The organism is Enterococcus sp. 2STP, assembly GCF_032465635.1.
GTDB classification, from domain to species: Bacteria; Bacillota; Bacilli; order Lactobacillales; family Enterococcaceae; genus Enterococcus_B; species Enterococcus_B lactis.
Genome location: NZ_JAWDJH010000019.1, coordinates 57672 through 115342, shown reverse-complemented (window position 1 = coordinate 115342; position 57671 = coordinate 57672). Strand labels below are relative to the sequence as shown.

Sequence of the window (57671 nt, the reverse complement as noted above, 5' to 3'; positions counted from 1 at the left end):
GAGAGATGGGTCGAAAAAAATAAAAAATAAAAACTGAAAGAAAGCGAGTAGACCAGCTTTCTCTCAGTTTTTTATTTATTACAGAACGTATTTTTTGATTGCTTCAGCTACGCCGTGTTCGTCGTTCGATGAAGTGATGACATTTGCTGCTTCTTTGACAAGAGAAACGGCATTTCCCATAGCTACTCCTAGACCAGCATATTCAATCATGGATAAGTCGTTCTCGTTATCTCCGATAGCCATGATTTCATCTTGATCAATACCAAGATGCTGTCCGAGATTCGCAACTGCCGCACCTTTACTTGCTTCTTTATTTAGTACTTCAAAGTAATAGGGTGCACTTTTGACCGTTGTGTATTTATCACGGAAAGTTTGCGGTAAACGTGCAATTGCTGCGTCTAAAATTTCTGGTTCGTCGATCATCATCATTTTGACGATGTTCATGTCTGGTGTCATTTCTTCAGGTGTTCGATATTTTAGCGGCATCTTGACTAAGCTTGCTTCGTGGATCGTATAAGCGCTGATATCTCGATTAGGTGTGTAGATCGCTTTGTCATCAATCGAATGGAGATGACTGCCAACACGGCGTGCCATCACTTCGATCTCTAGAAAATCTTCATGAGTCAGACCGTGACGGGCAATGATTTTACCTGATTTTGTTTGTTGTACGAGTGCCCCATTATAAGTAATAACGTAATCATTATCTTGAAAAAGGTCCAGCTCATTTAACTGTTCTTGGACACCTGGTAAGGGGCGACCAGTACATAAAACGATTGAGACCCCTTTTGCAACAGCAGCGGCAATCGCTTCTTTTACTTCTTTTGTTACTTCTCTTTTCTCATTTAATAAAGTACCATCGATGTCGATAGCGACTAGTTTGATAGCCATAATTTCCTCCAATATATTTCAGTTTATTTCAATCAATGCGCCATTACGGATATGGCTGGCAAATTCTTGATAAGTTTCATCAAATAAATCATAATGATCACGCAAGGATGGGTCAACCATTTCTTTTGGAAAGAAAAATCGCTCATCCCCTTGTTCTTGTCCCGCTAAAGCGGCAACAAGCTGACTAACCTGTGATAATTCTATCAAAGTTCCGTCATTTCGCAAAATCTCGATTTGCGTGCGATGTCTGCCTTGTTCTGGGCGATAAAAATCATAAGGCAGATCGTAGCTAGAGTTGACAGCAGTGTAATAAACAGGGTTATAGCCGACCTTTTCTACTAACAAAGTGAGTTTTTGAATCAAATTTGAATCCCGGTTGCCAGAAAAAGTGGCGGATTTCAGTGGTTTACGATTCAAAAAACGTTTAGCTAAATCATTTAAAATAGGATCAGCAGATTCAGACCATTGAGTAAAGTAAGTACCCAAGACCCCATCATCAAGTTTGAGGTATTCTTCTAAAGTAAAGCTTCCGTCAAGAAATGGCAAGAGTAGTTGAGAGTGAAGTTCAAAACTGCTGGCATCTTCTTGATACAACTCGTGCGCGCGATGAAGCAGATGCTCCAAGATCACTTCCATACCACGGGAAACAGGATGGAAGTACACTTGCACATACATTTGATATCGGCTAACGATATAATCTTCCACTGCATGCATGCCGCTCATGGAAAAGGCGATCCCGCCTTCATATGGACGAATCACACGTAATATTCGGGTAAGGTCAAATGTTCCATACTCCGTTCCAGTGAAATAAGCATCCCGAAGTAAATAGTCCATTCGATCTGCATCGATCTGGCTGGAAATCATTTGGACAACTTGCGGATTAGGGTAGGTTTTTTGGATCACGCTCGCTACTTTTTCAGGAAAACCTTCTTCTACTCGGTTAAGGATCTGATACACCTCTGTTTCTGGAGAAGTGATAATCTCTACAGTGATAGCCTCGTGATTCGTGTGGAAGATATGCTCGAATGTATGAGAGTAAGGACCGTGACCGACATCATGCAATAGTGCCGCACATAAAGTTACTAGCCGTTCCTGATCATCCCAGCCTCCGTTGCCTATCTTTTCTTTTGGAAAATTTCGAGAAAAGATATCGCAAATTCGTCTTGAAATCTCATAAACACCTAATGAATGGGTAAAACGGCTATGTTCTGCTCCGTGAAAAGTGAAAGAAGCAGTGCCTAATTGTTTGATTCGTCGCAGACGTTGGACTTCTTTCGAGTTGATCAAATCTAAGATTACTTGATGCTGGACATGGATATAGTTATGGACTGGGTCACGAAAAACTTTCTCCATAGGCAGCATTTGATATTTATAAGGGGTTGTCATATTGTAGCTCCTTTATGTTATTGCGTTGTTCCATTCTCTGGATTTGGTTGTTCCATTGCTCCAGCTGGATTTCTTTTTTTAGCCAGTCGGTAGAATCCAGTAAATCACTTGCAGAATACAGCTTTTCAAAAGCTTTTGCAAATGATTCTTTGACTTCTTCTACGAGAAGGGGATGGTCAAGCAGTTCTTCAAGTGTTGCCATTGTGGCAGGATCAACTGCAGGATAGCCATTTGTACCAAAGCCTTCTTTTAAAGCAGATTGATAAAATCGTTTCATGACTTGCCCGCGCTTTTCCTGATTACCGTTGACACTTAAGTACATCATAACAGAAATCCCATTTTTGATGCGACGCTGAGCGATGCCGGCAAATTTTTTGCCATGGATGCTTAAATCATAAGTTCCAGGACAATAAGAATGGGTGATTTCGAATGCTTGAATCGGTGCCTTCGGAAAGGCGTATTTAGTCAATCGAAGCATTTGATCGTAAGCTTCATCGATGGTTATTTTTTTTTTGTCATTCTGGGGGAAAATCAAAGAAATATTCAAAATCCCTTCGTCTGATACGATTCCTAATCCACCTGAGTTTCTGATTACCGGAGCATAACCTGCATCTTTCAGTGTTTGGATCCCGTCTCTAAGAAAAGGTGTCCGAACATCTTTCATACCTAAGATGACGGTGCAGTCATATTGCCAGAAATGCAAAAAGATCTGCTGGTGTTCTTTGGAATATTCCGTTAATATATCTGTTAATGCGAAAGGGGAAAAGTCGTTTTTTTGATAAATGTGCTGATCTAGTCGAATCGCAGGGTTCATTCAACCGGCTCCTTTTTATAAATTCATATTTTCTACAATATTATACTCTAAATTCAAGGAGTTGTTTTGAAAAAAAGGTTTTCTGTAAAAATGGACAAGTTGGTTGACAAAACAAAAGAAACTAGGAACAATGTAGCTATGAGAAGTAAAGGAGAATGAAGAATGGAATTATCACAAGGAACACCGATTTCGATCAAATTGCGTACAAAAGTGAAACAACAAGGGGAAGTGCAAGATTTTTATTTTGATTTGAAAGGGCAAATGGTGACGATTGGCGATACGCTGTACATACGGTATAAAGAGATGCAGGAGGAAACAGGCGATGAAATCCCTGTAACGATCAAATTAGTTCCAGATGGTCATGTACAGCTGATCCGTGCAGGAGAAATGCGAATGCGTTTGAAATTTGGTTATAAAGAACGGTTAGAAACAGCCTACCGAACACCATACGGTATGATCCAGATTGCTACCTTTACGAAAGAACTGCATGTAAGTTTGAAAGACCGTCCCACAGCAGGAAAGGTTCGGATCGATTATGATTTGTTCATGGGACTAGAAAAAATCGGCGAATATTATTTGACATTGGATTTTACAGCGTAAATATAAAAGAAAAGTTTGATTTTTTGTGTCTGATTTTGTATGATAAGGAGTAGACTGTGAAAGGACGTGTCCTGATTGGAAATTAGTGTATTTGAAGGTGCAAACAAAAGCGAATTATCAATGATCGAAGTAGCACACGCGATCTTAGAACAACGTGGCGATGTCATGGATTTTTCTGATTTAGCCAACCAAATCCAAAACTATCTTGGTAAATCAGACAGTGAAATTCGTGATTCACTCGCACAATTTTATACTGACTTGAATATTGACGGCAGCTTTATCTCATTAGGGGATAATCGTTGGGGCTTGCGTTCATGGTATGCTATCGATTCGATCGATGAAGAAGTAAACCATGGAATGGACGAAGAGGATGAAGATACTCCGCGTCGCCGTAAACGCAAGAAAGTCAACGCCTTTATCAATGATGATGAAGACGCGATCGATTACAATGACGATGACCCAGAAGATACAGATCTGACAGAAGAAGACGACGATGATCTGTTTGATGACGATGATGATGAAGATGAAGAAATCGCTGCTTATAATTCTGATTTGCAAGAAATTGGAGCAGATGACCCAACAGATGATGAAGAAGACTTGCCTGGGAATATCGAAGAAGATTTAAGTATCATAGACGAAGACGATGATGATGAAGACTATGAAGAGGAAGAATTTTCTGACTCTGAAAAAGAATAAACATCATTTACTGTAGCTGCTGGGACGGAAGTGGTCAACTTCAAGAAATTTCCACTTATTTCCGAAGAAGCTACTTCTAGAACACCGTGTATCAGAGGTTGCAACAGAGACGTTGAACCTATCGGAATAAGGAGGTGTGACATGATTTTTGTCACACCTTCTTTTTTGTATATAAAAATTCAAAGTAAATACATAAAAAATAAAATAATTGAAACTTTTAGCGTACCTTGTACGTCATATTAAGTGAGGCGGAAAGGAGTGGAGAATGATTTTTACTGGATATAAGAAAAAACGGCAGATTGAAAAATACCGTCACCTGCTGAATGGACTCATCGAAACTGATTATCAAAAAATGTTCCGTATCACGATGAATTACGTACATGATAAAGAAGAGGCCTTAGATGTGATGCAAGATAGTTTCCATAAAGCACTGAAGTATTTTGAAAAAGAAAAAGAAATCGAGCATTTTAATGCATGGTTTTACCGGATATTGATCCGCACGGCATTAGATAGTTGGCGCAAACAAAAAAGGACACCTGTTGACTTATTTGAAATTCAAGATATCCCGCAGCAATTACCTTTAGAAACTTCCGTTGCAGAACTCCATATGATTTTAGATAAAATAGACAGTCCGGAAAAAGAGATTCTGATCCTTTACTTTTTTGAAGGATTTCGTTTAAAAGAAATTGCGACTATCTTAGATATGAACGAAAACACAGTTAAAACAAAAATGTATCGTTCACTGAATGTTTTACGTCAAATCCTAGAATGAAGGAGAGAAGACCGCTATGTATTCCCAAAAAGAAAAGTTAAAAAAACTAAAGAAAACTTATAAAGAACAAGAAATTCCAAAAGGGCTTCAAGAGGAGATCCGTCAGCGTTTTCTTATCGAAGAGCAATCATTCATAAAAGCAAGACGGAGAAAAAGACGCCTCCAAGGGTTCGTAGTATCTTTGGCTATCGTGATGATTACAACAAGTAGTCTCCTTTTTAATAGTCAAGTTCGAAGCTTTGCAGAAGACTTGCCCATTTTAGGATCAGTCATTGAATTGATCTTAGGCGAACGTTTTACTGATCAATCTGAAAAAATCGATATTCAAGTACCGAAGATCCATACTCAAAATGAGAAAGAAAACAAAACGATTCATGGATTAAACCAAAAATACTTTCACGAAGGACAAGCAGATTTTAAAAAAGCTGAAAAAGAATATGGAAATCTTGAAACGGATCATTACCAAGTTCTGGGTGATTATCAGAAAATCGTAGACGATGACCGGTTTCTTGTGATCGAAAGACAGATTACCCAAACAGCAGCGGATAGCCACGTTGAAAAAAGATACGACACGATCGACAAGAAAAACAGTGTCCAGCTCTCACTTCCGCTGCTATTCAAAGATGACACCTATTTATCTGTTTTGACAAAAGAAGTCAAGCGGCAAATGGCCGAACAAGTCAAGGAAGATCCGTCTAAGTACTATTGGACTGAACAAGATATTCAAGAAGGAACGATAGAAAAACCAACACTTGTTACACCAACACGAAGTTTTTATTTGAATAAAGAACATCAATTAGTTCTGACTTTTTCTCAATATGAAATTGCTCCTGGTTATATGGGAACTCCAGAATTTGTCATTCCCAAGTCCGTGACAAAAACGATTTTGGCATCGGAAGATTATCTGGATCATTAGGCGAGAAGTAGTTGCGACTAGCAGTTTCAATTCTTTACAGTTATTTTCAAGTAAGTAATTAAGAAGAGAAAAAGAGAAAGAAGAGATATAGTGAAAAGAAATTATTTAGTTATCAGTATCATTGCTTTATCCGTGCTTTTATTTTTCGAAGTCACTTCGGTCGCCTCCTTGATCAGCGAAGAGAAAGGACAAGTAACTTCTTCGGAGCGTTCGTCACAAGCTTTCAAACAATCAGAACAATCAACGAATAAAAACAAGTCGACTGAAACAGCTAGCGTCAACGAATCCACTCAAGAATCAGTGAAATCAACACAAAGTCAATCAACTGAACCAGAACCAACACAAGAAAGTACAGAAGCTGTCCAAGATCCGACTGTCAAAAGTATTGCCATTAGTTTTGATGATGGACCAGGAGCGACCACGACACCACAGCTGTTGCAAATACTTAAAGAAAAAAACGTGCATGCTACTTTTTTTGTTTTAGGAGAAAATACGGCGCAACATCCTGAAATTGTGAAGCAGACAGCTGAAGCAGGACACGAGATCGGCAATCACACATATGATCATCAGGATCTGGCGACGCTTTCTGCCCAGTCGATTACGGAGGAAGTGACAAAAACAGACACTGAGATCAAAAAAGCCACTGGTAAAACCCCCACTTTCGTTCGTCCGCCCTATGGTTCGATCACAAGTGTAGGAGCAAGTGTTATCCAGCGGCCAATCATCGAATGGTCGGTCGATTCAGAAGATTGGAAGTCAAGAAATCCTGATTTGATTTTGCAGAAGATCCAAGCAACAGTATACGATGGTGCAATTATTTTATTCCATGATATTTATCCTGAAACGATTCGTGCCGTTCCTCAAGTGATCGATTATCTGCAAGAGCAAGGGTATCGCATCACGACAGTGGGGGATTTATTAGGGCATCCAACGACTGTCGAGAACTATTATGGCAGAAACGATCATCGGCCAGTCCAGTAAGTGAAAACAAGTATACTTATAATAAAAAACTGTCCGCCAATTTTTTTGGTGGACAGTTTTCACTTGAAAAATAAAGAAGCAAACATTCGGAAGTTATGCTAAAATGGCAATAGAACGCGTCCTGAGGGAATCGAACCCCCGTCTCAAGAACCGGAATCTTACGTGATATCCACTACACTAAGGACGCAAGCACTGGGATAATTGTAACTAAACAGATAAAAAATTACAAGGGGATTGGACAAAAAAATGAAATTTGAGCAAAATTTTTCACAAAAACAGCAGCAGACACAGAAACTAGCCATGACGCAACAGTTGCAGCAGTCCATCCAAGTTTTACAATATAACAGCGAAGAGCTGTTGGCATTCGTTGAGAACCAAGCAATGGAAAATCCATTGGTGGAAGTTGTTGAGCCGGAATGGCAGCCAGATTACATAAAAGCTTCTTCATCTTCTTATGAAGGAGAAGAGACAAATTACCTAAATCAGATTCCTGATACAAAAGGGTCTTTATTTGATTCATTGATCGAACAAGTCCATTTGAATTATCGAGATACTTTTTTAAGGAAAATCGTTCTTTATCTTGTAGAATACATCGATTTGAACGGATTTTTGACGATTAGTTTAGAGGAAGCTGGAAAAGAGATCGGAGCGACGCCTATCCAAATGCTCGATGCGTTGACACTGATCCAGCAATTAGAACCAGCTGGAGTAGGTGCACGTAGTTTGCAAGAATGTCTCATGCTTCAAACGGAACGGGATGATTATGCGCCGGAACTAGCTTATATCGTGCTAGAAGAATGTTTTGAGCAATTGGTGGAGCGAAAATGGAAAGAGATTGCGCAGCGTTTTTCTGTTGATTTACATGCTGTTCAGCAAATATTCGACTATTTGCAAACATTGAGCCCAAGTCCTGGACGAATTTTCGACCGTAGTAGCGAATTGTACATTATTCCTGATGTCCGGGTATTAGTGGACGATGAAAATATACAAGTCATCTCAAACCGAAAAAACCAGCCGAATATCCGATTCCAAGAGAGCTACTTCAAGCAAATGTCACAACAAGCAGATAAAGAAACTGAAAATTATTTAAAAGAACGGAAACAGGAATTCGAATGGTTGAAGAAAACGATCCTCCAACGCGGGGATACAATTTTGCGGGTTGCTCAAGTCATTGTTTCTCGACAAAAAGCTTTCTTTATCGACAAGGGGCGGCCAATCAAACCTCTTACGTTAAAGGAAGTTGCGACCGAGATAGATGTGCATGAATCTACGGTCAGTCGAGCTGTCAACGGGAAATATTTGGAAACAGATTTCGGTGTATTTGAGTTAAAGAAATTTTTCACTGCAAGAATCCCTACTAACGGTGCAGAACAGACAGAAGATCTTTCGGCAGATACTGCGAAGAAAAAGTTGCAGGAATTAGTTGATCAAGAAGACAAAAGCAAGCCGTTGTCGGACCAGAAATTGGTTGAATTGCTGAAAAAAGATGAGATAGCGATCTCAAGGCGAACGGTAGCAAAATACCGTGATTTATTAGGAATCCCAAGTTCATCAAAAAGAAAACGTTATGATAACTGATCATCCAAAAGATCAGAAAAAGTATTTTGCTTTTTCTGATCTTTTTAGTTGAAAAACGAAAGAAAAACTGTTAGACTAACAGTCGTGAGGTTGAGATTTCCCTTTATTGATGTGAAATTTGAAAAGTTAATTTCTTTTTTTTATCGTATATGGGTCGTTTTAAGTCTACATTGGACGTAAAGTGTCCAACTAAGGAGATCGCTATGCTAGATGAAATAAAAATGATTGAATCTGTTGCACCAGATATTATCGAAGTGTTGCAAGAACGCTATAAAATTTTACGAAATATCTATTGGATGCAGCCGATTGGACGTCGAAGTTTATCGGAAAGTATGGGGATAACAGAACGAGTATTGCGAACAGAAACAGACCTTTTGAAAAATCTGAATTTGATCGATACCTCAAAAAGCGGTATGACGCTGACAACTAAGGGCGAAGAAGTTTATCAAAGTCTTGAAAACTTCATGGATCAGCTTTTAGGTACGCATCAAACCGAACAACAGTTGGCAGAATATTTTGGTAATCAGCGCTGTATCGTTGTTTCAGGAAACAGCGAAGAGCAAACCAAAGTGGCTGATGCATTCGGCGAAGCGCTGAGTGAAGCCTTAGACCGACTGCTTCCGGAAGGCGAGAATATCATCGCTGTGATGGGAGGAACCACCATGGCAGTTGTAGCAGAACAATTGTCTAATCTGGAAAATAAAAAACGGCATAACTTGTTTGTCCCTGCAAGAGGCGGGATTGGTGAAGCGATAACTGTACAGGCAAATTCTGTCAGTGCAAGAATGGCTGCTAAAGCAAACGGAAACCACCGTGCACTTTATGTTCCGGAACAATTAAGTCTGGCAACTTACAATTCTTTACTCAATGAGCCATCTATCCAAGAAGTCTTAAACTTGATTAGTGAGGCGAATTGTGTTATTCATAGTATTGGGCGTGCATTACACATGGCAGCACGTCGAAAGATGACTGAAAAAGAATTAGTCATGCTGAAACAAGCAAATGCTGTAGCGGAATCCTTTGGCTACTTTTTCAATGAAAAAGGCGAAGTTGTTTATAAGGTCCCTAGAATCGGCATAGAATTGCAAGATTTGGCGAAAGTCCCGATCATCATGGCGATAGCGGGCGGAAAATCAAAAGCCAAAGCAATTCGAGCTTATATGAAAAATGCACCAAAACAAACGTGGCTCATCACTGATGAAGCTGCTGCAAACGAGATTTTAAAAGGGGTAACCCTTTAAAATAAATATTTTTTTGATTTTCATAAGGAGGAAATCTTAAATGACAGTTAAAGTAGGTATTAATGGTTTTGGACGTATTGGACGTCTAGCATTCCGTCGTATCCAAGATGTAGATGGAATCGAAGTAGTAGCAATCAACGACTTGACAGATGCTAAAATGTTGGCACACTTGTTAAAATACGACACAACTCAAGGACGTTTCAACGGAACAGTTGAAGTTCATGAAGGTTCATTCAACGTAAACGGAAAAGAAGTTAAAGTATTAGCTAACCGCAACCCAGAAGAATTACCATGGGGCGAACTAGGCGTAGATATCGTTCTAGAATGTACTGGTTTCTTCACTTCTAAATCAGCAGCTGAAAAACATTTAACAGCTGGTGCTAAACGCGTTGTTATCTCTGCTCCTGGCGGAAACGATGTTCCAACAATCGTTTATAACACAAACCACGAAACATTAACTGGTAAAGAAACAGTTATCTCAGGTGCTTCATGTACAACTAACTGTTTAGCTCCTATGGCTAAAACATTGAACGACAAATTTGGTGTTGTTGAAGGATTAATGACAACTATCCACGCTTACACAGGTGACCAAATGACTCTAGACGGACCTCATCCTAAAGGTGACTTCCGCCGTGCACGCGCTGCTGCTGCAAACATCGTTCCTAACTCAACAGGTGCTGCTAAAGCTATCGGTTTAGTAATCCCTGAATTGAACGGTAAATTAGACGGAGCTGCTCAACGTGTTCCTGTACCAACAGGTTCATTAACAGAATTAGTAACAGTTCTTGAAAAAGAAGTAACTGTTGACGAAATCAACGCAGCAATGAAAGAAGCTTCAAACGAATCTTACGGATACAACACAGACGAAATCGTTTCTTCAGATATCGTTGGTATGACTTACGGTTCATTATTTGATGCTACACAAACTAAAGTAATGACAGTTGGCGACAAACAATTAGTTAAAACTGTTGCTTGGTACGACAACGAAATGTCATACACTGCACAATTAGTACGTACTTTAGAATACTTCGCTAACTTATAAGATAGACAAACGTACAAGTGTAAATGATAGACATGTACATTTAAAAGCGGGGAAGCAATCGCGCTTCTTCCGCTTTTTTTGATAATAAGTTTATTCAGGAGGAAATAAAATGGCTAAGAAAACAGTGAAAGATATCGATTTAAAAGACAAAAAAGTTCTTGTCCGTGTTGACTTCAATGTTCCTTTGAAAGACGGCGTGATCACTGACGACACTCGTATCAAAGCAGCATTGCCAACAATCAACTACGTTTTAGAACAAGGCGGAAAAGCAATCCTTTTCTCTCACCTTGGACGTGTAAAAACAGAAGAAGATAAAGAAGGAAAATCTTTAGCTCCAGTTGCAAAACGTCTAGGCGAATTATTAGGTAAAGAAGTAACATTCGTACCTGAAACTCGCGGAGAACAATTAGAAGAAGCAATCCGCAACATGAAAGATGGCGACGTTGTCGTATTTGAAAACACACGTTTTGAAGATGTTGATGGTAAAAAAGAAAGCAAAAACGATACAGAGCTAGGTAAATACTGGGCTTCATTAGGTGATGTATTTGTTAACGATGCTTTCGGTACAGCTCACCGTGCGCATGCTTCTAACGTAGGTATCGCTTCAACTGGTATCCCAACAGTTGCTGGATTCTTGATGGAAAAAGAAATCAAGTTCATCGGTGAAGCAGTAGAAGAACCAAAACGCCCAATGATCGCAATCCTTGGTGGCGCAAAAGTTTCTGATAAAATCGGCGTAATCGAAAACTTGATTCCTAAAGCAGACAAAATCTTGATTGGTGGCGGAATGACTTACACATTCTACGAAGCAAAAGGAATCAAGATCGGTAACTCTCTAGTAGAAGCTGACAAAGTAGAACTAGCAAAAGAATTGATCGAAAAAGCAGGCGACAAACTTGTCTTGCCAATCGACAATGTCTGTGCACCAGAATTTTCAAATGATGTAGAAACACAAGTAATCGAAGGAGACATTCCTGACGGTTTGATGGCTTTAGACATCGGCCCAGCATCAGTAAAATTATTTGCTGATACATTACAAGGTGCAAAAACAGTTGTTTGGAACGGACCTATGGGTGTATTTGAAATGAGTAACTTTGCTAAAGGTACAATCGGTGTTTGTGAAGCAATCGCTAACTTAGAAGGCGCAACAACAATCATCGGTGGCGGAGACTCAGCTGCAGCAGCAGAACAATTAGGTTTTGCTGACAAATTCACACACATCTCAACAGGTGGCGGCGCAAGCTTGGAATTGCTTGAAGGTAAAGAATTACCAGGACTAGCAGCAATCAACGATAAATAAACAGCCAAGTTTGCTCTATTCTGACGAGTGATCGATCAAAAGGTGAAGGGAGTTTTCATGACTCCCTAGCCATTTTTCAATAAATTAAGGAGTGTGTTCCTCAATGCGTAAACCTATTATCGCAGGTAACTGGAAAATGAACAAAACTGCATCAGAAGCAAAAGAATTTGCTGAAGCAGTAAAAAACAAAATCCCTTCAAATGACAAGGTTGATTCAGTCATCGGATCTCCTGCATTATTCTTACAAGAATTAATGACATCAGCTGAAGGTACAGAACTAAAAATCTCAGCACAAAACTGCTACTGGGAAAACTCAGGCGCGTTCACTGGTGAAACTTCACCAGCAGCTCTTGCTGATCTAGGTGTTCACTATGTGATCATCGGACATTCAGAACGTCGTGAATATTTCCATGAAACAGACGAAGACATCAATAAAAAAGCAAAAGCTATCTTTGCAAACGGTATGACACCAATCTTATGCTGTGGCGAATCTTTAGAAACATATGAAGCAGGCAAAACTGCTGAATGGATCGAAGGACAAATTACAGCTGGTTTAGCTGACCTTTCAGCTGAACAAGTGTCAAACATGGTGATTGCTTATGAACCAATCTGGGCAATCGGTACTGGTAAATCAGCTGACGCACAAATCGCTGACGAAATTTGTGGTGTTGTACGTCAAACAGTTGAAAAACTTTATGGAAAAGAAGTATCAGAAGCTGTTCGTATCCAATACGGCGGTTCTGTAAAACCAGAAAATATTGCTGAATACATGGCAAAAGAAAATGTTGACGGTGCTTTAGTCGGCGGCGCAAGCTTGCAAGCAGATTCATTCTTGTCATTGTTAGACGCTGTAAAATAATTGGTGAAAATTTGCGAAAAATGCAAGAAATGTTTGCACTAATGAGCAAAATTAACTAAAATCGTATATGAGGGAAATCCCTTAGGAAAAAACAAACTCAAAGGAGAGACAAAACATGTCAATTATTACTGATGTTTACGCTCGCGAGATCTTAGACTCACGTGGTAACCCAACAATCGAAGTAGAAGTATACACAGAAAGCGGAGCTTTTGGCCGCGGAATGGTTCCTTCAGGTGCTTCAACTGGTGAATACGAAGCAGTTGAATTACGTGACGGAGACAAAGCTCGTTATGGCGGTAAAGGTGTAACTAAAGCTGTCGACAACGTAAACAACATCATTGCTGAAGCAATCATTGGCTACGATGTTCGTGACCAAATGGCTATCGACAAAGCTATGATCGCTTTAGACGGAACTCCTAACAAAGGTAAATTAGGTGCGAACGCTATTTTAGGTGTTTCTATCGCTGTTGCACGTGCAGCTGCTGACTACCTAGAAGTACCTTTATACCACTACCTAGGCGGATTCAACACGAAAGTATTGCCAACACCAATGATGAACATCATCAATGGCGGATCACATGCTGATAACTCAATCGACTTCCAAGAATTCATGATCATGCCTGTTGGCGCTCCAACATTCAAAGAAGCTCTACGTATGGGTGCTGAAGTATTCCACGCATTAGCTTCAATCTTGAAAGCTCGCGGATTAGCAACTTCTGTTGGTGACGAAGGTGGATTTGCTCCAAACCTTGGTTCAAACGAAGAAGGTTTCGAAGTAATCATCGAAGCAATCGAAAAAGCTGGCTATGTACCTGGTAAAGACGTTGTTCTTGCTATGGATGCTGCTTCTTCAGAATTCTACGACAAAGAAAAAGGCGTTTACGTACTAGCTGACTCAGGCGAAGGCGAAAAAACAACTGACGAAATGATTAAATTCTACGAAGAATTAGTTTCTAAATATCCAATCATCTCAATCGAAGACGGATTAGACGAAAACGACTGGGACGGATTCAAGAAATTAACTGACGTATTAGGCGACAAAGTTCAATTAGTTGGTGACGACTTGTTCGTAACAAACACTCAAAAATTATCTGAAGGTATCGAAAAAGGAATTGCTAACTCAATCCTTATCAAAGTGAACCAAATCGGTACATTAACAGAAACTTTCGAAGCTATCGAAATGGCTAAAGAAGCTGGCTACACAGCAGTTGTATCTCACCGTTCTGGTGAAACAGAAGATTCAACAATCTCTGATATCGCTGTTGCAACAAACGCTGGTCAAATCAAAACAGGTTCTCTATCACGTACTGACCGTATTGCTAAATACAATCAATTACTACGTATCGAAGACCAACTTGGTGAAGTTGCAGAATACAAAGGTTTGAAATCTTTCTACAACTTGAAAAACAAATAATTCTTTTCTAATGAAGATACATGATCGACCGATTGAAAGATAGACGAGCATGATCACTTAGTTAAGTAATCAGACTCTCTACCTGCTGATTTCAGCAAGTAGAGAGTTTTTTTGTTGTGAAAATCATTTGATGAATAAATCTCTTTTTTAAGAACAGAAAAATCAGGAGAGTACATAAATTATTATAATAACAACTGTTTATTTATATATATCATATAAACCCTATTATATAAATATCCGTATTTATTAAAAATAACTCATAATTTTATTTTTGTAACTGGCTTCTGTATATAATATTTACAAATATCGATACGAGACAATCGTATCGAAAAAAGTCAGTTATCAAGAGATAACATCGTATAGGACCTTTTAAGGATAGAACAATAAGAGAGGAGGAAGCAGTCTTCGTTTCATTCATATCCTTTTACGCTCGGATAGGATGATTCTCTTCAAAAAGGGGATGGCAATCTTCCTCTTTCGATAAAAATCATTTGAACAGGGAGACAGAAAAATGAAAAAATTTTTGAAGATACTGGGTCTTATCGGGTTAATAGGACTTGTTATCGTAGTAACACCCAAAGCGCACGCAGATGAAGTAGAAGAATATTTGACGAGAAATGCCTTACTTGGAGAAGAACTTGATAGATTTGAAGAAAACGAGCAACAGCAAGCCAAATTGAAACGCCTCTCTAAAAACCGTATGGACGAAATCGAGTTAAGAACGAAGTATGAGGAATATAAAGCGTTAGGGGTCTTAGAAGAAGATGTGACCTTTGAGCTTTTTACGCAGTTAGCCACCTCAGAACCTCCAACGGATCCAGTCGCTCCAGAATTTAGAAATGCAAGGACAAAAATGTATTATGGAGATATTTTGATTACGAACGACACTAGTTTTTGGGGAGTCACTGGACATGCTGGGATTTATTTAGGAAGTGTGGGGAAAAATCAGATCCTTTCAATTGAAGGATCAGGAAAACCACCAAAAACAATGAGCGTTCTAGAATGGGAATCAGCTTATGGAAAAAAAGATACTTGGACGAAAATCTATCGGGTCGCAGAACAATATCAACCAAGATTAGCTGCTCGATGGGCATTAGATAATTACGATGGTAAAAATTATAAATATGGGATAACTACAAATATTTTTGGGATGGATCCGACTTACTGTTCTAAAATCGTCTGGCAAGCTTATTGGTATGCTTCAGCTGCTGTGCAGGTAGGAGGAATGTATCAGCCGCTTATTGCTTTGCCATACGATCTTCCTGATTATTTTGATGAAAGAGCGATCCATATCTTAACATGGGAGAATTGATGATGAGAAGGAGGATTTCTAAAAAAAGAAATTACTGTTCTAAGATTTTTATTTCGATAGTTTTACTGTTAGGTGGTACATGGCTCTATCAATTTCCAATCAAGAAACATATAGCTACACGAGCACTGTATCAATTATTAGAAGAGGAATACCAATTAACCGATTATGATATTTTTATTTCAAGAGTGGTGAAAGATACGAAAAGTGGTAGAGGCGGTGTCAGTATTTTTTTCATGGTAAGGAATAGTTTGTATGAATATGAGTATGACTACTCTCTTGAAGAAAATAATTGGCTACGTGGTTATTACGTAAGGAGGGGTAATTATAGATCATGTGATACTCTTATTTTCAATGATGAGGAATAAAATGATTTGACTACAGAAGAACAGTTCAATAAAATAGCTTCTCTTGTTTTTTTACTTGGTTGGATTTACTAGCGTAGAGGCAAGAATTGGAACGCCATTTACTTGGAAAAGGGGAATGTGACGCTGCTTTTGTCACGCCCTTTTTTTCTGTGGCCTCTCTTATTTGAAAATCTAGGCGCACTCCAATACAATAAAAAGAAACGGCAAAGGAGAAGATTAGATGAAAAAAGAAGAAAAAATTGCGATTTTACAAGAGATTATCCGAATAAAATCAGTGAATGGAAACGAAGGCGAAGTAGCAGCTTATTTGAATAAGCTTTTGGAAAAACATGGCATAATAGGAGAAATTGTTTCTTATAGTAATGGTAGAGATAATCTGATTGCTCAATTCCAAAAAGGGCAATCGGGAAAAGTGTTAGGCCTATCTGGTCATATGGATGTCGTGGCGGCGGGGAATGAATCGTCTTGGACCTATGCGCCCTTTGCAGCAGAAATCCATGGGAATCGTTTGTACGGACGTGGTGCTACGGATATGAAGAGTGGCTTGGCGGCAATGGTGATTGCCATGATCGAGCTCAAAGAGTCAGGAAAACCATTTAACGGAACAGTCAAATTATTAGCCACTGTCGGAGAAGAAGTGGGTGAATTAGGTGGGGAACAGCTCACGAAAGCAGGCCATGTGGATGACTTAGATGCCTTGATCATCGGAGAGCCAACCAATTACAGTTTGATGTATACACACATGGGATCAATCAACTATACGGTCATCTCGCACGGAAAAGAAGCGCATAGCTCTATGCCAGACCAAGGCTATAATGCGATCAATCATCTAAATGAATTCATTACGAAAGCAAATGCTGAAATGAATCACCTCGCTGAAACAATCGAGAATCCCGTCTTAGGAAAAACAATCCATAATGTCACGTTGATCAGCGGCGGAAATCAAGTAAACAGCATTCCGAGCCACGCGCAGCTTCAAGGGAATATCCGATCGATTCCTGAATATCCAAATGATAAAATCATTGCATTACTGCAATCAATCGTCAAGAAATTGAATCAAGAGACAGACTACCATTTGGAATTGACGATCGATTACAACAAAATACCTGTCAAAGCTGATCCAGATTCTCCTTTGATTCATTGCATTCAGCAACAATTCAGTCAACCCTTACCTTTAGTTGGAGCGGCAGCAACCACAGATGCAGCCGAATTTACGAAAGCTGACCACTCCTTTGACTTTGTCGTCTTTGGACCTGGTGTCGTTACTTTGCCTCATCAAATAGATGAGTATGTCGAGCTCGATAATTATTTAGATATGATCGAAAAATATCAAGCTATTATTTTATCCTACTTAGCGTAAGTTTTTTAATAGATGAAAAACAGAGCCAGATGAGCAACTTTTTGCTCATTTGGCTCTGTTTGTTCATCCTATTTTTCTCTTGGAATATATCAAGCGCTGCGGCAACATAGTAATGACTAATGAAACAACGACGATAGACAGCAGACGGTCAAGGTAGTCTGTGCCCGCCTGGACCAAGATCACACTGATGGTTTGATCGAAACCTAACCCATGTAATAATTGGACGATCATGCTAGATCCTGAGGAAGTGATTCCGCCAAATAACTGAACGGTAATGATCGAAGAGACAATCGTTCCAGGTACAGACAAAATCAAAGCGAGTAATAAGAGTTTCAAACGTTTTTTATCTTTGTCGAGATACCTTGGTAAAATCAATCCAGCCAACAAACCTGTGAGGATTTGGATCGGTGAATAATACAGTGAAAAAATATCTGTAGTCACCCCGCTTAATACACCGCTGGATAGTCCTGTCAACATTCCTGGTATGGGACCAAGTAACGCGCCAGCAAAAATCGTTCCAATAGAGTCTAGATAGATTGGTAAACGAAGCCATAAAGCAATCGTTCCTCCAACATAATTGATCCCAATACACAAAGCCATCATTGTAAGTACGCGAGTTGCCATCTTGTTTTTATTCATTTTGTTAGCCCATCTTTAACCTTTCCAAATCTTTCATAATCGTTTCTTCTTGTGCATTTAAAAGAACGGTTAAAAACTTTTGGAAAAAAAGACGAGTATCTACTTTTATCATAATTTTACTGTTAGTAGGTTTCTGCCAAAATTCATAACGATCAACCAATGTTTGCCCGCGACTTATTCCTTCAGTTTCTACAGCAGTGAAGCTTTTAAAGCCTTCACAGATGGACTCATCGATAAAATAAGCAACAGCTAATGGATCATTGATGACACACCCCAAGATTCTTTCTTGTTTCCAGTGAAAGTCAAAATAAAAACGAGTGATCGCTTTTAGATACTCTCCCTCTTCAGGATTCATTTGACAGCAATATTCAAGGATAGTCGGTGTCAAAACGATTTCTCTTGTCACATCTAACCCAACCATTTCTATCGGTTGTTTGAGCTTCTCGAATACATAAGAAGCTGCTTCAGGATCACACCAGTAATTGTATTCAGCAACTGGTGAACAGTTACCATGGCTTTTGTAAGTTCCGCCCATTGAGACAAAACGATCCATATGTTTCCCAACAGTTGGGTTGATTTTCAAAGCAGAAGCGATATTGGTCAAAGGACCCAAAGCAATGACTGATGTATCTGTTTTTTCTTTGAAATAATCAGCCAGAAAATCAACTGCATGGAGCGGTTCTGCCTGTTTTGCTAAGACCATCGGGAAATTTGTTTCCCCTAATCCATCCATCCCATGAGTGTCTCGCGCACTAATGAAAGGTTGCTTCAAAGGTTTTTCCATTCCTTGATAAACAGGGATATCTAAACGATCACAGCGTTCCAAACATTTCAGCACATTCTGCGTACCGATATCTACAGGGACATTCCCGCAAACGACGGTAATAGCAACTACTTCGATATCAGGGGATTTGACAGCTAGTGATAAAGCTAAAGTGTCGTCGATCCCTGGATCGCAATCAATAATTACTTTTCGCATTATTTCCAATCTCCTTTCTTTAGAGATACTTAGTTTTTTATTCTGGGAAGTTTCCGAACCAGTCCAAGACGAGCGTCTTGTTTATAATGCACGAAATTAGTATACTGGCTTTTATTATGAATGTAAATGCTCTCTTACAAGTAAATCTATTGAGAAGAACTTTAAGTAAATGATACAATGAAAAAGAAATGGAATTTACGTGTGCCGAAGAAAAAGAATCCTATTGATCGGTATATTGTATAATAAATAGATTATAGTTTGGCAGAAAGCGGCGGGTGTACGATGGTTATTTTTTATTTCATTCTTATTCTGATAATTATAGGAATCAGTTACCATTTTCTTTCTTATTTTTATGCAAAGAAATTAGTAAGAGCGGGAGTACAGAGAGGCTATGACTGGTATGAAGACACTGGGCACCGCTTGATGGATCCTGCTGCAGTCACGTCAGTAGAAAAAAAGCGGCAAAAATTAGAAGAAGAATGTGAAAGCTTCTGGGAACAAGGAATACCGAAAACGATCAAAAGTTATGACGGGTTGAAACTAGCTGGACAGATGTTCCTCCAACCAACTCAGCAGAATAAATGGGTCATTTGTGTACATGATTATCGAAGTACAGGGAAAAGAGATATGTCTCATATAGGTAAAAGATATGCAGAGAAAGGATTCAACGTTCTTATACCCGATTTACGTGCGCATGGAGAAAGTGAAGGAGAAATCATCGGAATGGGATGGCTAGACCGGCTAGATTTAATTGCATGGATCCAACTCATCTTAGATGAACAACCAGATGCATCCATTATTTTGCACGGCGGTTCGATGGGCGCTTCTACGATTATGATGGCAAGTGGTGAAAAGCTTCCATCTGCAGTCAAAGGATTTATCTTAGACAGCGGATATGTTTCTGTTTATGCGGAATTTCGGTACATGTTAAGTAAAATCACGGTCTTTCCTAAAAAAATGATCATGAGATATGCGAATCACTATGCTCAGAAATACGCAGGTTATTCTTTAAAGCAAGCATCAGCTACAAGACAGCTTGGTAGTAACCATTTGCCTTTGTTAGTCATCCATGGTGAAAGAGATCATTTTGTTCCTACAGAAGCAGCATACACGATTCAAAACGCTACAGCAGGGGATAAAGCATTACTGCTTGTTCCAGAAGCAGAACATTTGGAAGCATCGATGAAAGATCCGAAAACCTATTGGACAGTGATTTTTTCATTTATTGAACAAAGAATAACGATGGATTGATTTTCTCTTCCTTTTTGTAAGCAATCCGAGGATAAATAATTGTTTATAGACCATGAGACTGTTAAAATAAGGTAGGAATAAAAAAATATCAGTTATTTGAGGAGTGCGGCATATGGAAATCAAAGAGGAAAAAAATCGTCTTGCTTTATTCAATGATGAGCAACAAGAAATCGGAGAAATGACATGGTCGGATGCGGGGCCAGACATCATGATCATTGACCATACATTTGTCGATCCAGCATATCGTGGTCAAAAATTAGCTGAAAAGCTAGTGTATACTGGAGTAGAACTAGCAAGACGAGAGGGGAAAAAGATCATCCCTTTATGCCCTTACGCAAAAAAAGAGTTTGAGAAGAAACCAGAGTATCATGACGTCTTACGCCAATCATAATAATAACAGCTGAAAGATTTGCACTTTCAGCTGTTTTTCCATTTATATAGAGTTGTCACGGAGTTTTATCTATGATAAAGTTAAAGAGACGATATCTTTTGGGAAGGAGGCTGCTATATGTATAATTTAATTTTGGGAATCGTGATCGTTTTATCGATTGTTATGGTCATTGCGATTATGATGCAGCCAAGCAAGCAAAATAGTGCAGCGAGTGCATTTACCGGCGGTGCGGATCAACTATTCGGCAAACAAAAAGCTCGCGGCTTTGAAGCTGTCATGCAGCGATCAACTGCAGTCATGGGAGCTGTCTGGATGATCTTATTATTTGTCCTAGCATTTTTATCTTCGAAGTAGTCGAATAAGCCTCTCGCACAACGGCGGGCGGCTTTTTTTATTGCAAAGAGAACGCTTAAGAAGAAGTTATGAAAGAAACTATGGTAAAATGAGGCGAAAGAGGTGAAACGAGTGAAACAATTACCAAAACCCCTTTATGCAAAACATGGAAAACGAGCAGTTTTGCTGCTTCATGCGTACTCAGGAAGTCCAAATGATGTCCGGATGCTCGCACGTTTTTTAGAAAAAGCAGATTATACAGTCTATGCGCCGCTATTTAAAGGACATGGAACGATGGAGCCATATGATATCTTGCAAGAAAAAGCAGAAAGCTGGTGGGCAGATACTAAAAAAGCTATCCATTTTTTACAGTCTGAACAGTTTTCTGATATTGCCGTATTGGGATTATCGATGGGTGGCATCTTTGCTGTACGGGCACTAGAAGAAGAATCAGTAATTGGCGGCGGTTTTTTCTGTTCGCCCCTGTCTCCTGTAGAAACAAACGTGCCTGAAAATTTTGAAAAATATGTACGTCAAGTGCTGAAGATAGCAGGCAAATCAGAAAAAGAAATCAATGAAAAAGCTGTGTCTTACCGCTCGTTAGCTGAACATCAATTAATGGATATACAAGACCAAGCAGCAATCGCAGAAAGTAGACTATCAGATATCCAACAGCCAATATTTTTAGCTCAAGCTGGGAAAGATGAAATGATCGACCCAAATGGTGTATTTGAAACGGCACGCAAATTGAGCCGCCAACGGGTGACACTTCAATGGTATCCTGAAAGCGGTCATGTGATTACAGTTGGCACAGCAAGACGCGAATTAGAAAAAGACGTGTTGGAATTTTTAGAAAAATTACCTTGGAATGAGGAATAAATATGACAAAAGAAACAATAAAAGAGAAAATTCTCTTTTTCATGGAAAGCAGTCGCAAACGTAGTTTTTCTATGGAAGAAATCGCTGAAGGTCTAGGCTTTCAAAAAAGCGATGATTTTAAATTACTAGTACAAACGATTGCTCAAATGGAAAGAGAACAGAGTATCGTTTTCAATAAAAAAGGAAAAGTCAAACTTCCTTTAAAACCGATCTTGGTCGAAGGGACATTTCGGGCAAATGAACGAGGATTTGGATTTGTAACGATTGATCCCGAAGAAGATGATATCTATATCCCGAAAGAAGCGACTGGCTTTGCAATGGATGGGGATACCGTAGCAATTGATATCATGAAGCGAGCAAATACAGATATGGATCGCGGAGCAGAGGGAAAAGTAGTGGAGATTCGAGACCGAGCGACTACTCAGTTAGCCGGAGAATTTGTTGCTTATTCAGACGAAGAGATACAGGAAACGGATCTTTATGGTGTGGTCATCCCGAAAGATAGAAAGCTTAACCAGTTCAAAGTGTATGCAGCGGCAGAGGGAGTTCGTCCAGTTGACGGAAGTATTGTACTGATCGAACTGACCCATTATCCTGAAAAAGGCTATGCGACTAGTTTAGAAGGGATAATCAAGCAAGTGATTGGTCATAAGAATGACCCTGGCATGGATATCCTCTCGATTGTCGTGGCTAACGGTATCCCTACAAAATTTCCTGATGATGTGTTGTCTGAGGCAGATGAAGTTCCAGACCAGATCAGCGAAAAGGATATTGTTGGACGCAGAGATTTAAGAGATCAGCTCATCGTTACGATTGATGGAGAAGATGCAAAAGATCTAGATGATGCAGTGACGGTCAAAAAATTAGAAAATGGTAATTATTTTCTTGGAGTACACATTGCAGATGTATCTTACTATGTGACGCAAGGCAGTCAACTGGACAGAGAAGCATACGAAAGAGGAACAAGTGTCTATTTGACCGATCGAGTGATTCCGATGATCCCACAACGTTTATCCAATGGTATCTGTTCATTGAATCCCCATGTTCCACGACTCACCATGAGTTGTGAAATGGAGATCGATCCAAATGGACAAGTTGTCTCTCATGAGATTTTTCCAAGTGTGATCCAAACAACAGAACGGATGACCTACACAGCTGTCAATCAAATCTTAGAAGATCAAGATGAAGAAACGATGCAACGCTATGCTCAGCTCGTGCCTATGTTCCAAGAAATGGGTGAATTGCATCGAATCCTTGAAACGATGCGAATCAAACGTGGAGCGATTTCTTTTGAGGATCGTGAAGCGAAGATCTTTGTTGATGCTGAAGGACACCCAAATGATATCCAGCTAAGAAGCAGAGGGATAGGTGAACGCTTGATCGAATCCTTTATGCTTGCTGCCAACGAAACGGTAGCTGAACATTATAATAAATTAAATCTTCCGTTTATTTATCGAATCCATGAACAGCCAAAAGAAGAAAAAATGCAGCGCTTCTTTGATTTTGCTTCAGCTTTGGGCATTCTGGTACGAGGAACGAAAGGAACGATCACACCGAAAGATTTACAGCATGTGATCGAAGGAGTAGAAGATAAACCAGAAGCGGCAGTTATCAATACTATGTTGCTAAGAAGTATGCAACAAGCACGCTATTCAGAAGACAATTTTGGGCATTATGGCTTAGCAGCAGATTACTACACACATTTTACATCTCCTATTCGACGCTATCCCGATCTGATCGTCCATCGGCTGATCCGTTCTTATAGCCAAGATAAAAGTGAAAGCAATCAAAGTTTATGGGCTGAGGAACTTCCTGAAATCGCGGATCATAGTTCTAAGATGGAGCGTCGCGCAGTAGAAACAGAACGTGAAGTAGATGCGATGAAGAAAGCAGAATTCATGATGGACAAAGTGGGAGAAGAATTCGACGGGATCATCAGCTCTGTTGTGAAATTCGGACTGTTTATCGAACTACCGAATACAGTAGAAGGATTGATCCATATCAATGAATTGAAACAAGACTACTTCCATTTTATTGAAAATCATTTAGCGCTTGTAGGTGAAAGAACTGGTCTGACTTTTAAAATCGGACAAAAAGTGCGCGTAAAAGTAGTCAAAGCTGATCCAGATGAACGAGCAGTGGATTTTGAACTCGTTTCCGCAGAAGAGGTCACTGCGTTGGAACGTCCAAAAGCACGCAATGGAAAATCTGGAAAACGAGAAGGAAAACAAGCAGGCAAACGCTCAGAAAAAAATGGCAAGAAGAACAAACGATATAGTGATAGTAAGCAAACGTTCGGTAAGAAAAAAGGGAAAAAGCCATTTTACAAAGGTGTCAAAAAGAAGAAAAAGAAAAAATAAAATGAGTTGGAGGAAACAGCTATGCCAAAAGGCGAGGGAAAACTAATTGCACAAAACAAGAAAGCTCGCCATGATTATTCGATCATCGACACGATGGAAGCAGGGATGGTCTTGCAAGGAACGGAGATCAAGTCGATACGAAACAGCCGGATCAATCTGAAAGATGGATTTATTCGCGTCCGCAACGGGGAAGCTTTCTTGCATAATGTTCATATCAGTCCTTATGAACAAGGAAATATTTTTAATCATGATCCGTTGCGCACGAGAAAACTATTATTGCACAAGAAACAAATCGTTCGTCTTGAAAACGAATTGAAAAACACGGGAATCACTGTTGTTCCTTTAAAAGTCTATATTCGTAACGGCTATGCCAAGGTATTGATTGGTCTGGCAAAAGGGAAAAAATCGTATGATAAACGGGAAGATTTGAAACGAAAAGATATCGATCGACAAATTGATCGAACATTAAAAAATTTCTCTAGATAATTTCATTATCCTTTTTCGCATATTCGGTGCTTTTGCTTTTACTTAATGATAAAATTTGTTAGCATTTAATCTGATAAAACATGATTATCACAGGTTTTTTCTTAGATCAGGAGCACCGTGCATGGGGAAAAATTCGCTTCGTTTTTGACTGAAATAAAAAAGTGTCTAATTTTCATGAAAATGTTTTGAATTTTCTGTTTCATGGTGGTATGATACCGTGTGGTTAGAAACCGATTGGAAAAAACCAGATACGCACATGAATTGATTTTATGTGAATTTCGGGGAAAAGAGGTGAAATGGATTGGATGAACGCTCGCTAACGTTCCACATTGGACCAATTTGGTTTGATGGTACAGTTTGTATAATGGTGTTACTGACCTGTTTGATTGTTTTCTTCTTAGCTTACTTTTTTACAAGAAATCTTAAGTTGAAACCAACAGGCAAACAAAATGCGATAGAATGGGTCATTGATTTTAGTCGAGGAATCGTAACAGATAATCTGCCTAGAAAAGAATTGAGCAATTTCCATTTGTTGGCATTTACATTGTTTTTATTTGTTTTTGTTGCAAACAACATCGGTTTAGTAACAAAAATCGTCTTACCTAACGAAACAACACTTTGGAAAAGCCCGACAGCAGACCCGTTTGTTACTTTAACTTTGGCATTTATAATGATCTTACTTACTCACTTATTCGGGGTGAAAAAGTTAGGCTTCAAAGGATATTTCGTAAATTCGTTCTTGAAACCCTATAGTTTTATGTTTCCGATGAAACTGATTGAAGAATTTACAAACTTATTAACACTTGCTTTACGTCTTTATGGGAATATTTATGCGGGGGAAGTTTTGCTAACCTTGATTGCAAAAATGATGACAAGCTTAGGCTGGTTCTCATTACCATTAGCAATTCCATTAGAGATGGTCTGGATCGCGTTCTCCTTGTTTATTGGGAGCATCCAAGCATTTGTCTTTGTTACTTTGTCAATGGTTTATATGAGCCATAAGATTGAAGTAGAAGAATAATACTCGGTTAAAAAACAAACTACTATTTATCTATTTTAGGAGGAAAACAATTATGAATTATATCGCAGCAGCAATCGCAATCATGGGAGCAGCAATCGGAGCCGGTTATGGTAACGGTCAAGTTATCTCTAAAACAATCGAATCAATGGCTCGCCAACCTGAAATGTCTGGTCAATTCCGTACAACAATGTTTATCGGGGTAGCTCTAGTTGAAGCTGTTCCTATCTTAGGGGTAGTTATCGCCTTGATTCTAGTTTTTGCCGTTTAATTGAATCAGTATTAAGGCAGAAACAACATCGTTTGTTACTGCTTTTTTACATGGAAACTAGAAATACTCCAAAGAAAGGAAGGCTCGCCTATGCTGAATCAATTGGCAATTGCAGAAGTTGGCAATGCGATGTTAGGTAATATCATCGTTGTCAGCGGCTCATTTTTGATACTACTGGCTCTCTTGAAGCACTTTGCTTGGGGACCAATCAGCGATATTTTGAAAAAACGTGAAGACAAGATCGCCAATGATTTAGATTCTGCAGAACAATCTCGCATCAACTCAGCGAAAATGGAACAAGAACGCGAACAACAATTGTTAGCCTCTCGTTCTGATGCAGCTGATATCATCAAAAATGCGAAAGAAAGTGGAGAATTAAGCCGCCAAAATATTTTGAAGGATGCTCAAGAAGAAGCAGCTCGTCTAAAAAGCAAAGCCCAAGCTGATATCACTGTAGAACGTGATTCAGCGCTGAACTCTGTAAAAGACGACGTTGCAGAACTCTCTCTTCAAATCGCGGAAAAAATCTTGAACAAAGAATTATCTCCAGAAATGCATGAATCATTAATCAATCAATACATTGAAGGTCTAGGTTCTTCAAATGAAACTAGATAAATATACAGTAGGAAGACGTTACGGGAAAGCTTTATTTGAACTGGCGATCGATTCAAATCAAGCAGAAGAAATCTATCAAGATCTCGTAAGTTTACGTCAAATCTATGAACAAGTACCTGGATTAGGGAATATGTTAAGTGATGTTCGTCTAGAACCTCATGAAAAACGAGAAATCATGGACAAGCTTGTCAGCGGTTATGATGGAATCGTTAAAAACTTTTTAGAAGTTGTTTATGAGTATAACCGAATGGATGATCTTTTGTTCATGATCGAAGAATATGAACGTCGATATGATGAACATCAAGGGTTACTATTGGGAAGTGTCACAACAGCAGTCCCACTTTCAGACGAACAACGAATACAATTAGAAAAGAATGTTGCAAAAACAATGGACTATCAATCAGTTGAATTAAAACAAATCGTTGATTCTTCTATTATTGGTGGCGCGATTGTTGAAGCCAACCATCGAGTAATCGACGGAAGCATTCGCACGCAATTAGAAAAAATGCGTAATCAATTAAACAGATAGTACAAAGAGGTAGGTGAATCGAATGGCCATCAAAGCAGAAGAAATTAGTGCCTTGATTAAAGAACAAATTGAAAATTATCAAAACGTGCTTTCAGTCGAAGAAATCGGTACCGTAACTTATGTAGGTGACGGGATCGCTCGTGCACATGGTTTAGAAAACGCGATGAGTGGTGAGTTGCTTGAATTTTCAAACGGCTCATACGGAATGGCGCAAAACTTAGAGTCAAATGATGTAGGTATCATTATCCTTGGCGATTTCGAGTCCATTCGTGAAGGAGATAAAGTAAAACGAACAGGTAAGATCATGGAAGTTCCAGTTGGAGAGGCCTTGATCGGTCGGGTAGTCAATCCGCTAGGTCAACCAATCGACGGACTAGGTGAAATCGTTACTGACAAAGCTCGTCCAGTAGAAGCGATGGCACCAGGTGTTATGCAACGTAAATCTGTTAACGAACCAATGCAAACAGGGCTAAAAGCGATCGACGCCCTTGTGCCAATCGGACGCGGACAACGTGAATTAGTCATCGGTGACCGTAAAACAGGGAAAACTTCTATTGCGATCGATACGATCATCAACCAAAAAGGTCAAGATATGATCTGTATCTATGTAGCAATCGGACAAAAAGATTCTACAGTTCGTACACAAGTTGAAACATTGAAAAAATATGGCGCAATGGATTACACAATCGTTGTGAATGCCGGTGCGTCTCAACCAGCACCATTGCTTTATATCGCACCATATGCTGGTACTGCAATGGGTGAAGAATTCATGTACAACGGTAAACATGTATTGATCATTTTTGATGATCTTTCAAAACAAGCTGTTGCTTATCGTGAACTTTCCTTGCTACTTCGCCGTCCACCAGGTCGTGAAGCTTATCCTGGGGATGTTTTCTACTTGCACTCACGTTTATTAGAACGTGCAGCAAAATTAAGTGATGATCTAGGCGGCGGTTCAATGACTGCTTTGCCATTTGTTGAAACACAAGCTGGAGATATCTCTGCTTATATCCCAACAAACGTTATTTCAATCACTGACGGACAAATCTTCTTAGAAAGCGACTTGTTCTACGCGGGTACTCGTCCAGCGGTTGATGCCGGACTATCTGTCTCTCGTGTAGGGGGTTCTGCGCAAATTAAAGCAATGAAAAAAGTTGCTGGGACTTTACGTCTAGACTTAGCAAGTTATCGTGAATTAGAAGCATTTACACAATTCGGTTCTGATTTGGATGCGGCAACACAAGCAAAACTAAATCGTGGACGCCGTACAGTAGAAATCTTGAAACAAAAACTGCATGCACCGCTAGCTGTTGAGAAACAAGTAGTGATTTTGTATGCCTTGACACATGGATTCTTGGACAGTATCCCTGTAGACAGTATTTTAGACTTCGAACATGAATTATTCGAATATCTGGATACCAATCATTCAGATATTTTTGAAACAATCCGTACAACAAAAGATCTTCCAGAAGAAGAAACGTTGAACAGTGCGATTCAGGAATATAAAGACATGTTCTTAGCTACAAAAGGAAATAATTCCTCTACAGAAGATAAATTGAAATCCATTCAAAATGCATAGTGAGGTGAGATGAATGGGTGCTTCATTAAATGAAATCAAGACACGTATCGCTTCAACGAAAAAAACGAGCCAAATCACGCGGGCAATGCAGATGGTGTCTGCTTCTAAGTTGACAAAATCTGAAGCTTCTTCACAGAAGTTTCAGGTTTATGCAACAAAAGTAAGAGAAATCGTTACGCATTTGACTGCTACTCAGTTAAATGATATTGCCTCAGAAAATCCTAGAGGGGATATCAATTACAACAGCATGCTGCTCAGCCGTCCTGTGAAGAAAACCGGTTATATCGTCATCACTGCAGATGGCGGTCTGGTCGGTGGATATAACAGTTCGATATTGAAACAAACGATGTCTATTTTAGAAGAAGACCACCAATCACCCGATGATTACGTGATGATCGCAATTGGCGGAACTGGTGCAGACTTCTTTAAAGCACGCGGTATCAACCTAGCATATGAGCTGCGCAATTTATCTGATCAGCCAAGCTTTGATGAAGTCCGCAAAATCGTAAATATGGCAACAACTATGTACCAAAACGAAGTATTCGATGAATTATACGTATGTTATAACCATCATATCAATTCGCTAACTAGTCAGTTTCGTGTAGAAAAAATGCTGCCAATCTCAGACTTAGATCCAGAAGAAGCAACGACTTTCGAACAAGAATATATTTTTGAACCTTCAAAAGAAGAAATCTTGTCTCAGTTATTGCCTCAGTATGCTGAAAGTTTGATCTACGGTGCGATCGTTGACGCCAAAACAGCAGAACATGCTGCTGGTATGACAGCAATGAAAACAGCAACTGATAATGCTGCTAATATCATTGATGAGCTGACGGTTTCTTATAACCGTGCAAGACAAGGGGCTATTACCCAAGAAATTACCGAAATTGTTGCCGGAGCTTCGGCACTAGAATAGTATTGAGATTGGAGGAAAAAAGATGAGTTCAGGCAAGATTGTTCAAGTAATCGGTCCCGTTGTCGACGTGGAATTTTCTTTAGACCAATCCTTACCAGATATCAACAACGCATTAGTTGTTTATAAAAATGACGAAAATAAATCAAAAGTTGTTCTTGAAGCAGCATTAGAATTAGGGGACGGAGTGATCCGGACCATTGCGATGGAATCAACAGATGGTTTACAAAGAGGAATGGAAGTCATTGATACAGGCAAAGCAATCTCTGTTCCTGTAGGTAAAGAAACATTAGGTCGCGTATTCAACGTGCTAGGAGATACGATCGATTTAGAAACACCTTTCCCAGAGGATGCGGAAAGAAGCGAAATTCATAAAAAAGCACCAGCCTTTGACGAATTAAGTACAAGTACAGAAATTTTGGAAACAGGGATCAAAGTTATCGACTTGCTTGCCCCATATTTAAAAGGTGGGAAAGTTGGACTATTTGGTGGTGCCGGTGTTGGTAAAACCGTACTGATCCAAGAACTGATCCATAATATCGCCCAAGAACACGGTGGTATTTCTGTATTTACCGGTGTCGGTGAACGTACTCGTGAAGGTAATGACTTGTATTATGAAATGAAAGATTCAGGAGTTATCGAAAAGACAGCCATGGTGTTCGGTCAAATGAACGAACCACCAGGTGCACGTATGCGTGTTGCGTTAACTGGTTTGACGATCGCGGAATATTTCCGTGATGTAGAAGGCCAAGATGTACTGTTGTTTATCGACAATATTTTCCGTTTCACTCAAGCTGGATCTGAAGTATCAGCCTTGTTAGGACGGATGCCTTCTGCGGTTGGTTATCAACCAACATTGGCAACAGAAATGGGTCAATTGCAAGAACGTATCACATCTACGAAAAAAGGTTCGATTACATCGATCCAAGCCATCTATGTGCCAGCCGATGACTACACTGACCCGGCGCCGGCAACAGCATTCGCCCATTTGGATGCGACAACCAACTTGGAACGTAAATTAACAGAACAAGGGATTTATCCAGCGGTAGATCCATTGGCTTCTTCTTCAAGTGCTTTAGCACCTGAAATCGTGGGAGAAGAACACTATAAAGTAGCAACAGAAGTCCAACACGTATTGCAACGATATCGTGAATTACAAGATATTATTGCTATTTTAGGTATGGATGAATTATCCGATCAGGAAAAAGTGTTAGTTTCTCGTGCCCGCAGAGTCCAATTCTTCTTGTCACAAAACTTTAACGTGGCTGAACAATTTACTGGTCTTCCAGGTTCTTATGTTCCTGTAGAAGAAACAGTGAAAGGATTCCGCGAAATCTTGGAAGGCAAATACGATGATCTTCCTGAAGAAGCTTTCCGAAGTGTTGGCCGAATCGAAGACGTCGTAGAAAAAGCGAAAACACTAGGCTACTAGAAAGGGGTGCCCCATGGATCAATATTTAACAGTAAATGTGGTAACTCCTGCCGGTTTGGTCTATGATCACCATGCAGCTATCGTCGTCGCACGTACGACAGCTGGTGAGCTTGGGATTTTGCCTAAACATGCACCGATCATCGTTCCTTTGACGATTGATGAAGTTCGTGTAAAACGGACAGATTCAGATACCCATGTCGATTGGATTGCTGTGAATGGCGGAATCATGGAAGTGCGTGATAATGTTGTTTCAATCGTTGCTGATAGTGCGGAACGTGAACGGGATATCGATGTATCTCGTGCGGAACGTGCAAAACAACGTGCAGAACGCCAAATCGAAGAAGCAAAAGCAAAACAAGATACGAACGAATTGAAGCGGGCAACTGTTGCGTTGCATCGAGCAATCAATCGTATTAAAGTATCTAAGCACTCATAAAATGAGAAGCGGATGTTTATTCGTGTATCAGAGGTTGCGACAGAAGTGGTCAGCTTATTTTTCGAAGAAGCTACTTCTGGAACACCGTGAATCAGAGATCGTGAGCCTGCCATTCAGCTCCGAGTCACAAGGAACAAATTAAAAAACAGGTTCTCATGTTTGATGAATATTGTGGCTTGTGACCGAGGAGTTGGCAGGAGAACACCTTTTATTTGGAATAAAGGACTGAGACAAGACTTTTGTCTCAGTCTCTTTTTTTGCATATTTTTCCCCTTATTTCCTAAAAATGTAAGGGTATTCCACTATTTTTAAGTATACTTGTTTTTCCTTTTATACATTTTATGGTATTATCATTTTATTAGTTATTATAAAAACAACTGTTAGAAAGGACGTCATTATGCAAGTATACGGAATTGATGCGATACTTCGAATCGTGAGTCATTTGGCGTTTATCTACTTAGCCTTCTGGTCTTTACGTTCGTTACGCATTGAGACTTTTTTTAGACCAATGCATAATACGCAAATTAGAATGGCAATCGTACTTTTTTCAATCTTTTTAGGGTACACTGCAAGTAATTTTTTCTTAGAAGTTATCGCTTTATGCCGAAATCTTTTCGTTAGCCTGTAAATTTTAAAAAAAGGTACTATTTTAAAAGGAAGGGTGTTATAATAGAAAAGATTTTGAGTAAGTGTATGCTCATTGGAATTTTTTGGAGGGAACAACAACATGGAAGAGATCATCGTAAGAGGTGGCAATCAATTAAATGGAACAGTAAGAATTGAAGGAGCTAAAAATGCTGTATTGCCTATTTTAGCTGCCAGTTTGTTAGCAGAAGAAGGTATTACGACATTAGACAACGTCCCGATTCTTTCTGATGTCTTCACTATGAATCAAGTGATTCGTCACTTAAATGTAGATGTAGATTTTGATGAACAAAAGAATCAAGTAACAATCGACGCTTCAAGACAATTAGAAATCGAAGCGCCTTATGAGTATGTTAGTCAAATGCGTGCTTCAATCGTTGTGATGGGACCGCTACTTGCTAGAAATGGACATGCAAAAGTGGCTATGCCTGGTGGATGTGCGATTGGTAAACGCCCAATCGATTTACATTTAAAAGGATTTCAAGCTTTAGGAGCAAAAATTATTCAAAAAAACGGCTATATTGAAGCAATTGCAGATGAATTGATCGGTAACACGATTTATTTAGATTTTCCTAGTGTAGGTGCTACTCAAAATATCATGATGGCTGCCGTAAAAGCAAAAGGAACAACCATCATTGAAAACGTAGCTCGCGAACCAGAAATCGTTGATTTAGCAAATATTTTGAATAAAATGGGTGCGCATGTCTATGGAGCGGGTACTGAAACAATGCGTATCGAAGGCGTTGATCATTTACATGCAGTCAACCATTCAATCGTACAAGATCGTATCGAAGCTGGTACCTTTATGGTCGCTGCTGCAATGACAGAAGGCAATGTACTGATTGCTGATGCTATCTCTGAACATAACCGCCCATTGATTTCTAAATTGATCGAAATGGGTGCAGAAATCATTGAAGAAGAAGGCGGAATCCGTGTCATCGGACCAAAACATATCTTACCTACAGATGTAAAAACGATGCCTCATCCTGGTTTCCCTACAGATATGCAAGCGCAAATGACAGCCATCCAATTAGTGGCAGAAGGTACAAGCGTAGTAACTGAAACAGTTTTTGAAAATCGTTTCCAACATTTAGAAGAAATGCGCCGTATGAACGCCCACGTCAAAATCGATGGAAATGTAGCAATCATGGATGGAAACCATGAATTGCAAGGTGCGGAAGTGTATGCAACAGACTTGCGTGCAGCAGCAGCATTAGTTTTAGCTGGCTTGAAAGCAAATGGAATCACACGTGTCCGTAACTTGAATTATCTAGATCGTGGCTATTATAACTTCCATATCAAACTACAAAAATTAGGTGCAGATGTTGAACGTGTAGACATGGATCAAACTCCTGCTGAAAAAACAGCACAAACGATTGCATAAGGAAGTGGCTGAATGAGTAACCAACGATATATCTTATTAACTCTGATAAAGATTTTAGTGGTGATCTTATTGCTTATCCTTCTTTTTGTAGCCGGAACGATGATTGGATATGGTGTCATCGGTGGTGGCAATCCATTTAAAGTATTTCAACCCAGCTTGTGGATTCATATTCGAGACTTTTTTCATTGATAATTAATTACGGTGGTTCTAGTCGATAGGAAATGAGCCATGAAGCAGCATAGGATAAAAGAAAACAGAAGGGAACGTTGACTTTAGTCACGATCCCTTTTTTTAGTAAAAGAAAAGAAGGAATCTAGTTGATGAAGAAGATATTGATTTATTTAGTTAGAGGATATCAGCGCTTTATTTCGCCTGCATTTCCGCCTAGTTGCCGCTATTACCCAACCTGTTCTAATTATATGATAAAAGCAATTCAAACTCATGGTGCGCTAAAAGGGACGGTAATGGGGACGGCTCGGATCTTGCGCTGTCATCCCTTTGTCAAAGGCGGCATCGATTATGTACCTTTGACCTTTCAATTAACGAGAAATAAGAAAGATAAAAAAGAACCAGATTATAAAAAGGTTGTGAAAAATACGGGTAGCACTGAGCAATAAAGAAAAGAGAGAGTGACTATCAAAGTAACGACTTCATGACTACATATATGGAGGTCAAAAATGATCGAAGAACTCAATAAGATAGATTTACCATGGTCCTTGTTATTAGATGCAGATCCTGATAAAGAAAAAGTTCAGGTATATGTTTCAAAGGGGAACGGCTGGATATGGAAAGAAAAAGAAAAAACAATAGGTATACTGATCTATATAGTAAGGGAAAAAGAATTCGAAATCGTTAACGTAGCTGTAGAACCTTCGCATCAAGGAAAAGGGATTGGTGGGAAACTCCTTGAGACAGCTTTTCAGAAGCTTTCACAACTCGCTTCCAGTCAAACTCAGATCATCATACGAACCGGCAGTACTAGCAGTGCTGCGTTACATCTCTATCAAAAAATGGGCTATGTGGAGATTGGTCGAGTCAAAGACTATTTTATCCATCATTATTCTCAACCGATTTTTGAGAACGGAGAACAATTGCGAGATCAAGTGATTTTAGCGATTCACTTACACAAAACCAGCTTTAACGAATAGACTAGTGATCCGAGAAAATGCTTTCAAATACTAAACATATACATTACAATAGCTTTAGCAAGCAAAAAGGAGAATGTTTTTATGGGGATATTAGTTTTTGATTTTGGCGGGTCGGCTGTCAAATATGGTTGTTGGGATAGTAAAGATGTCAAAGGCAAGGGCCAATTTGCAACGCCTGAATCTTGGAAAGAAATGAAAGCGCAATTATTACGAGTCTATAAAGACATGTGTCTTTCTTTTGAGATTGAAGGAATTGGGATCAGCTCACCTGGAGTAGTGAATAATGAGAAACAGGTAATTGAGGGAATCAGTGCGATTCCTTATATTCATGGCTTTAATATTTTTAGAGATTTGGAAACTTTGTTTCAACTTCCGGTAACGATTGAAAATGACGCCAACTGTGCCGGAATGGCTGAGTTTTATGAAGGAGCTGCTCGTGATTATCAAGATGTTGCTTTTGTCGTGGTAGGAACTGGGATTGGCGGAGCGATGTTCACGAAAGGCCAAATCAATAAAGGTGCACATCTTTATGGTGGAGAATTCGGTTTGATGTTCTTAGAGGGCGATCAGACATTTAGTAAACTTGGTACAGCCGTACAGATGGCTTGGCGGTATTGTGAACGCAAAGGAGTCGATAAGAATACTTATACCGGAAAAGACGTCTTTGAATTAGCAGAAACCGGGGATGAAATAGCAAAAGAAGAAGTTGAGAGTTTTTATACGTACTTGGCAAAAGGTTTATTCAGTATCCAATTTTCATTCGATCCGGAAGTTATCGTATTAGGCGGTGGCGTTTCTGCAAAGGATGGGCTCATTGATGAGATCCAAAGTAGAATGAAGAAGTTGACAGATCAATTCGACTTGCATGATTTCGAGCCGCAGATCCTATTGTGTGAATACAGAAACGATGCTAATCTTGTAGGCGCAGCGGCCAACTATATCGCTATAGGTCAAGGGGAGAATTAAGAGCTTTAGAGAAGTCGCCTCTTGTATAAAAGAAGATGAAATGGACAAGAGATTTTTACCTAAGGAATGTTTTATTGTCTGCAATATGATAAAATGTCTGAGAGGTGAAAATGATGTCAAAAAAAAATAAAGATATTGAAGTGCGTATCGAAGAAGTAAAAAAAGATATCAAAGGTAAGAATTATGAAGTCACTCAGTTATTTATAGGGAAAAAAATGATTGGTGAAATTTTAGCCTATGGACCAAAAGAATATGAAATTTTCTTTGGTGAAGAAGATTTTGGGAAAGAAAAAAGTCTTGAAAATGCGATAGAAACAGTGATTCGTCACTGGAATCTGCACGAATAAAAAAATATCAAAAAAACTTTCAATAAAGGGTTGCAAAAATCTGGAAAATTAGGTATTATAACTAAGTCAGGTTGATACAAACCTTTCGGAGGAGTAGCGAAGTGGCTAAACGCGACGGACTGTAAATCCGTTCCTTAGGGTTCAGTGGTTCGAATCCACTCTCCTCCATTTCATTGGGGTATAGCCAAGCGGTAAGGCAAGGGACTTTGACTCCCTCATGCGTTGGTTCGAATCCAGCTACCCCAGTATAGCACAACCGTAGGCTCTCGTAAGTTCGAGAGCTCTTTTTTTTGCTTTGTTACCTTGTTCCTTGAAGATTCTGTCAATTTAAGATAGAGTTAAGTTAACAAAAAGAATTGGAGGGGTCAAAATGAAGTGGAAAGAAAAAGTAGACGAAGCAGCTGAAAAGTTATATGACTTGGTCAAATCAGAAAAATACGATATCGAAGTGAACATTCCTAAAAAAGGCGAAAAAGCAGTCCATGTAAAATCAAAACGCCCAACGAATCATACAAAAAAATGGATGGCTAAAAACCGCTAATAATAACAAAAGATCCATAAATCGGCATTTTCAGCGATTATAGGGTCTTTTGTTATTTTCTCAATTGAATATATCTAGAAAATGGATTCTGTTAATAGGAATGGGAAGAAGGATTTGCACCTACATCATCTGCTTATGGATAGAATCCTTTATCTTTTTCAGTTGTGAATCAGGTATATACCAGTTATAATAGAAGAAACGAAAGGACGGGTGTACGTTATGTCGAATCAATTACCTGTATATATACAGATTCATGACCAATTAAAAAATGAAATCGAACAAGGTATATGGAAAGTCGGAGACCGTCTTCCTTCAGAAAGAGAATTAGCAGTGAAATTCAATGTCAGCCGTATGACGTTGAGACAAGCAATTCAAAACTTGGCAGATGAAGGAATCTTAGAAAGAAAGATCGGTTCGGGTACATATGTTGCGCGAGAAAAAGTACAAGAAAAGATGTCTGGCGCGACAAGTTTTACAGAAATCATGGAATCGCAAAATAGAGTACCGTCTAGCCGAACAATCTCTTACTTTTTGACTTCGCCAAGCTCAAGTGAAATGGAAAAACTAAACTTGAGTAAAGATGACACGATCTTGCGAATGGAACGTATTCGTTTTGCAGACGATGTCCCTATTTGTTTTGAAGTAGCCAGTGTTCCGCAAAAGCTGATCGATGGCTACAGCAAAGCAGAGATTACTGAATCGTTGTATCGCACATTAGAAGAAAAAGGCGGGAAAAAAATCGGTCCAGCGAATCAAACGATCACGGCTGTATTGGCATCTGAGAAAATCGCAGACTATTTAGAGGTGAAACGAGGAGATGCAGTTCTTCGTTTGCGTCAGATTTCCTATTTTGAAGATGGCACGCCATTTGAGTATGTGCGTACGCAATATGTAGGAAATCGTTTTGAGTTTTATTTGGAAAAATAAAAAACAGGTGATCCCTGATTCCTTATTCGAAAAAAAGAGAATCAGAATCACCTGTTTTTATCTATGATCAGTTATCAGTTGCTCGTGATAAGAAACAGGGCCTTCTTCAAATTGGACTTGTCCGTTCAGCAGCTCAATGATGGATTCTTTAAAGCTGTCAGCATTTTTTTCATCCACTGCACAGATGACGATGACTTGATCAGTGTATTGGATTTCTTTTATGAAAAAATGCTGTAGTTCAAGATAATTTTGTAATTTTCCTAGTTGCGGATACGTGATCACAACGGAGATCTCCTGTTGCAAGGTACCTTCTACGATTCCAATGTCGGACAATGCTTGAGAGACCGCATGAGTGTATGCACGTATCAATCCGCCCGTGCCGAGTTTCGTTCCTCCAAAATATCGAGTGACTACTGCAGCTACATTGATCAGTTGATTTTTTTTGAGGACTTCCAACATCGGTACGCCCGCCGTTCCACTTGGTTCGCCATCATCGCTGCTTCGTTGGATCTCATTTTTTTCGCCAATGACGAAGGCACTGCAGTTATGGTTTGCTTTCCAATGTTCTTTTTTGATTTCTTGGATGAAGTTTTTCGCTTCTTCTTCTGATTCTATTCGTTTAAGAGAACAGATAAAGCGTGATTTCTTGATTTCGATCTCACTTTGTCCATTTTCTTTGATTGTACGATAACGTTCGATCATCTTGTCACCTCTTTTTTTCGGTTGCTTTATTCAGTATAAAGAAAGTTCTAGGTTGTTTCAACACTATAACGGTTGCGCAATTGCTGTAGTATGCGATAATAAAGACAAAGGCAGGTGGATCCGGGGATGAAGGAACGAATGAAAAAGTACGATGCAATTACGCATTATTTGAAGAACAACGGCGGCTCCCAAGTAACATTGACCTTTACCCAATTTGATGAACTGTTGTTTCCCAGTAACGGACTTCCCAAAACAGCCAGGGAAAGCACAGATTGGTGGGCAAATGACTATAAACATCCAGAAAAGGGTGCCTACGGCTGGTTAAATGCAGGCTATGAAGTAGTAGTCATCAATTTGGATAAAGAATATGTCGTATTCAATAAATTAGTGAAATCTAGCTGGCTATTTGATTAAATAAACCGTGTTTAGAAAACGTTGACAAATTTCTTTCTTTTTATATAATAGAGTAACAGACGCTAAGAAAACGTTTGCGTAGTCTGTTTTAAAAAGGAGAGAAAAGTATGGCTAAAAAAACAATCATGCTTGTATGTTCGGCTGGTATGAGCACAAGTTTGCTAGTAACAAAAATGCAAAAAGCTGCGGAAGCAAAAGGAATCGATTCTGATATTTTCGCTGTGTCAGCTTCTGATGCAGATAATAATCTTGCAAATAAAGATGTAGATGTACTGTTATTAGGACCTCAAGTTCGCTTTATGAAAGCTGATTTTGAAAAACGTCTGGAACCAAAAGGCATTCCTTTAGACGTCATCAATATGGCTGATTATGGAATGATGAATGGCGAAAAAGTATTAGACCAAGCAATTACATTGATTGGTGAATAAATAGATTATATAGAACTATCGAACAAGCAATCCAAAAAAAGATTGCTTGTTTTTTCGTATATTTTTTTAGGGCGAATGATATGAATTATTTTTGGGGCAGAAGGCTTCTTACGAGAGAGATTGAAGCAATGGATTGTGAGGAGGGAAACTTACCAAATTATAAGAAGATCGCAGCAGTAGAACGTTTAGGTAACAGGATTCTTTGTCATCGTTGTGGAGTGAAAACGCCTGTCTTTGAGGGACAGCTTGCAGACTATGGCTATTTTTGCATACATTGCCTGTCTTTAGGGCGATGCGACAGTCAACAAGAGTTATATTTATTTGATCAGCCAAAAGCAGGATCTCGAGAAGTCGTCTTTTCTTGGACAGGACAGCTTACTGAAAAACAAACGGAAATCGCAGAGAGGATACTTGATCATTCAGAAAAAAGACACCATCTTATTTGGGCGGTAACAGGTGCAGGAAAAACAGAAATGCTTTATCCGATTTTAGTGAAAACGTTAAAAGCTGGAGGAAGAGTAGCCATTTGTACACCACGAATCGACGTTTGTAATGAATTGTTTTTACGTTATCGTCCTGTTTTTCCAGAAGAAACAATCATGTTGCTCCATGGGAATACAACAACAGCTTATACCTTTAGTTCTTTTGTTATCTGTACGATTCATCAGCTATACCGTTTTTATCGATCCTTTGACTTATTAGTAATTGATGAGATCGATGCTTTTCCTTATAGCGGGGACGCTGGGCTAGCTCACGCTGTGCAAACAGCAATCAAACCAGACGGTCGATTCATCTACTTAAGTGCCACGCCTGATGAGAAGTTACTAAAGGAAATCAAGCAGACATTTGAGCTCCACAAACTTGCCTTGCGCTTTCATCGGCGCTTGCTTCCTGAACCCGTACTTGTTTTCATGAATAATTGGCGACAAAAATGTGGGAACAAAAAGAAAATCAACTCTTTGGTGCGGATCATTCAGCAACTAATCAAAGAAAACCATATCCTTTTATTTTGTCCAAGTATTACGATGATGCATCGTTTGAAAGTCAAACTGCAAGAAGCTTTTCCAGAATATGAGATAACAGATGTTTCTTCACAAGACGATCAACGGGCAAAGAAAGTTCAGGAAATGCGAGAAGCAACATACGAGATACTGTTAACCACGATGATCCTAGAAAGAGGAGTCACATTTGAAAGAATCTCTGTCATCGTTTTAGGAGCAGATCATCCAGTTTTTACTAAATCCTCTTTGGTGCAAATCGCAGGAAGAGCTGATCGTAAAGGTCCTTATACGAACAGTCGAGTCTATTTTTTCTATGAAGAAAAAACTTCATCTATTCGAAAAGCCTGTCAGGAAATCAAAGAAATGAACGAAGAAGGGAAGAAGATGCTGTGAGATGTAGTTGCTGCAGTAAAGACATCATTCAAAATTTAACATTCAGCGAGATCATCGGTGTGTCGAAATATAGACTTCCTCAGACATGTTCAGTTTGCCGCGCACAATTCCATTTATTGGAAGCAAAAGGTTGTGCAGGTTGTCAAAAACCAATCCATTTGAAATACGAGGAGACGAAAAAGAAAGCAAAGACTAGTTTCGTTTACTGCAACGACTGTCAAGAATGGAAGAAGAAATATCCTGCATATGATTTTCAACACCGCGCCTTTTTTACGTACGATGAAAAGATGCAGGCTTGGATCAATCGGTACAAGTTTATGGGAGACATCCGATTAGCAGGGACTTTTGCATATAAATGGACTCAGATAAAAAAAGATTACCCGGCATATATTTATTGTCCAATACCTTTATCTGAAAAAAGGTGGCTAGAAAGAGGATTCAATCAAGTAAGCGAGATGTTGAAAGTAGCAAAAATTCCTTTTCAGATGCTGCTCAAAAGAGAGCAACATCTGCTTGCTCAAGCAAAAAACACGCGAAAGGAAAGATTGGAGATGCCTCAGCCTTTTGAGCTTGCCGTACCTCTTTCTAAGATACAACATAAAAAAATATTGATTATTGACGATGTCTATACAACAGGACAGACGCTTTTTCATGCAGCAGATTGCTTGCAGAACGCACAGCCGAAAATCATCCGAACCATTTCTTTGGCAAGATGAATCAGATGTGGAAATTTGATAGCGATTTAATTTGCAAATAACCTAGAGTTCGATATAATAGAATTAAGAAGAGGGAAAGAGTGGTCCTTCTCCTTCTTGATTGTGGTAGACGAAAGGGGTAATTTTTATGTTTAGATATAATGTACGCGGCGAAAATATCGAAGTAACTGAAGCGATTCGCGACTACGTTGAGAAAAAAGTAGGCAAACTAGAACGCTATTTCAGTGACGCACCCGATGCTACGGCGCATGTGAACTTAAAAGTTTATACAGAAAAAACAGCAAAAGTGGAAGTAACGATCCCATTACCTTATCTTGTATTACGTGCCGAAGAAACTTCTCCAGATCTATACGCAAGTATCGATTTGGTTGTTGACAAATTAGAACGCCAAATCCGCAAATTCAAAACAAAAATCAATCGTAAATCCCGTGAAACGGGCATGAATACTGCAGATGCTGCTGTTTTATTCAATGGAGAGGAAGAAAACGAAAACGATTCTGAATTAGATATCGTACGTACAAAACGCCTTTCATTGAAACCAATGGACAGTGAAGAAGCAGTCTTACAAATGAACATGCTGGGACATAACTTCTTTATTTTTGAAGATGCAGAAACAAATGGTACAAGTATCGTTTACCGCCGAAAAGATGGAAAATACGGATTGATCGAAACAGACTGATCAGCCATACTTAAATAACATCAAAAACTTGCAGCAGCTGTCAATAGCTGCCGCAAGTTTTTTTGAATTCGTCTCTTTTTTAGTTGAAATATGAATAAATTATGAAGTTCTTACTTTAATACGATTAAGATATTTCAATTATCTATAACTAATGATAAAATGAAAAGTAGAGTCTACATAGTCTGGATAATACACAGAAGGAAAAGGAGATTACACAACGCATGGCCAATTTGATTCGTTCACTTATCGAAAACGATAAGAAAGAACTAAAACGTTTAGATAGCATTGCAAAAAAAGTTGAATCATATGCTGACCAAATGGCAGCATTAACTGATGAACAATTACAAGCAAAAACTGCTGAATTCAAGGGCAGATACCAAAAAGGAGAAACATTAGATCAATTACTTCCGGAAGCTTTTGCAGTCGTTCGGGAAGCAGCAAAACGTGTATTGGGGTTATATCCATACCACGTACAATTGATGGGTGGGATCGTGCTTCACGATGGGAATATCCCTGAAATGCGTACTGGTGAAGGTAAAACCTTGACCGCAACGATGCCGGTGTATCTGAATGCGTTGACTGGCGAAGGGGTCCACGTAGTTACCGTCAATGAATATTTAGCAACCCGTGACTCGACGGAAATGGGCGAGCTTTATAATTTCTTAGGATTGACAGTTGGGTTGAATATCAACTCAAAATCTTCGGATGAAAAACGCGAGGCTTATAATTGCGATATCACTTATAGCACGAATAATGAATTAGGATTTGACTACTTGAGAGACAACATGGTCGTTTACCGCCATCAAATGGTACAACGTCCGCTGAATTATGCCATTGTCGATGAAGTTGACTCGATCTTGATTGATGAAGCGAGAACGCCGCTGATCATTTCAGGGCAAGCAGAAAAATCAACAGCTTTATATACAAGAGCAGACAACTTCGTGAAACGTTTGAAAGAAGAAGAAGATTACAAAATCGATGTACAATCAAAAACAATCAGTTTAACTGAAGCAGGGATCGAAAAAGCTGAAGAAACATTCGGTTTGGACAACTTATATGACATTGAAAATACTGCATTGACCCATCACTTGGATCAAGCATTGAGAGCCAACTACATCATGCTTTTAGACATCGATTATGTTGTTCAAGATGGAAAAGTATTGATTGTTGACCAATTTACGGGCCGGATCATGGATGGACGCCGTTATTCAGATGGTCTTCATCAAGCAATCGAAGCTAAAGAAGGCGTAGAGATCGAAGACGAAACGAAAACGATGGCGACGATTACTTTCCAGAACTATTTCCGTATGTACAAGAAACTTGCAGGGATGACTGGTACAGCTAAGACAGAAGAAGAAGAGTTCAGAGAAATTTATAATATTCAAGTATACCAGATTCCGACAAACCGTCCGGTCATCCGTGACGATCGTCCAGATTTGCTTTACCCTACATTACAAAGCAAGTTCCATGCTGTCGTACAAGATATCAAAGATCGCTACCGCAAAGGACAGCCTGTCTTAGTCGGAACTGTTGCGGTTGAAACATCTGAGTTATTATCAGATATGCTGAATCAAGAACGTATTCCTCATGAAGTGCTGAATGCGAAAAATCACTTTAAAGAAGCAGAGATCATCATGAATGCGGGTCAAAAAGGCGCAGTGACGATTGCTACCAACATGGCTGGTCGGGGAACGGATATCAAGCTGGGGCTTGGCGTAAGAGAACTTGGTGGCCTAGCAGTTATCGGGACAGAACGACATGAATCTCGTCGTATCGATAACCAGCTTCGAGGACGTGCAGGACGTCAAGGAGACCCTGGTATGTCACAATTCTACTTGTCTTTAGAAGATGATTTGATGAAACGATTCGGTTCAGAACGAATCAAAGCTTTCTTAGATCGAATGAAGATCGGTGACGAAGATGCTGTGATCCAAAGCAAGATGCTGACGAAACAAGTAGAATCTGCACAAAAACGCGTAGAAGGAAACAACTACGACACACGTAAGAACGTCTTGCAATACGATGACGTGATGCGTGAGCAACGTGAAGTAATCTATAAACAGCGCCAAGAAGTAATCATGGAAGAAAAAAGCTTATCTAAACCACTGATGAATATGGTCAAACGGACAATCAGTCGTGTGGTAGATGCGCATACGCAATTAGAAAAAGAAAATTGGAATTTGGAAAGTATCGTCGATTTTGCTGGCAGCACACTTGTCCATGAAGACAGTATTTCCCTTACAGATATCGAAGGAAAAAAACCTCAAGAAATCAAAGAATATCTAAACGAACGAGCACAAGAAGTATTCAATACCAAAGCAGCTCAATTGAACGGACCAGAGCAACTGCTAGAATTCGAAAAAGTCGTGATCTTACGTGTCGTGGATTCTAAATGGACAGATCATATCGATGCAATGGACCAATTACGTCAGTCAATCGGCTTGCGTGCCTATGGTCAAAACAATCCATTAGTTGAATACCAAACAGAAGGCTACAAGATGTTCGAAGATATGGTAGGTGCCATTGAATATGAAGTCACTCGTATCTTCATGAAAGCTGAGATCCGTCAAAACGTACAGCGTGAGCAAGTTTCTCAAGGAACAGCTTCTCACTCAGAAGATGGAGATGCCAAAGAAAATAGTAATACTAGCGCGAAAAAACAACCAATCCATGTGAACAAGGTCGGTAGAAATGATCCTTGTCCTTGTGGAAGCGGGAAAAAATATAAGAACTGTCACGGAAAAGATGCAAACTAATTTCTGACAGCAGGATTGGTGAGACAAATTCTTTTTTAAAGAATTCGTCTCACCTTCTTTCTGTTATTTGCTGATTCTGTTAGACTAGATATAATGAAAAAAGTATAGTGAAAGAAGGAAAAAAACATGGAAATATCCGAAATTCGAAATCTCCTGACAGAAATGCAGGAAAAGGTCACAAGCTTCAGGAGGTCTCTTTGACTTAGACCAGCTGGAAGAAGACATTGCGGAAGCAGAATCAAAAATGGCTGAACCTGGTTTTTGGGATGATAGCGAAGCTGCTCAAAAAGTGATCAGTGAAAATAATGCAAATAAAGAAACCTATGATCAATTCCATTCTCTTGCTGAAGAACTGGAAGAAATCGAATTGATGGTGGAGATGTTGCAGGAAGAACCTGATGTAGCAATGCAAGAAGAAGCAGAAACACGTATCAATGCGCTAGATGAAAAAATGAAGACGTATGAATTATCTATGTTGTTAGATGGTCCTTATGATCGAAACAACGCCATCGTCGAATTGCATCCAGGGGCTGGCGGAACGGAGTCCCAAGACTGGGGCAGCATGCTTTTACGCATGTATACACGCTGGGCAGAGCAGCATGGGTATCAAGTAGAGACACTAGATTATCAAGCAGGTGATGAAGCAGGAATCAAGAGTGTGACCCTACTGATCAAAGGACACAACGCATTTGGTTATCTGAAATCAGAAAAAGGTGTTCATCGCCTTGTACGTATCTCGCCTTTTGACTCAGCGAAACGACGTCATACTTCTTTTTGTTCGGTAGATGTGATGCCAGAGCTTGATGAAACGATCGATATAGAAATCAATCCAGATGATTTGAAGATCGACACATATCGGGCAAGTGGCGCAGGTGGTCAGCACATCAATAAGACAGAGTCCGCTGTACGAATCACTCACTTGCCTACAGGGACAGTAGTAGCGAGTCAGGCACAACGTTCACAATTGAAAAACCGGGAACAAGCGATGGGGATGCTGAAAGCTAAGCTTTACCAATTAGAAGTGGAAAAGAAAGAACAAGAAGCAGCTGCACTGCGAGGAGAACAAAAAGAAATCGGCTGGGGATCACAGATCCGTTCTTATGTTTTCCATCCATATTCTATGGTAAAAGACCATCGGACAAACGTAGAGACAGGAAATGTCCAAGCTGTTATGGACGGAGATCTTGATTTATTTATTGACGGCTATTTGAAAATGCATCTGCAATAAGAGCCCTTTGTTAAATTGAAATAAAATTGTAAGATTTTGCAAGCAAGTTGAAACATTGCCATGCTATAATAGCTAAAGACTGAAAAAGATATGGAGAGAACGCCATGATTGAAATGAAGGATGTAATGAAGAAGTACTCAAACGGTACCACTGCTATCCGCAATCTCTCGATTGTCATCGAACAAGGAGAGTTTGTTTATGTTGTTGGTCCGTCTGGAGCTGGTAAATCTACATTCATCAAATTGATGTATCGAGAAGAAAAAGCTTCAAAAGGAACTTTGAACGTCGCAGGTCATGATCTAATAGCCATCAAAAACCGCGAAGTTCCTTATCTACGCAGAGAAATCGGCGTGGTGTTCCAAGACTATAAATTATTGCCAAGAAAAACAGTATATGAAAATGTTGCGTACGCCATGCAAGTTATCGGCAGAAAACCTCGGGATATCAAAAAACGAGTAATGGAAGTGCTGGATCTTGTTGGTTTGAAACACAAAGTCCGAGTCTTTCCTAGCGAATTATCTGGTGGGGAACAACAACGTGTTTCTATTGCCCGAGCAATCGTAAATACACCTAAAGTACTTATCGCGGATGAACCGACAGGGAATCTGGATCCGGAAAACTCATGGGAAATCATGAAACTATTAGATCGGATCAATGCACAAGGAACAACTGTCGTGATGGCTACACATAACAGTACGATCGTAAATACGATTCGACACCGAGTAATTGCTATCGAAAACGGCCGCATTATTCGAGACCAAGCGGAAGGGGAATATGGATACGATGATTAGAACCTTTTTCCGCCATTTATTAGAAAGTATCAAGAGTTTGAAACGTAACGGCTGGATGACAGTAGCTTCGGTCAGTGCGGTAACGATCACGTTGACTTTAGTTGGCGTGTTCATGGCGGTCATCATGAACGCAACCAAACTAGCACAAGATATAGAAGGAAACGTGGATGTATCTGTGTTCGTAGACATTGGTACAAAAGACGAAGAGATGAAAAAACTAGAAAAAGAATTAAATGACTTAGATCATGTTAAAAAAGTCGAATTTTCAAGCAAAGAACAGGAATTGAAGAAAATCCAAAACGAAATGGGTGATTCTTGGAAATTGTTTGAAGGGGATAATAACCCGTTATATGATGTATACGTAGTAAGTGCTACCGATCCTTCTTATACAAAACAAGTAGCAGAAAAAGCGGCAGATTTGAAGAATGTTTCCCGTTCTGATTACGGTGGGGCTTCCTCAGATCGGATTTTCCAAATTGCTGGTGCAGTTCGAACATGGGGATTAGTTGCGGCGGCATTGCTGTTGTTTGTAGCAATGTTTCTCATTTCTAACACGATTCGAATCACGATTTTATCTAGACAGCGTGAAATCCAAATCATGCGTTTAGTAGGGGCAAAAAATGGATATATCCGCTGGCCATTTTTCCTTGAAGGTGGTTGGATCGGCTTAATCGGTGCCATTCTTCCGATACTGATCATTACATTTGGTTACGCATGGTTTTACCAATTGATCAATCCGTCATTATTACGATCTCATTATTCATTGATCCATCCAGAAAATATCGTTTGGAAAATCAATCTTTTGATGGTCGGTATTGGTGTGATCATTGGTTCACTCGGCTCGATCATCTCTATGAGACGTTTCTTGAAATTCTAGTGCCACAAGATAAATATAATCAGAAAGTTGGACGATTTCGTTCCAGCTTTCTTTTTTTATTGGCTAAGTGGAGTAAATGGGGCGGCTTTTTTCCCTTTACTTTAAAAAACAACTTGGGTATTCTTAAGTTGGTAGAAAAAGAGGTGAAGCCGTGAAAATTATCGTTGACAATTTTTTTACGATCCTTTTGATTATGAATATTTTGCTTTCCTTTATTATCGTTTTTCGAGAAAGAAAGGAAACTGCGCAAACATGGGCATGGCTGCTCGTTTTGATGTTCATTCCAGTTGTAGGATTTATTTTATATATTTTTTTAGGAAGAGGGATTTCCAAAGAGAAAATCTTTGATTTGAAGATCCAAGGGAAAATCGGTAAGAATCTAGAAATCGAAGAAGACAAACAGGCATTGATGCGAGGACTTTACCCTCATCCGCCTACTGGACAAGTAGATGTGAAACAATTGATCTATATGCTTACTGTATTTGAAAGTACGCTTTATACGACTAAAAATGAAATCACTTTATTTACAGATGGTCGTGAAAAATTCGATGCGCTGATCGAGGATATCAAACAGGCAGAAGACCACATCCATTTCCAATATTATATTTACCGCAGTGATGCATTAGGTGAAGAAGTTCGAGAGGCATTGACAGAGGCAGCAAGACGCGGAGTAAAAGTCAGAGTCCTTCTTGATGCATGGGGTTCCACACAAGTTTCTTCTAGTTTTTTTCAGAATTTAAAAAAAGCTGGCGGAGAAGTCGCATTTTTCTTTCCTCTATTCGTTCCGTATATCAATCCTCGAATCAATTATCGAAATCATCGTAAAATCGTAGTGATTGATGGGAAAATCGGATATACAGGTGGGTTCAATGTTGGAAACGAATATCTAGGATTGGTAAAGAAATTTGGTTATTGGCGAGACAATCATCTGCGTATCTATGGAGAAGCGGTTTACACCTTGCAAAACCGTTTTTTGATGGACTGGAATTCTCAGCATACAAAAGAAGTAGGCTATTCACCGGAATTTTTCCCGTCCATTCATTCTACAGGTGATATGGCTGTTCAAATCGTGACAAGCGGACCAGATACTGAACATGAGCAAATCAAAATGACATATTTGAAAATGATTTCGTTAGCCAAACGGGAGATATTGATCCAAACGCCGTATTACATACCGGATGGATCGATTCATGAGGCATTGAAGTTGGCTCTTCTCTCAGGCGTAAAAGTCCATATCCAAATACCTAACAAACCAGATCATCTTCTCGTTTACTGGGCAACGTATTCTTTCGCTGCAGAGCTGATCGAGTATGGGGCAAGAATCGAAACATATGAAAATGGATTTATCCATGCAAAGACGATGATTATCGATGGCGGCATCGTTTCCGTTGGTTCAGCTAATATCGACGTTCGCTCATTTAGATTGGATTTTGAGGTCAATACACTAATCTATGATGAACGAATGGCTTCACGCGTAAGAAAAGCATTCTTTGAAGATTCAAAGATTTCGACGCATCTCACAAAAGAAGTGTATGAAAACCGAGGGATGATGATCAAAATGAAAGAAGGATTAGCAAGACTGATTTCGCCGCTCCTTTAAAATACAAAAAGGACAGGAGAGCCATCAATAGATGGAAATCTCGTGTCCTTTTCTCTCGGGGCCATTTCTGAGAGTACGTCAGAAATGGAGAAAGCGTCTCGCATGAGCGAAATTAACTTTGGGGTATCTCTTGTTTTTTGGGGAAAGCAAGAAATAAGCTAATATATGCTATTAAAAGAGACACATTTCAAAGCCAGTATAGCATAGAAACTTTTAATGAGATAGCTTTTTTTGCAATTATGAGAATTTATTTTGTTATTTAATGATTTTGATTCGTTTTCATCAAGTAATGAAAATGATAGAATAAACATACTTTAGGATTAAAGGAGATTTCTAATGAAAAAACTAAAATTATTCTTACCAATAATAGGATTAGCTATTCTTTTATCAGGCTGTTCAAAGTGGATTGATCGAGGAGAATCCATTACTGCAGTTGGCTCTTCTGCCTTACAGCCTTTAGTAGAAACGGTTGCTGAAACCTACCAGACAGAAAATCCTGGAAAATTCATCAATGTACAAGGGGGCGGAAGCGGAACTGGGTTGTCTCAAGTACAGTCAGGAGCAGTCGATATCGGAAATTCTGATTTGTTCGCGGAAGAAAAATCAGGGATTGATGCTTCGGCATTAGTCGATCATCGAGTAGCAGTTGTTGGAATCACTCCTATTGTGAACAAGGATATTGGCGTAAAAGATATCAGTATGGAAAACCTGAAAAAATTATTTACGGGCGAGATCAAAAACTGGAGTGAAGTCGGTGGGAAAGATCAGCCAGTAGTTATATTGAACCGTGCATCAGGAAGCGGGACCCGTAGTACGTTTGAAAAATGGGTATTGGACGGAGAAACAGCTGTTCAGGCACAAGAACAAGATTCAAGCGGAATGGTGCGCCAAATCGTTGCGGACACACCCGGAGCAATCAGCTATGTTGCTTTTTCTTACGTTTCCGATGATGTGGATACGTTGAACGTTAACGGTGTGGAACCAACAGATGAAAATGTGACAACGAACAAATGGACGATTTGGGCATATGAGCATATGTACACAAGAGACCATCCAAAAAAACTGACAAAAGAATTTTTAGACTATATCTTATCTGATGAAGTACAAGATAATATTGTCGGAGAGCTAGGCTATATCCCTGTTTCACATATGAAAGTTGAACGTGATTGGCAAGGAAACATTGTTAAAGAGTAATCTTTACACAAAATTTACAAACTTAGCTAAACTTTTACATGTTATTAAAACCAAATTGATGTTCAATTTGTACACTGAGTGAGTATGTTAAACCTGATTAAGGGGGAGTCATCTGTGGAAGATGTGAAAAAAGTATTATTAACAAAATCAAAACGTTCCAAAATGGAACAGCGCGGAAAATTCATTAGTTTTTTGTGTATCGCGCTGATCGTGTTGGTTGTATTATCTATTTTTTATTTTGTCGCTAGTAAAGGATTGGCCACCTTTTTTACTGATAAGATCAATGTATTTGATTTTCTGTTTGGTACAGATTGGAATCCAAGCCAAATCGGAGCAAATGGGAAACCAATGGTAGGGGCATTGCCTATGATCACAGGTTCATTTATTGTGACCTTTTTATCAGCTATCGTTGCCACACCATTTGCTATCGGAGCAGCAGTATTCATGACGGAGATTTCTCCTAAAAACGGAACGAAGATCTTGCAACCGGTCATCGAACTACTTGTAGGTATTCCATCTGTCGTTTACGGATTTATCGGTCTATCTGTTATCGTTCCTTTTGTTAGAAGTATCTTTGGCGGGACAGGGTTCGGTATCTTAGCTGGTACATTTGTGTTATTCGTTATGATCTTACCGACTGTCACAACGATGACTGTGGATGCATTAAAGGCAGTGCCACGGCACTATCGGGAAGCTTCATTAGCGCTAGGTGCCACAAGATGGCAAACAATCTACAAAGTGGTGCTGCGAGCAGCAGTGCCCGGGATTTTAACAGCAGTCGTTTTTGGTATGGCTCGTGCGTTTGGCGAAGCCTTAGCTATCCAAATGGTTATTGGTAATGCGGCATTAATGCCAACAGGACTTACTACTCCTGCTTCTACATTGACGTCCATCTTGACAATGGGAATCGGAAATACAATCATGGGAACAGTTGAAAATAATGTGTTATGGTCATTAGCGCTGATCTTGCTATTGATGTCATTATTCTTTAATATCGTGATCCGTATGATTGGGAAGAAAGGAGAGCTGAAATAATGAACGCAAAACGCTCAGATAAAATTGCTACAGGTGTTCTATATGTGGTTTCAGGGATCATCGTATTGATCTTAGCAGCTTTATTACTTTATATCTTAGTTCGAGGAATACCGCACATTTCATGGTCTTTCTTGACTGAACCTTCCAAAGCCTACCAAGAAGGCGGTGGTATCGGGATTCAACTGTTTAACTCGATTTATTTGCTTTTGATTACCATGATCATCAGTTTTCCTATTTCTTTAGGTGCGGGTATCTATCTTTCAGAATATGCCGGAAAAAACTGGCTGACAGACGTGATCCGTACGTCTATCGAGATCTTGAGTTCTTTGCCTTCTGTTGTTGTCGGTTTATTTGGTTTCTTGGTTTTCGTTATTCAATTCCAGTATGGTTTCTCAATCATTTCTGGTGCATTGGCTTTGACCGTATTCAACTTGCCCCTTTTGACTCGAACGGTCGAGGAATCTTTACAAGCGGTCCATTACACACAACGAGAAGCTGGATTGGCGTTAGGTTTGTCACGCTGGGAAACAGTGATAAAAGTGGTTGTTCCAGAAGCAACACCAGGAATTTTGACTGGTGTGATCCTAAGTTCAGGAAGAATTTTTGGTGAAGCTGCCGCATTGATTTATACAGCTGGTCAAAGCGCGCCAGCATTAGATTTTACGAACTGGAATCCATTAAGTGTTTCTAGTCCGATTAGCATTTTCCGCCAAGCTGAAACACTGGCTGTCCATATTTGGAAGATCAACACAGAAGGTACGATGCCTGATGGTGTTTCTGTTTCGGCGGGTGCTTCTGCCGTGTTGATCATTGCTGTTTTACTGTTCAACTTCGGCGCTCGTGCGATTGGCAAACGATTATACCGAAAAATGACTTCAGCCTAAGGAGAAGAAGTAAGATGAAAAAATATAATTGGAATGAAACAAATGTCATTACCATGCCAAAAGAGAAGGAAGTAGCATTATATACGAATGATCTGCATGTTTGGTATGGCGACAATGAAGCAATCAAGGGAGTGGATCTAGAGTTCGAAAAAAATAAGATCACTGCATTGATTGGCCCCTCTGGCTGCGGAAAATCCACGTATCTTCGTTCTTTGAATCGTATGAATGATGGGATCGCTAATACGAAAATCACTGGAAAGATCATGTATAAAGACGTGGATATCAATGCGCCTCAAGTGGATGTTTATGAAATGCGCAAACGGATCGGCATGGTGTTCCAACGCCCCAACCCTTTTAGCAAATCGATTTATGACAATATAACTTTTGCTTTGAAACAACATGGTGAAAAAAACAAGAAGAAATTAGATGAAATCGTTGAAACAAGCTTGAAACAAGCAGCTTTGTGGGATCAAGTAAAAGATAGCTTGGATAAAAGTGCCTTGGCTTTATCTGGCGGACAACAGCAACGTTTGTGTATCGCTCGTGCAATCGCGATGAAACCCGATATCTTGCTGTTAGACGAGCCGGCAAGTGCCTTGGATCCTATTTCGACAGGAACGGTTGAAGAAACACTTGTAAACTTGAAAGAAGACTACACGATCATCATCGTGACGCATAATATGCAACAAGCAGCTCGTATCAGCGACTACACTGCCTTTTTCTATCTAGGAAAAGTAATGGAATATGACAAAACAAACAAGATATTTACCAGACCAAAAATTCAGGCAACCGAAGATTATGTGTCCGGTCATTTTGGTTAAGACGGAGGCCTCAACATGACAAAAGAAATTATCTCATCCAAAGATCTTCATCTGTATTATGGAAAGAAAGAAGCACTAAAGGGAATCGATCTAAGTTTCAATCAAGGTGAAATCACAGCGATGATCGGTCCTTCTGGTTGCGGGAAATCTACCTATCTACGTTCGTTGAATCGAATGAACGATCTGATTCCAAATGTAACGATCACCGGAAGTGTTTTATATAAAGACAAAGACATCTATGGTCCGAAAACAGATGTTGTTGAACTAAGAAAAGAAATCGGCATGGTGTTCCAGCAGCCAAATCCATTTCCTTTTTCTATTTATGAAAATGTCATCTATGGATTGAAGTTAAAAGGAGAAAAAGATAAAAAAGTCCTTGATCAAGTAGTGGAAGAAAGTCTGAAGGCAGCGTCTGTTTGGGAGGATGTGAAGGATAAACTGCATAAAAGTGCCTTGTCTTTATCCGGTGGGCAGCAGCAGCGTGTATGTATCGCACGTGTTTTGGCAGTGAATCCCGAAATCATCTTATTGGATGAACCAACTAGTGCACTTGACCCTGTTTCTACTGGGAAAATCGAAAGTATGCTGTTAGAATTAAGAGAGCGGTATACGATGATCATCGTGACCCATAATATGTCTCAAGCTTCACGTATTTCAGATAAGACGGCATTCTTTTTAGATGGTCACTTGATCGAATACAACGATACGAAGAAGATATTCATGAATCCAGAAAAACAAGAGACAGAAGATTATATTTCAGGTCGATTTGGATAAGGAGGAAACGGAATGCTACGTACACAATTTGAAGAAGAATTGCTGAATCTCCATAATCAGTTCTACGAAATGGGGATGATGGTGAGCAGCGCTGTGCACAAGTCAGTTCGTGCATACATCAAACACGATAAAATCTTAGCTCAAGAAGTTATCGAAAACGATATAAATATCAATAATATGGAAACGCGTTTGGAGAAAAAAAGTTTTGAAATGATTGCATTACAACAGCCAGTTACAACTGACTTGCGTATGATTATCACGGTCATGAAAGCTAGCTCTGATTTAGAACGTATGGCCGATCATGCGGTGTCCGTTGCTAAATCTACAATCCGCGTAAAAGGACAGACGAGAATACCGGAAATCGAAAAAGAGATCTCCGATATGTCCGATTACGTGAAAAAAATGGTGGACAACGTCCTAGTTGCATATGTCAAAACAGACGAAAAAGACGCGCGTACGATCGCCAATATGGATCAAAGAGTCAATGACTATTTCAATCGAATCTATAATGCAACCATCAAAAACATGCAAGAAAATCCTGAAACAGTCATCAGTGGTACAGACTATTTGAATGTTGCCAGCTATCTAGAACGAATCGGAGACTATGTGACAAACATCTGTGAATGGATCGTCTACTTGGCTACAGGGAAAATCACTGAGTTAAATACGAACCACAATGAGATTTTCTAAACTGAAGTTGTGATTCTGCTAGGAAAAGAGGTTGTGAAAAAGCTGTCCTGCATCAAGTAATAAGAACAGCCAAACAAAAATAGCTCCTCCTATTTTTCGTTTGGTTGGACTTATTACCGCAGATGCAAGCTTTTGAACACTGTTTATTCGGGAAAAGGGTTTGTGACAAAACATGTCACAAACCCTTTTCATTATTCCAATAGAAAGGATAAAGAATGCAAAAAAAGATTAGCATCATCATCACTCTATTTTTTATTTGTATACTTGCTTCATGGTTTATTCAGCGTCAAGCTGCTCTATATGACGTACCTGTTATCGAGATCGAAAGAGTGAGAATAGAAGAGGATCAGCAATTGATTACAGGAAGATTGATGAACACGGACCAAAAAGGAGAAGTGATTTCTTTATCGGCTCCTTATCAAAAAAATCAAATCGAAACAGCAAATATAACAACAAGACAAATCTATCTTGTCCAAATGCATGGAGATGAATGGCAACTAGTAGCAAAAAAAAATGATGGCTGGCTTTTTTTCTTTACAAGTATCTTCATTGGCACCATGTTGCTTATTGGTGGAAAACAGGGTGTATTTGCTTTAGGAAGTCTCATCGTCAACATCGTTTTACTTTTACTTTTACTTTTGTTGCTCCTCTTTGCCAAAACAGAAGGCATTTCTCTCTTAAATATAGCAATCTTATTTGTCGTTATAGGGATAATCGTTAGTATATTGGCATTAGACGGATGGAATAGAAGCAGTATAATCAAAATTTCGGCTGCAGTTACAAGTGTTTTTTTAGCATTTTTTATTTGTCTTTTGACAATGAATCATTGGAAAGATCAAGGACTGCGCTATGAAGAACTGAATTATCTGACACGACCGTATCGTTCTGTTTTTCTTTCCAGCGTGCTGATCGGGACAGCTGGAGGGACACTCGATACCGTGATCACAGTCATTGCGACATTAGAAGAATTGACCAAGCAACAACCGAAAATATCAGCGAAACAGTTATGGCTTTCAGGAAGGCAAGTGGGCCGAGATGTGATTGGTTCGATGGCTAATATCATTTTATTCGTCTATATCAGCGGAGCGATTCCATCGCTTCTGTTATATTTAGGAAATCAATGGTCTTTCAAAGAAACGGTAGAACAACATTTATCATTAGAATTTTTACGCGTCATTGCTGGCAGCTTAGGAATAGTATTATCAATCCCCATTGCGGTCCTCTTTTTTCTCGCTGTAAGGAGGTTAAAAAAATGAATGTACTTATTATACTTGTTGGGATTTTTGCAATTAGTGTGCTATTTGTCGGTGGTACGCAAGGTATGTATATTCTTTTAGGATTATTCATTAATTTAGGAATCTTTTTCCTATTATTATTCGGCTATCATCAGAAGTGGCCGATATTGGTATTGTCGATTATAGGATTCCTATTGATCGCTGTGGTTATCTTATTTTTTATCAACGGTTATAATCTGAAAATGCGAGCCGCTTTTGCCAGTATACTGATCTTTTTGTTTTGTTTCCTACTATTGATTCCTATCACTGATTTTTTAGCGATCCAAGGGTTTACTTCGATAGAACTAGAAGAACTATCTGGCTTAGATAAGACGTTAGCAATTGATTTTAGACTACTTGCGAGGTCGTTGCTTCTGATCAGTCTTAGCGGTGCTGTTTTAGATGCGAGTGTAGCGATTTCTAGTGGAACATTCGAAGTATATCAGGCAAATCCGCATTTGTCTTTTAACCAATTGCGCCATGCTAGTTTTGCCATTGCTAAAAAAATATTGGCGTCAACAGTGATGACTCTTCTTTTTGCGTTTATGGGGAGTTCTTTAGCGTTGATTCTTTGGTTTATTGATTTAGATATTCCTTTTCAGCAAATAATCAATGAAAAATCATTTGTCTTGGAATATACGATGGCTATCCTTACCACATTGGCCGCACTACTTGTCCTGCCCTTAACTTGCGTGACTACAGCATATCTCTTTACAAAAAAGAAAGAACATCTCAAGATGGAGTAAAAGTTACAACTTAAGTCCTATGACATTTTTACTGAATCAGTGCATAATATGGATGTAAGGAAAAGCTTGCAAACAATTTTGCTTAAGGAGGCAATTTCCATGAAAGAAAGAGAACGTATTTTAGACTTAGTGAAAAAAGGAATCCTTTCGACTGAAGAAGGCTTAGATTTATTAGAAAGCATGGCAACTGAAAAAGACGAAAAACAAATCAAAAAAGAAGCAGACAAGGTAACTGCTAGTCATAAAGAAAAAGATCAGGCAAGTCAATTGATCGATGAACTTGAAAACGGTGAAGAAAGAATTTCTGAGTCAGTTGATCCAAAAGAAAAAGAAAGACAAGATCAAGAAAACTTAGAAAAGATCTTAGATGAACTAGCAACTGAAGCGAATAAAACTTCGGCGCGTCTAGACGAAGTAAATGCTCAATTTGCTGACAATAAGGCAGCACGTAATGAGAAACAGGAAGCATTGATGCAGCTGAATACAAAAGAAGAATTAGGCGAATTGACAGAAGAAGAATTAGCACAGCGTCAAACGTTAGAAGCAGAAATCAAAGAGTTAGAAGCAACCGGCGATACACTATTAGAAGAACAATTGAAGCTGGAAGCAGAATTAAAAGATATCCGCAAGAACCAATGGTCTGAGAAAAAAGAAACGTTTACGGATAAGTTTGAATTGCCAGATGATTGGAAAGATCAAGCGACAGATACGCTGAATCAAGTAGGCGAAAAAATGTCAGAAGCTGGATCACAATTAGGCAAATTCTTGAAGAAAACATTCCAAACTGTTTCAGAAACAGTCAATGACAACATGGAATGGAAAGATGTCAGCTTACGTGTCCCTGGAATTGCGACAACGAAATTTGAACACGAATTTTACTATGAAGCTCCTGCAGCAAGTATCCTTGATATCAAGGCAGCAAACGGAAACGTGACGTTAAAAACGTGGGACAGTGATGATGTGAAAGTGGAAGCTAAGATCAAACTTTACGGAAAAATGGGTGCTGAACCATTTGAAGCATTCTCTGAACGGAGCCAGATCGAGGTCAATGAAGATCATATCTCCTTCCAAATTC

General features: G+C 39.3%; 63 protein-coding genes, 3 tRNA genes and 1 riboswitch (2 of these 67 cut by a window edge). Of the genes, 59 read left to right on the top strand and 7 right to left on the bottom strand.

The window, feature by feature from the left end; translation table 11 throughout:
- A protein-coding gene (locus tag RWU19_RS08235) for an NUDIX hydrolase (protein ID WP_123837908.1) crosses the window boundary here: on the top strand, positions 1 to 30 show its final stretch. It extends 414 nt beyond the left edge of the window; only the last 30 of its 444 coding nucleotides appear in the window; its start codon lies beyond the left edge, outside the window; it ends in the stop codon at positions 28 to 30.
- A 48-nt stretch (positions 31 to 78) separates the two neighbouring features.
- On the opposite strand, the gene yidA is transcribed toward RWU19_RS08235, so the two are convergent.
- Genes yidA through RWU19_RS08220 form a run of 3 tightly spaced genes read right to left on the bottom strand, consistent with a single transcriptional unit; the run spans position 79 to position 3088 of the window.
- Positions 79 to 888 carry a sugar-phosphatase gene (gene yidA, locus RWU19_RS08230; RefSeq protein WP_002292832.1) on the bottom strand — a complete coding sequence of 270 codons (810 nt, stop codon included), beginning with the start codon at positions 886 to 888 and terminating at the stop codon, positions 79 to 81.
- 18 nt (positions 889 to 906) lie between these two features.
- Positions 907 to 2274, bottom strand: a complete 1368-nt coding sequence (locus tag RWU19_RS08225) for an HD domain-containing protein (protein WP_002292830.1) — start codon at positions 2272 to 2274, stop codon at positions 907 to 909.
- Entirely contained in the window at positions 2258 to 3088 is an 831-nt protein-coding gene (locus RWU19_RS08220; protein WP_104867739.1) for a lipoate--protein ligase family protein, read from the bottom strand. The genes RWU19_RS08225 and RWU19_RS08220 overlap by 17 nt, the downstream gene beginning before the upstream one ends.
- 162 nt (positions 3089 to 3250) lie before the next feature.
- On the opposite strand from RWU19_RS08220, the gene RWU19_RS08215 reads away from it, so the two are divergent.
- The 5 genes from RWU19_RS08215 to RWU19_RS08195 all read left to right on the top strand — a co-directional run bounded on the left by RWU19_RS08215 (position 3251) and on the right by RWU19_RS08195 (position 7053).
- Positions 3251 to 3688 carry a DUF1934 domain-containing protein gene (locus RWU19_RS08215; protein ID WP_002292826.1) on the top strand — a complete coding sequence of 146 codons (438 nt, stop codon included), beginning with the start codon at positions 3251 to 3253 and terminating at the stop codon, positions 3686 to 3688.
- 75 nt (positions 3689 to 3763) lie between these two features.
- Complete coding sequence (rpoE, locus tag RWU19_RS08210) at positions 3764 to 4384, top strand: DNA-directed RNA polymerase subunit delta (RefSeq protein ID WP_002292825.1); 621 nt, start codon at positions 3764 to 3766, stop codon at positions 4382 to 4384.
- A 265-nt stretch (positions 4385 to 4649) separates the two neighbouring features.
- The gene (locus RWU19_RS08205; protein WP_002334868.1) at positions 4650 to 5156 is read left to right on the top strand and encodes an RNA polymerase sigma factor; all 507 of its coding nucleotides are present in this window, start codon (positions 4650 to 4652) and stop codon (positions 5154 to 5156) included.
- Positions 5157 to 5172: 16 nt separating this feature from the next.
- Positions 5173 to 6072, top strand: a complete 900-nt coding sequence (locus RWU19_RS08200) for an RsiV family protein (protein WP_002320271.1) — start codon at positions 5173 to 5175, stop codon at positions 6070 to 6072.
- Positions 6073 to 6162: 90 nt separating this feature from the next.
- The gene (locus tag RWU19_RS08195) at positions 6163 to 7053 is read left to right on the top strand and encodes a polysaccharide deacetylase family protein (protein WP_123837907.1); all 891 of its coding nucleotides are present in this window, start codon (positions 6163 to 6165) and stop codon (positions 7051 to 7053) included.
- Between the two features lie 115 nt (positions 7054 to 7168).
- Here RWU19_RS08195 and RWU19_RS08190 read toward each other — a convergent pair.
- Positions 7169 to 7240: transfer RNA gene (locus RWU19_RS08190), tRNA-Arg, on the bottom strand.
- Positions 7241 to 7299: 59 nt separating this feature from the next.
- Between RWU19_RS08190 and rpoN the strand changes: the two genes are divergently transcribed.
- From rpoN to RWU19_RS08145, 9 genes are all read left to right on the top strand, one after another.
- On the top strand, positions 7300 to 8631 hold the full coding sequence (rpoN, locus tag RWU19_RS08185) for an RNA polymerase factor sigma-54 (protein ID WP_123837906.1): 1332 nt from the start codon (positions 7300 to 7302) through the stop codon (positions 8629 to 8631).
- A 149-nt stretch (positions 8632 to 8780) separates the two neighbouring features.
- Positions 8781 to 9872 (top strand): sugar-binding transcriptional regulator, encoded by a 1092-nt coding sequence (locus RWU19_RS08180; RefSeq protein WP_016628649.1) that lies wholly within the window; start codon positions 8781 to 8783, stop codon positions 9870 to 9872.
- Positions 9873 to 9912: 40 nt separating this feature from the next.
- Complete coding sequence (gap, locus tag RWU19_RS08175) at positions 9913 to 10914, top strand: type I glyceraldehyde-3-phosphate dehydrogenase (protein ID WP_002292818.1); 1002 nt, start codon at positions 9913 to 9915, stop codon at positions 10912 to 10914.
- Between the two features lie 109 nt (positions 10915 to 11023).
- Positions 11024 to 12214 carry a phosphoglycerate kinase gene (locus RWU19_RS08170; RefSeq protein WP_002292817.1) on the top strand — a complete coding sequence of 397 codons (1191 nt, stop codon included), beginning with the start codon at positions 11024 to 11026 and terminating at the stop codon, positions 12212 to 12214.
- Positions 12215 to 12317: 103 nt separating this feature from the next.
- Complete coding sequence (gene tpiA / locus RWU19_RS08165; RefSeq protein WP_002292815.1) at positions 12318 to 13073, top strand: triose-phosphate isomerase; 756 nt, start codon at positions 12318 to 12320, stop codon at positions 13071 to 13073.
- 115 nt (positions 13074 to 13188) lie between these two features.
- Positions 13189 to 14487 (top strand): phosphopyruvate hydratase, encoded by a 1299-nt coding sequence (gene eno, locus RWU19_RS08160; RefSeq protein ID WP_002292812.1) that lies wholly within the window; start codon positions 13189 to 13191, stop codon positions 14485 to 14487.
- Between the two features lie 511 nt (positions 14488 to 14998).
- On the top strand, positions 14999 to 15799 hold the full coding sequence (locus tag RWU19_RS08155; RefSeq protein WP_185022571.1) for a YiiX/YebB-like N1pC/P60 family cysteine hydrolase: 801 nt from the start codon (positions 14999 to 15001) through the stop codon (positions 15797 to 15799).
- 2 nt (positions 15800 to 15801) lie between these two features.
- Complete coding sequence (locus RWU19_RS08150; RefSeq protein ID WP_234944041.1) at positions 15802 to 16164, top strand: hypothetical protein; 363 nt, start codon at positions 15802 to 15804, stop codon at positions 16162 to 16164.
- A 220-nt stretch (positions 16165 to 16384) separates the two neighbouring features.
- The gene (locus tag RWU19_RS08145; RefSeq protein WP_123837905.1) at positions 16385 to 17524 is read left to right on the top strand and encodes an ArgE/DapE family deacylase; all 1140 of its coding nucleotides are present in this window, start codon (positions 16385 to 16387) and stop codon (positions 17522 to 17524) included.
- A gap of 63 nt (positions 17525 to 17587) precedes the next feature.
- Here RWU19_RS08145 and RWU19_RS08140 read toward each other — a convergent pair whose 3' ends face one another.
- Both RWU19_RS08140 and RWU19_RS08135 read right to left on the bottom strand, forming a co-directional pair.
- Positions 17588 to 18163 (bottom strand): ECF transporter S component, encoded by a 576-nt coding sequence (locus RWU19_RS08140; protein WP_002400562.1) that lies wholly within the window; start codon positions 18161 to 18163, stop codon positions 17588 to 17590.
- A 4-nt stretch (positions 18164 to 18167) separates the two neighbouring features.
- Positions 18168 to 19142 (bottom strand): nucleoside hydrolase, encoded by a 975-nt coding sequence (locus RWU19_RS08135; RefSeq protein WP_123837904.1) that lies wholly within the window; start codon positions 19140 to 19142, stop codon positions 18168 to 18170.
- 23 nt (positions 19143 to 19165) lie between these two features.
- A riboswitch (PreQ1 riboswitch) is annotated at positions 19166 to 19210 on the bottom strand.
- A 214-nt stretch (positions 19211 to 19424) separates the two neighbouring features.
- On the opposite strand from RWU19_RS08135, the gene RWU19_RS08130 reads away from it, so the two are divergent.
- The 25 genes from RWU19_RS08130 to RWU19_RS08010 all read left to right on the top strand — a co-directional run bounded on the left by RWU19_RS08130 (position 19425) and on the right by RWU19_RS08010 (position 37593).
- A complete protein-coding gene (locus RWU19_RS08130; protein WP_002314671.1) occupies positions 19425 to 20393 on the top strand; it encodes an alpha/beta hydrolase in 969 nt (322 codons plus the stop codon).
- A 112-nt stretch (positions 20394 to 20505) separates the two neighbouring features.
- Positions 20506 to 20784, top strand: a complete 279-nt coding sequence (locus tag RWU19_RS08125; protein ID WP_002300467.1) for a GNAT family N-acetyltransferase — start codon at positions 20506 to 20508, stop codon at positions 20782 to 20784.
- A 117-nt stretch (positions 20785 to 20901) separates the two neighbouring features.
- Positions 20902 to 21138 (top strand): preprotein translocase subunit SecG, encoded by a 237-nt coding sequence (gene secG / locus RWU19_RS08120; RefSeq protein ID WP_002292802.1) that lies wholly within the window; start codon positions 20902 to 20904, stop codon positions 21136 to 21138.
- 102 nt (positions 21139 to 21240) lie between these two features.
- Complete coding sequence (locus RWU19_RS08115; RefSeq protein ID WP_002300470.1) at positions 21241 to 21996, top strand: alpha/beta hydrolase; 756 nt, start codon at positions 21241 to 21243, stop codon at positions 21994 to 21996.
- A 2-nt stretch (positions 21997 to 21998) separates the two neighbouring features.
- A complete protein-coding gene (gene rnr, locus RWU19_RS08110; protein WP_123837903.1) occupies positions 21999 to 24356 on the top strand; it encodes a ribonuclease R in 2358 nt (785 codons plus the stop codon).
- A 21-nt stretch (positions 24357 to 24377) separates the two neighbouring features.
- A complete protein-coding gene (gene smpB / locus RWU19_RS08105) occupies positions 24378 to 24842 on the top strand; it encodes an SsrA-binding protein SmpB (protein WP_002292799.1) in 465 nt (154 codons plus the stop codon).
- A 301-nt stretch (positions 24843 to 25143) separates the two neighbouring features.
- Entirely contained in the window at positions 25144 to 25863 is a 720-nt protein-coding gene (atpB, locus tag RWU19_RS08100; protein WP_002300474.1) for a F0F1 ATP synthase subunit A, read from the top strand.
- Positions 25864 to 25915: 52 nt separating this feature from the next.
- On the top strand, positions 25916 to 26131 hold the full coding sequence (gene atpE, locus RWU19_RS08095; RefSeq protein ID WP_002292797.1) for an ATP synthase F0 subunit C: 216 nt from the start codon (positions 25916 to 25918) through the stop codon (positions 26129 to 26131).
- 90 nt (positions 26132 to 26221) lie between these two features.
- A complete protein-coding gene (gene atpF / locus RWU19_RS08090; RefSeq protein ID WP_002292796.1) occupies positions 26222 to 26746 on the top strand; it encodes a F0F1 ATP synthase subunit B in 525 nt (174 codons plus the stop codon).
- A complete protein-coding gene (locus RWU19_RS08085; protein WP_002292794.1) occupies positions 26733 to 27275 on the top strand; it encodes a F0F1 ATP synthase subunit delta in 543 nt (180 codons plus the stop codon). The genes atpF and RWU19_RS08085 overlap by 14 nt, the downstream gene beginning before the upstream one ends.
- A gap of 22 nt (positions 27276 to 27297) precedes the next feature.
- Positions 27298 to 28854 (top strand): F0F1 ATP synthase subunit alpha, encoded by a 1557-nt coding sequence (atpA, locus tag RWU19_RS08080; RefSeq protein WP_002292793.1) that lies wholly within the window; start codon positions 27298 to 27300, stop codon positions 28852 to 28854.
- Positions 28855 to 28867: 13 nt separating this feature from the next.
- A complete protein-coding gene (locus RWU19_RS08075; RefSeq protein WP_002292792.1) occupies positions 28868 to 29770 on the top strand; it encodes a F0F1 ATP synthase subunit gamma in 903 nt (300 codons plus the stop codon).
- A 22-nt stretch (positions 29771 to 29792) separates the two neighbouring features.
- Positions 29793 to 31199 carry a F0F1 ATP synthase subunit beta gene (gene atpD, locus RWU19_RS08070; RefSeq protein ID WP_002289006.1) on the top strand — a complete coding sequence of 469 codons (1407 nt, stop codon included), beginning with the start codon at positions 29793 to 29795 and terminating at the stop codon, positions 31197 to 31199.
- 13 nt (positions 31200 to 31212) lie between these two features.
- Positions 31213 to 31635, top strand: a complete 423-nt coding sequence (locus RWU19_RS08065) for a F0F1 ATP synthase subunit epsilon (protein WP_002289005.1) — start codon at positions 31213 to 31215, stop codon at positions 31633 to 31635.
- A gap of 397 nt (positions 31636 to 32032) precedes the next feature.
- Complete coding sequence (locus RWU19_RS08060; RefSeq protein ID WP_002300479.1) at positions 32033 to 32263, top strand: DUF1146 family protein; 231 nt, start codon at positions 32033 to 32035, stop codon at positions 32261 to 32263.
- 99 nt (positions 32264 to 32362) lie between these two features.
- Positions 32363 to 33664 (top strand): UDP-N-acetylglucosamine 1-carboxyvinyltransferase, encoded by a 1302-nt coding sequence (gene murA / locus RWU19_RS08055; RefSeq protein ID WP_002308580.1) that lies wholly within the window; start codon positions 32363 to 32365, stop codon positions 33662 to 33664.
- Positions 33665 to 33676: 12 nt separating this feature from the next.
- Positions 33677 to 33853, top strand: coding sequence for a DNA-directed RNA polymerase subunit beta (locus tag RWU19_RS08050; RefSeq protein WP_002292789.1), 177 nt, complete (start codon positions 33677 to 33679; stop codon positions 33851 to 33853).
- 131 nt (positions 33854 to 33984) lie between these two features.
- The gene (gene yidD / locus RWU19_RS08045; protein ID WP_002329491.1) at positions 33985 to 34281 is read left to right on the top strand and encodes a membrane protein insertion efficiency factor YidD; all 297 of its coding nucleotides are present in this window, start codon (positions 33985 to 33987) and stop codon (positions 34279 to 34281) included.
- A gap of 60 nt (positions 34282 to 34341) precedes the next feature.
- Entirely contained in the window at positions 34342 to 34812 is a 471-nt protein-coding gene (locus RWU19_RS08040; RefSeq protein ID WP_123837902.1) for a GNAT family N-acetyltransferase, read from the top strand.
- An 81-nt stretch (positions 34813 to 34893) separates the two neighbouring features.
- Complete coding sequence (locus RWU19_RS08035; RefSeq protein ID WP_123837901.1) at positions 34894 to 35778, top strand: ROK family protein; 885 nt, start codon at positions 34894 to 34896, stop codon at positions 35776 to 35778.
- Positions 35779 to 35888: 110 nt separating this feature from the next.
- Complete coding sequence (locus RWU19_RS08030; protein ID WP_002316425.1) at positions 35889 to 36125, top strand: DUF2969 domain-containing protein; 237 nt, start codon at positions 35889 to 35891, stop codon at positions 36123 to 36125.
- An 87-nt stretch (positions 36126 to 36212) separates the two neighbouring features.
- Positions 36213 to 36293, top strand: a tRNA-Tyr gene (locus RWU19_RS08025).
- Between the two features lie 6 nt (positions 36294 to 36299).
- Positions 36300 to 36371 (top strand) — tRNA-Gln (locus RWU19_RS08020).
- A gap of 124 nt (positions 36372 to 36495) precedes the next feature.
- Positions 36496 to 36666 (top strand): hypothetical protein, encoded by a 171-nt coding sequence (locus RWU19_RS08015; RefSeq protein ID WP_002292784.1) that lies wholly within the window; start codon positions 36496 to 36498, stop codon positions 36664 to 36666.
- Between the two features lie 219 nt (positions 36667 to 36885).
- A complete protein-coding gene (locus RWU19_RS08010; protein ID WP_002292782.1) occupies positions 36886 to 37593 on the top strand; it encodes a GntR family transcriptional regulator in 708 nt (235 codons plus the stop codon).
- A gap of 57 nt (positions 37594 to 37650) precedes the next feature.
- On the opposite strand, the gene RWU19_RS08005 is transcribed toward RWU19_RS08010, so the two are convergent.
- The gene (locus tag RWU19_RS08005) at positions 37651 to 38295 is read right to left on the bottom strand and encodes a YigZ family protein (RefSeq protein ID WP_002308585.1); all 645 of its coding nucleotides are present in this window, start codon (positions 38293 to 38295) and stop codon (positions 37651 to 37653) included.
- Positions 38296 to 38421: 126 nt separating this feature from the next.
- Between RWU19_RS08005 and RWU19_RS08000 the strand changes: the two genes are divergently transcribed.
- The 19 genes from RWU19_RS08000 to liaX form a co-directional block, all read left to right on the top strand.
- Positions 38422 to 38709: a hypothetical protein gene (locus tag RWU19_RS08000; protein ID WP_002400548.1), complete on the top strand. Its 288-nt coding sequence runs from the start codon at positions 38422 to 38424 to the stop codon at positions 38707 to 38709.
- 107 nt (positions 38710 to 38816) lie between these two features.
- Positions 38817 to 39137: a PTS sugar transporter subunit IIB gene (locus tag RWU19_RS07995; protein WP_002292778.1), complete on the top strand. Its 321-nt coding sequence runs from the start codon at positions 38817 to 38819 to the stop codon at positions 39135 to 39137.
- A gap of 80 nt (positions 39138 to 39217) precedes the next feature.
- Entirely contained in the window at positions 39218 to 40531 is a 1314-nt protein-coding gene (locus tag RWU19_RS07990) for a DEAD/DEAH box helicase family protein (RefSeq protein ID WP_123837900.1), read from the top strand.
- Positions 40528 to 41247, top strand: coding sequence for a ComF family protein (locus RWU19_RS07985; protein WP_123837899.1), 720 nt, complete (start codon positions 40528 to 40530; stop codon positions 41245 to 41247). The genes RWU19_RS07990 and RWU19_RS07985 overlap by 4 nt, the downstream gene beginning before the upstream one ends.
- Positions 41248 to 41374: 127 nt before the next feature.
- Complete coding sequence (gene hpf / locus RWU19_RS07980) at positions 41375 to 41926, top strand: ribosome hibernation-promoting factor, HPF/YfiA family (protein ID WP_002292771.1); 552 nt, start codon at positions 41375 to 41377, stop codon at positions 41924 to 41926.
- A gap of 221 nt (positions 41927 to 42147) precedes the next feature.
- Positions 42148 to 44682 carry a preprotein translocase subunit SecA gene (gene secA, locus RWU19_RS07975; protein WP_070770001.1) on the top strand — a complete coding sequence of 845 codons (2535 nt, stop codon included), beginning with the start codon at positions 42148 to 42150 and terminating at the stop codon, positions 44680 to 44682.
- A 126-nt stretch (positions 44683 to 44808) separates the two neighbouring features.
- Positions 44809 to 45910, top strand: a protein-coding gene (gene prfB / locus RWU19_RS07970; protein ID WP_185022572.1) for a peptide chain release factor 2 whose coding sequence is annotated in 2 segments (ribosomal slippage) — positions 44809 to 44880 and positions 44882 to 45910 — 1101 coding nt in all. Because the reading frame shifts where the segments join, the coding sequence is not laid out codon by codon here.
- A 104-nt stretch (positions 45911 to 46014) separates the two neighbouring features.
- A complete protein-coding gene (gene ftsE, locus RWU19_RS07965) occupies positions 46015 to 46701 on the top strand; it encodes a cell division ATP-binding protein FtsE (protein ID WP_002292768.1) in 687 nt (228 codons plus the stop codon).
- Positions 46694 to 47578, top strand: coding sequence for a permease-like cell division protein FtsX (gene ftsX / locus RWU19_RS07960; RefSeq protein ID WP_002292767.1), 885 nt, complete (start codon positions 46694 to 46696; stop codon positions 47576 to 47578). The genes ftsE and ftsX overlap by 8 nt, the downstream gene beginning before the upstream one ends.
- A gap of 151 nt (positions 47579 to 47729) precedes the next feature.
- Positions 47730 to 49178, top strand: coding sequence for a cardiolipin synthase (gene cls, locus RWU19_RS07955; RefSeq protein ID WP_002292766.1), 1449 nt, complete (start codon positions 47730 to 47732; stop codon positions 49176 to 49178).
- Between the two features lie 336 nt (positions 49179 to 49514).
- Complete coding sequence (locus RWU19_RS07950; protein ID WP_002292763.1) at positions 49515 to 50372, top strand: phosphate ABC transporter substrate-binding protein PstS; 858 nt, start codon at positions 49515 to 49517, stop codon at positions 50370 to 50372.
- A 114-nt stretch (positions 50373 to 50486) separates the two neighbouring features.
- Positions 50487 to 51407, top strand: a complete 921-nt coding sequence (gene pstC, locus RWU19_RS07945) for a phosphate ABC transporter permease subunit PstC (RefSeq protein WP_002292761.1) — start codon at positions 50487 to 50489, stop codon at positions 51405 to 51407.
- The gene (gene pstA, locus RWU19_RS07940; RefSeq protein ID WP_002292759.1) at positions 51407 to 52291 is read left to right on the top strand and encodes a phosphate ABC transporter permease PstA; all 885 of its coding nucleotides are present in this window, start codon (positions 51407 to 51409) and stop codon (positions 52289 to 52291) included. Before pstC ends, pstA begins: the two co-directional genes overlap by 1 nt.
- A gap of 14 nt (positions 52292 to 52305) precedes the next feature.
- Positions 52306 to 53112, top strand: a complete 807-nt coding sequence (pstB, locus tag RWU19_RS07935) for a phosphate ABC transporter ATP-binding protein PstB (protein WP_002292758.1) — start codon at positions 52306 to 52308, stop codon at positions 53110 to 53112.
- 15 nt (positions 53113 to 53127) lie between these two features.
- Positions 53128 to 53886 carry a phosphate ABC transporter ATP-binding protein PstB gene (gene pstB / locus RWU19_RS07930; protein WP_002292757.1) on the top strand — a complete coding sequence of 253 codons (759 nt, stop codon included), beginning with the start codon at positions 53128 to 53130 and terminating at the stop codon, positions 53884 to 53886.
- Between the two features lie 12 nt (positions 53887 to 53898).
- The gene (gene phoU / locus RWU19_RS07925; RefSeq protein WP_002289490.1) at positions 53899 to 54576 is read left to right on the top strand and encodes a phosphate signaling complex protein PhoU; all 678 of its coding nucleotides are present in this window, start codon (positions 53899 to 53901) and stop codon (positions 54574 to 54576) included.
- Between the two features lie 215 nt (positions 54577 to 54791).
- Positions 54792 to 55832, top strand: a complete 1041-nt coding sequence (locus tag RWU19_RS07920; RefSeq protein WP_410053479.1) for a YibE/F family protein — start codon at positions 54792 to 54794, stop codon at positions 55830 to 55832.
- On the top strand, positions 55829 to 56596 hold the full coding sequence (locus tag RWU19_RS07915) for a YibE/F family protein (RefSeq protein ID WP_002292754.1): 768 nt from the start codon (positions 55829 to 55831) through the stop codon (positions 56594 to 56596). The genes RWU19_RS07920 and RWU19_RS07915 overlap by 4 nt, the downstream gene beginning before the upstream one ends.
- Positions 56597 to 56695: 99 nt before the next feature.
- Positions 56696 to 57671, top strand: partial view of a daptomycin-sensing surface protein LiaX gene (gene liaX / locus RWU19_RS07910; RefSeq protein ID WP_123837895.1) — the 5' portion only. It continues 593 nt past the right edge of the window; 976 of the gene's 1569 nt are visible here — the first part of the coding sequence; the start codon lies at positions 56696 to 56698; its stop codon lies beyond the right edge, outside the window.

Bases quoted from the DNA above. Each gene is read 5' to 3' on its own strand.
- yidA (WP_002292832.1), bottom strand. From the start codon at position 888: ATGGCTATCAAACTAGTCGCTATCGACATCGATGGTACTTTATTAAAT.
- RWU19_RS08225 (WP_002292830.1), bottom strand. From the start codon at position 2,274: ATGACAACCCCTTATAAATATCAAATGCTGCCTATGGAGAAAGTTTTT.
- RWU19_RS08220 (WP_104867739.1), bottom strand. From the start codon at position 3,088: ATGAACCCTGCGATTCGACTAGATCAGCACATTTATCAAAAAAACGAC.
- RWU19_RS08215 (WP_002292826.1), top strand. From the start codon at position 3,251: ATGGAATTATCACAAGGAACACCGATTTCGATCAAATTGCGTACAAAA.
- RWU19_RS08205 (WP_002334868.1), top strand. From the start codon at position 4,650: ATGATTTTTACTGGATATAAGAAAAAACGGCAGATTGAAAAATACCGT.
- RWU19_RS08200 (WP_002320271.1), top strand. From the start codon at position 5,173: ATGTATTCCCAAAAAGAAAAGTTAAAAAAACTAAAGAAAACTTATAAA.
- rpoN (WP_123837906.1), top strand. From the start codon at position 7,300: ATGAAATTTGAGCAAAATTTTTCACAAAAACAGCAGCAGACACAGAAA.
- RWU19_RS08180 (WP_016628649.1), top strand. From the start codon at position 8,781: ATGGGTCGTTTTAAGTCTACATTGGACGTAAAGTGTCCAACTAAGGAG.
- gap (WP_002292818.1), top strand. From the start codon at position 9,913: ATGACAGTTAAAGTAGGTATTAATGGTTTTGGACGTATTGGACGTCTA.
- RWU19_RS08170 (WP_002292817.1), top strand. From the start codon at position 11,024: ATGGCTAAGAAAACAGTGAAAGATATCGATTTAAAAGACAAAAAAGTT.
- tpiA (WP_002292815.1), top strand. From the start codon at position 12,318: ATGCGTAAACCTATTATCGCAGGTAACTGGAAAATGAACAAAACTGCA.
- eno (WP_002292812.1), top strand. From the start codon at position 13,189: ATGTCAATTATTACTGATGTTTACGCTCGCGAGATCTTAGACTCACGT.
- RWU19_RS08155 (WP_185022571.1), top strand. From the start codon at position 14,999: ATGAAAAAATTTTTGAAGATACTGGGTCTTATCGGGTTAATAGGACTT.
- RWU19_RS08150 (WP_234944041.1), top strand. From the start codon at position 15,802: ATGAGAAGGAGGATTTCTAAAAAAAGAAATTACTGTTCTAAGATTTTT.
- RWU19_RS08145 (WP_123837905.1), top strand. From the start codon at position 16,385: ATGAAAAAAGAAGAAAAAATTGCGATTTTACAAGAGATTATCCGAATA.
- RWU19_RS08140 (WP_002400562.1), bottom strand. From the start codon at position 18,163: ATGAATAAAAACAAGATGGCAACTCGCGTACTTACAATGATGGCTTTG.
- RWU19_RS08135 (WP_123837904.1), bottom strand. From the start codon at position 19,142: ATGCGAAAAGTAATTATTGATTGCGATCCAGGGATCGACGACACTTTA.
- RWU19_RS08130 (WP_002314671.1), top strand. From the start codon at position 19,425: ATGGTTATTTTTTATTTCATTCTTATTCTGATAATTATAGGAATCAGT.
- RWU19_RS08125 (WP_002300467.1), top strand. From the start codon at position 20,506: ATGGAAATCAAAGAGGAAAAAAATCGTCTTGCTTTATTCAATGATGAG.
- secG (WP_002292802.1), top strand. From the start codon at position 20,902: ATGTATAATTTAATTTTGGGAATCGTGATCGTTTTATCGATTGTTATG.
- rnr (WP_123837903.1), top strand. From the start codon at position 21,999: ATGACAAAAGAAACAATAAAAGAGAAAATTCTCTTTTTCATGGAAAGC.
- smpB (WP_002292799.1), top strand. From the start codon at position 24,378: ATGCCAAAAGGCGAGGGAAAACTAATTGCACAAAACAAGAAAGCTCGC.
- atpE (WP_002292797.1), top strand. From the start codon at position 25,916: ATGAATTATATCGCAGCAGCAATCGCAATCATGGGAGCAGCAATCGGA.
- atpF (WP_002292796.1), top strand. From the start codon at position 26,222: ATGCTGAATCAATTGGCAATTGCAGAAGTTGGCAATGCGATGTTAGGT.
- RWU19_RS08085 (WP_002292794.1), top strand. From the start codon at position 26,733: ATGAAACTAGATAAATATACAGTAGGAAGACGTTACGGGAAAGCTTTA.
- atpA (WP_002292793.1), top strand. From the start codon at position 27,298: ATGGCCATCAAAGCAGAAGAAATTAGTGCCTTGATTAAAGAACAAATT.
- RWU19_RS08075 (WP_002292792.1), top strand. From the start codon at position 28,868: ATGGGTGCTTCATTAAATGAAATCAAGACACGTATCGCTTCAACGAAA.
- atpD (WP_002289006.1), top strand. From the start codon at position 29,793: ATGAGTTCAGGCAAGATTGTTCAAGTAATCGGTCCCGTTGTCGACGTG.
- RWU19_RS08065 (WP_002289005.1), top strand. From the start codon at position 31,213: ATGGATCAATATTTAACAGTAAATGTGGTAACTCCTGCCGGTTTGGTC.
- RWU19_RS08060 (WP_002300479.1), top strand. From the start codon at position 32,033: ATGCAAGTATACGGAATTGATGCGATACTTCGAATCGTGAGTCATTTG.
- murA (WP_002308580.1), top strand. From the start codon at position 32,363: ATGGAAGAGATCATCGTAAGAGGTGGCAATCAATTAAATGGAACAGTA.
- RWU19_RS08050 (WP_002292789.1), top strand. From the start codon at position 33,677: ATGAGTAACCAACGATATATCTTATTAACTCTGATAAAGATTTTAGTG.
- yidD (WP_002329491.1), top strand. From the start codon at position 33,985: ATGAAGAAGATATTGATTTATTTAGTTAGAGGATATCAGCGCTTTATT.
- RWU19_RS08040 (WP_123837902.1), top strand. From the start codon at position 34,342: ATGATCGAAGAACTCAATAAGATAGATTTACCATGGTCCTTGTTATTA.
- RWU19_RS08035 (WP_123837901.1), top strand. From the start codon at position 34,894: ATGGGGATATTAGTTTTTGATTTTGGCGGGTCGGCTGTCAAATATGGT.
- RWU19_RS08030 (WP_002316425.1), top strand. From the start codon at position 35,889: ATGATGTCAAAAAAAAATAAAGATATTGAAGTGCGTATCGAAGAAGTA.
- RWU19_RS08015 (WP_002292784.1), top strand. From the start codon at position 36,496: ATGAAGTGGAAAGAAAAAGTAGACGAAGCAGCTGAAAAGTTATATGAC.
- RWU19_RS08010 (WP_002292782.1), top strand. From the start codon at position 36,886: ATGTCGAATCAATTACCTGTATATATACAGATTCATGACCAATTAAAA.
- RWU19_RS08005 (WP_002308585.1), bottom strand. From the start codon at position 38,295: ATGATCGAACGTTATCGTACAATCAAAGAAAATGGACAAAGTGAGATC.
- RWU19_RS08000 (WP_002400548.1), top strand. From the start codon at position 38,422: ATGAAGGAACGAATGAAAAAGTACGATGCAATTACGCATTATTTGAAG.
- RWU19_RS07995 (WP_002292778.1), top strand. From the start codon at position 38,817: ATGGCTAAAAAAACAATCATGCTTGTATGTTCGGCTGGTATGAGCACA.
- RWU19_RS07990 (WP_123837900.1), top strand. From the start codon at position 39,218: ATGAATTATTTTTGGGGCAGAAGGCTTCTTACGAGAGAGATTGAAGCA.
- hpf (WP_002292771.1), top strand. From the start codon at position 41,375: ATGTTTAGATATAATGTACGCGGCGAAAATATCGAAGTAACTGAAGCG.
- secA (WP_070770001.1), top strand. From the start codon at position 42,148: ATGGCCAATTTGATTCGTTCACTTATCGAAAACGATAAGAAAGAACTA.
- ftsE (WP_002292768.1), top strand. From the start codon at position 46,015: ATGATTGAAATGAAGGATGTAATGAAGAAGTACTCAAACGGTACCACT.
- ftsX (WP_002292767.1), top strand. From the start codon at position 46,694: ATGATTAGAACCTTTTTCCGCCATTTATTAGAAAGTATCAAGAGTTTG.
- RWU19_RS07950 (WP_002292763.1), top strand. From the start codon at position 49,515: ATGAAAAAACTAAAATTATTCTTACCAATAATAGGATTAGCTATTCTT.
- pstA (WP_002292759.1), top strand. From the start codon at position 51,407: ATGAACGCAAAACGCTCAGATAAAATTGCTACAGGTGTTCTATATGTG.
- pstB (WP_002292758.1), top strand. From the start codon at position 52,306: ATGAAAAAATATAATTGGAATGAAACAAATGTCATTACCATGCCAAAA.
- pstB (WP_002292757.1), top strand. From the start codon at position 53,128: ATGACAAAAGAAATTATCTCATCCAAAGATCTTCATCTGTATTATGGA.
- phoU (WP_002289490.1), top strand. From the start codon at position 53,899: ATGCTACGTACACAATTTGAAGAAGAATTGCTGAATCTCCATAATCAG.
- RWU19_RS07920 (WP_410053479.1), top strand. From the start codon at position 54,792: ATGCAAAAAAAGATTAGCATCATCATCACTCTATTTTTTATTTGTATA.
- RWU19_RS07915 (WP_002292754.1), top strand. From the start codon at position 55,829: ATGAATGTACTTATTATACTTGTTGGGATTTTTGCAATTAGTGTGCTA.